Genomic DNA, 54819 nt, shown 5'->3' with positions numbered 1-54819 from the left:
CAAGAAACGTGGGTGTAGTCCCCAAGGGTTTGACGTGGCCGGATCGAAGCCGGGCGGGCTGACTTGCGCGTCCCATTCAGCCTTCTGCGCTTCGGTGGGCCAGCTATCGGCAAACACAGGGTTGGCCACAGTCGCCGAAAAGAGCGCTGTTGTCGTTTGAATGAAGTGTCGTCTTGTCAGCATTTCGTACCCTTTCGGTTCCCGCCGACGATTGATGGCAAGAACGGTATATGTTCTCCTTGAATAGATAGGACTTCTAGTGGCTGGAGGTTCAAGGGCAAATTTTCGTGAACGCATGCACGCGACCCTGGTAGCACATGCTTGCCTTGCGGGCGGGTTAACGGCCAACCAGGTCAGGTCCGAATTAGCGTGGTAAAGCGGGAGTCAGGGGGCGGAGTAGGACAGATTTGCCGAATTGGTCCCCCGGTGGATCGGTTTTGGTCGAAAGATACTATCCTGACACCCTGTCGATCTTCACCCGCCCGTGTCATTGGCCGAAACTTCGGCTTGGAACTCACGTTGTCGCTCAGGCCAGGTGCTCTTGATGTAGACGAGGATAGCCGCGATCTCTGCGTCTGTCAGATCCTCTCCGAAGGCCGGCATGTCGCTCTCGTATCCCGGCACGACGGCCCCGACCCCGCCTTTAGGGTCAGGACTTCGGTAACGGGGTCGTTCCAGTCAAGCGGTTTTGCGCATGCGGGATGCGCCGCCAAACTGCGGTTTTGTGTCTTGTACACTTGATCTGCCTACCTTCTCGACAGCCTTCGTCTGAGATCGACCCGGGTGCATGCTTCGGTCCGTGGTCAGCGCTGTGGCCGCCAACATGATGCTGGTTCAATGCAATTCCGATGTGCCCATCTCATTGGCGTGCTCGATACGATCGGCATCAGTCCTGAGCACGGCATCACCGGAACCGCGTCCCGTGGGGACCTCGAAGGCCCGCGATTAGGCGGGCAGCAGTCTGGAAACCGTATCTTCAGCCGGCATGAAGCACCGGAATGTCGAAGCGGAATTCGGTGTCATCCTTCCACATGCGGTGCAGGATCACGGCGATGCGCCGGGCCAGTGCAACCATCGCGCGCTTGGCACCACGTCGGCGCGCGATCTTCGCGGCCCATGTTCGCAGCCATGTCGCCCGCCCGCGATGCATCATCACGGTTGCCGCCTGGCACAGGGCACGGCGGAGGTTGACGTCACCTGCCTTGGTAATCCCGCCCGAGATGTCGCGCTCTCCCGACTGGTTTCGCGACGGCGTCAGGCCAACCCACGGCCCAACCTTCTTCGAGGAAGTGAACCGGGCGGGATCATCGACCGCAGATCGATAGGTCAAGGCCACGACAGCGCCGATCCCGGGCATCGACATCAACCGGCGGCAGACCGGATCTTCCTGCGCGAGTTGCCGGACACGGCGTTCAAGACCCGCCAATTCTCGCCGCAGCGCCGACCGCGCGCTGAGCATGGGTTCGGTTGCCGCTTCCAGCATCGGATTACCTGCTGCCAGTTCGCGGATACGCTGTTCGAACCGGCCACGTGAAATGGTGCCGACCTTGAGGCCGAAGTTCCGAAGTAGCCCCCGCAGTGACATCTCCAGTGTGATGAACCCTTGTTGCACAGCCTTACGGGCGCTGAGCACAGCGCGAACCTCCTGTGCAGACACCGATTTGCAGTGAACTGGCCGGAACCAGCCGAGGTGCAGCAGACGCGCGATACCTTCGGCATCACGCCGGTCCGTCTTGATCGGCATGGCCTTCAGGGCTCCTTTGACCTGCCGAGTTTCCATCAGCACGACAGGTTGTCCTGCCTCTGATAACCCGCGATGCAGCCACTGCGACAAGGGACCGGCCTCCAGCCCGACAGCTGCGATCGCGCCGTCCTGATCGTTGATCCAGCGCAACAGCGACTCCGGCTCGCTCGCCACCTGCGCCTCCTTCAAGATCTTCCCATGCTCGCTGATCACGCAGATCGCGGTCATCTCCAGTGACACATCCAGTCCGACAAACAGCTTCATCTCGCAGCCCTCCCAGTGGATCCGATACGGGAATGGCGCCAGCTTGCCCTCGATTCTGCAACGGTAACGGGCGGGTCGCGACGCAGGCCCCGTTACGGCATCTCATTCTCTCGTCATAGCCAGAACATGACGGTTGCGGCGAGGGCGACGGCGGAGAGGAAGACCTTCGGGCACCTGTCGTAGCGCGTGGCAACCCTGCGCCAGTCCTTCAGGCGGCCGAACATGATCTCGATCCTGTTGTGGCGTTTGTAGCGGCGCTTATCGTATTTGACAGGCTTGCCGCGCGACTTCCTGCCCGGGATGCAGGGCTTTATCCCCTTGTCTTTCAACGCATCTCTGAACCAGTCGGCATCATAGCCGCGGTCGGCGAGCAGCCATTCTGCAGATGGCAAGCTATCCAGCAGGGCCGCAGCACCCGTGTAGTCGCTGACCTGGCCTGCGGTCATGAAGAAGCGGATCGGACGTCCATCGGCATCGGTAACGGCGTGCAGTTTGGTGTTCATGCCGCCCTTGGTCCGGCCGATCAAACGACCCCTCTGATCGCTTGGCCCCCCTTTTTCGACCGCAGGCTGGTCGCCGTGCGGTGCGCCTTCAGATAGGTCGCGTCGATCATCACCGTCCTCGGAACGGCCGCCTCGGAGGCCAGCCCCTCCATCATCCGGGCAAAGACACCCTTGTCGCCCCATCGCTTCCAACGGTTGTAGAGGGTCTTGGGTGGACCATACTCCTTCGGTGCATCACACCACCGCAAGCCATTGCGATTGATGAAGATAATGCCGCTCAGCACTCGCCGGTCATCGACACGCGGCTTGCCATGGCTCTTGGGAAAGAATGGTTCCAGACGGGCCATCTGCGCATCCGTCAGCCAGAAAAGGTTGCTCATTGATCGGTCTCCTTGCGGAGGCTGAATCATGCCGAAAAAGGAAGATCAATGGGTCCTGACCCTAGTGATCTGAAAAAGCATGCGGTCTGAATGGTGCCAAGTGTGGCCTGAGTCATCATGCGGCGGGGCCGGCATTCTTCCTGTGTCAAGACGACGACGCCAATCGGGCTGACCCTCGAGGCTGGCACCATGGCAACTGGCGCAGTTGTCCGCATAAAGCTGTTGCCCTGCCATGACCTGGGATGCAAGCACGGGCTCTCCCAAAAACGTCAGTCCCTCGACACGCGGGTCAACCGGTTCCGATTGGGCCAGCACCACAACGCCGGTGGTCGCGAGCGCGGACACTAGGGCAGCGAGGTGCACTGACCGCCTGACCGTACACTTCGCCGATCGATCTTTCGGCCCCTTATTCATCGGCATAGATTGAGATTCCTTCCGGGCCAAAGGCGTAGGTCCTGAGCGTGCCTGACTTGACCGCAGCCATGCCCGGTGCGTTCGCGGGCATTCCCGGCAAGGTGATACCCGTTATCGCCGGACGGGTTTCCAGCAGCCGCTCGATGATGTCGACGGGGACGAGACCGCTGACATAGTAGCCGTCGATCTCGGCCAAGTGGCAGCCGATGCCCTGGGCGGGCACACCGACTTCGACCGAGCGTTTGTCGAAGTCGCGGTCATCCACACGCGTTACGGTAAAGCCGTGTTCTTCGAGATAATCCCCATAGGCATCACAGCAGCCGCAGCCCGGATCGCGCCAGATGGTGATCTGCCTTTCGCTGCCCGCCAGACCGGGCGCCACATCGCCTGTCGCTTGCGCCCAGGCCGATGTGGTCAGGCCCACCATTCCGACAATGCCGCTGCCAATCAGACCAAGCGCGTTTCTTCTCTGCATCATTTTCTCCATCATCGTTCTCCTGTTTCGATCCAGGTTGCGCCGCCGTCACGGCTGATTTTCAAGATGCCGCCCAACAGGGCAGCGATGTAGGTCTCGTCTCTTGGATGAACCGCAACAGCGGTCGCAGCTTTGCTCGCCCGCTTTTGCCAGATGACTCCGCCGTCCTGCGATGCCCAGAGGCCCGAACGCAGCGCGGCATACATCACTTCCGGCGCCGAGGGGGCACTGGCCAGCGACAGGATCGGTTCACCTCCTGGCAATGGCGCTTCGGACGGTGGGGCTTCACCCGCAACCAATGCGTCCATCGCATTGCCTGGCTGCACGTCCTGCCAGCGACAAAAGCAATCGGGCACCCGCGTTAGGCCAACCTCGGTGCCCGCATAGATCCAGATCCCGCCCATGCCGGTCTCAAGCTCGACCGAAGCCAGAGAAAGAAGTTCCCGCTCTGCGTCGTCGAGCCAGGGGCGGTCCATGGCGAGCGACCAGGTTGCACCGGCGTCTTCGCTCTTCCACAACCCGTCGCCGCGAAGCGAGGCATAGATCATGTCCGGGTTCCGCGAGGCGATAGCAAAGGCAGTGATTTCTCCGTCAGGCAGCCTAGCTTCAAAGATACGCCACGAAGCGCCCCCGTCTTCGGAAATGCTGACACCGCCCTCGGCCAACCCCGCAACCACACGGCCGGGCCGGTCGCGATGGGTCGCCAGCGACAGCACGTTCCCCAGTGTCTCTGCCGCGGTCCAAGTCTGGCCGGCATCGTCACTGACGAACAACCCTCGATCTGCCAGCAGGATGGTATCACCATCAAAGGCCAGAGCCGCTGGATCACCATCGACTGCAGCCTGCACAAGCCTTGGCAACACCGTGGCTAAGCCGCTACCGAGGACGGCAGCAAGAACCTTGCGCCGGTTTGGCCGACATCCAATCTCAATCGATTTCAATCTGCTTGCTCCTCTGCTCATGCGACGCGGATCACGCCCATCATCCCGGCCGCCTGGTGCTCGAGGATGTGGCAATGGAACATCCAGTCTCCGGGATTGTCGGCGACCAGGGCGATTTCCACTTGCTCGCGTGGCGCGATCAGCACGGTATCTTGCCATTCGCGGAAATCGGTCGGCACCCCATCGCGGCTGATGACGCGGAAGGAGTGGCCGTGCAGATGGATCGGATGGTCGAAGGCCGTGGCGTTCGTCATCTGGAGGACATGACTCGCGTCGCGCTCCAATGTCAGGAAAGGATCGAGCATGTGCCCTTCGGCCGCAACGCCATTGACGAACCACATGCCGCCGCCCACGACGCCACCCATCATTCCGCCCATCATACTGCCGGACTGGCTTAGGCCCATCTGGCGCTCGACCATTGCTCCCATCATACCCCCGGTGAACAAGATTTCGTGACGACGGGCCGCGTTCAGATCAGGTTCGGCAAGCGGATTGGCTGGAAGGGCAATTTCCCATTCCGGCGGCGCGGCACGCAAGGGCGCGTCGTCAAAGACGACATCCAGCAGGTTGAATTCATTATCGCGATAGGCGCGGTCGACGATTGGAAGCGTGGTTCCCGGGTCGGCAGGGCAATCGAGCATTATGTCGGCACGCATCGCCGGGCCCAGCTGTTTCGGCTTCATGGGGCGGTCGCCCAACTCTATAAACTGACCCCGTCTGTCCACGGGGTGTCACGTAGCCCTTAATTGAGCAATCATGTCAAGGAAGGATAGCCTTTCAGGTGGGTCTATTACACCAATGTCATAGCAAAAATCGACGCTGTTATTTCTCAACCGATCGATCGATGCCACCGGAAAACCCATTCGGGTAGCCGATCCCGTTCACGGTCCTCATGATTTTGACATGCGCACCGGTTATTCGTTGGAATACTGGCCCTTGTTGTATTGTGCGGTCAGATGACTGGCGAAGATCTTGTCAATATTCCTGCAGCTGGGGATCTAGTCCGTGATCAGCATCAGGCCCAGATCCATCGAGTTTTGCACAATAAGCTTAATTGTCACCCCTTCGCATCCGGTATCAGGACGCCCCTGACCTACCCCAAGCACCGCTTTTTAACTTTGCCGCAACCCGTGCAATAGTGCTCAGCGAACCTTTACTGCCATTTGTCTCTACTTGTGCAAAAACGCTCCTGGTGGTGCCCATTTGGTTGCTCACATGCGCCACAATCGATACCGCCCCTGCCCCGTCACCTCCCGGATCAGGCCTCGCGCTTGCGTCCAGGCGAGATTGCGTTGCACGGCGGCACGGCTAGCGTTGGTCAGGGCCTCGCCCATCGGGGCAGAGACAAGGGGCCATTCGGTAAGCACGGCGCGCAAGGCGCGCGTGGTCTTGCCCGAAAGTGGGGTCATTTCGCCTGCCTTGCTCGTCTTAGACACGCTTGAGGGTCCAAGCTGGATAAATCTGCTCGTTTCATCCAGCGCAGCACGACAGCTTCGCGACATCCTTGTCGAAAGTCTGCGCGGCGAGTTTCAGCCCCTCGACCGTTGTCAGATAGGGGAAGATCGTCTCGCCGAGTGCCTTCGTCGTCATACCGATCTTAAGCGCCATGACCAGCGTCTGCACGCTGTCTGCCCCCTCCGGCGCCATGATCACGCCGCCAAGCAGACGGTCTGTCGCCCGGTCCGCGACCAGCTTGATCAGCCCGCGCGTATCGCGCGCGGCAAGCGCGCGAGGCACGTTGTCGAGGGTCAGCACGCTGGTCTTGACGTCATGACCCGCCGCGCGCGCCTGCGCCTCAGTCAGCCCGACCCCGGCGACCTGCGGATCAGTGAACACCACCCAGGGCATCGCCGCATTGTCGTATTGTTCGGCCCCGCCCATGACGGCGTTGCGGGCGGCCAACTTGGCGCCATAGGCGGCCATATAAACGAATTGATCGCGGTCCGTGACGTCACCCGCGGCAAAGATCCCGGGCTTTGTGGTCTGCATGTCGTCGCCAACCCGGATCGCACCGCGTGCGTCGGTCTCGACGCCCATCTCCGCGAGGCCCAGCCCCTCGGTGTTGGCGGCGCGCCCCGTCGTCAGGACGAGGCGGTCGGCCGTCAGTTCGCGCTCCGCGCCATTCACCGTCACGGTCAGCACCGCACGGTCTCCGTCGCGCCGCGCGGCGTGATAGGTTGCGCCGTCAAGAACCGTGACACTCCCGGCGCGCAAGACCTCGGTGAGCGCTTGCGCCACCTCCGGCTCGGTGCGCGGCAACAGGCGCGAACGGCAGACGATGGTAACCCGCGTGCCCATCCGCGCCATCATCTGCGCCAGCTCCACGCCGATATAGCCGCCGCCGAGGAAGATCAGGCTTTCGGGCAACTGGTCCAGATCCAGCAGCGACGTGCTGTCGAGCGTTGGTACGTCCCGGACCCCAGGGATGTCGGGCCTGGCCGGTCGACCGCCGGTGGCGACGATCACCTTGGGAGCCGTGATCCTGCGCCCGCCGACCTCGACCCCGCCGGGGACGAGACGGCCTGGACCCTCGTCGAGATAGGTCACACCCTCGTAGCCCGGCAGCAGATCGGCGTACTTCTTCTGGCGCAGTGTAGCGACAAGATCGTCCTTGGCCGCAACCAGCGCCGACCAGTCGGCGACCTGCGCCTCTCCGCTGAGGCCCGGGAAACGATGCGCCGACTGCGCACTGTGCAGGGCTTCCGCAGCGCGGATCATCGTCTTGGAGGGCACGCAGCCCACGTTCACGCAGGTGCCGCCGATGGTCCCATGCCCGATCAGCGCGACGCGCTTGCCGCCCTCGGCGGCGGTGATCGCGGCGGAGAAGCCAGCCGATCCGGCGCCGATCACGGCGAGGTCGAAATCGCCCGTGGGCGCCTTGGTTTCGAATTTCATGAACTCATCCATTTTCTTGAGATGCCCTGCGCCGCTGCCGCCGCCAGACGGCATAGATGGTTAGGCCGATTAAAAACGCCAGCGCGGGCAGCAGCACATAGTCGAGCCAACCCAGCCAGGCCGACAGGCCCACGGCGCCGAGAAGAACGACCAGGATCGGCGTGAAGCAGCAGAGCGCTGCGATGACGGTGCCGACGACACCTGTTGCAATCAGCTTGCGGTCTGTCCGCTCGGTCATCCCGTCAACCCGAGACGCGCGCCGGGTAGCCTGCATTGGCCGACGCGGTGGCGATCGCCTCTGCGCTGGTCGCGGCGGTGTCGAAGACGACAGTAGCGGTGCGCGCCTCGAAGTCGATCTCGACCGCGTACACGCCTTCGACGCCCTCCATCGCGCGCTTCACGGTGACCGGACACAGCGCACAGGTCATATTGTCCACCGCGAAGGTGAGGGTCTGCTCGGCGGCGACGGTTTGCGCGACGGCAGGGATGGCCGTGATGGGTGCTGTGGCGGTCAGGCCGAACAGAACAAGGGCAAGGATCGTCTTCATGAGGGTGTCCTTTCGAGATCAGTAGAGAAGCGGAGCCCACCAGTCGATGGTGAGTGCAGCGAGGACGAGGATCAGGGAGGTCCAGAGAGCGGACTTGGTGATGCGCGCCGAGGATGGGCGCGCGCAGTAGGAACCGGGCTCGCAGACGGTCGGTTTGCGGAAATAGACCTGCCGGAATCCCGCCCCGATGAAGCCGAGCGAAATCACGGCGAAGATCGGCTTGAAGGGCTCCAGCGCCGTCAGGTTGCTGATCCAGGCCCCCGAGATACCGAGGGTCAGCAGCACCAATGGTCCGACACAGCAGGCCGAGGCGAGAAAGGCGCCCATCACCCCGCCCGCCGCAAGCCAGCCCTTTCGGGCGGGGCGATCCGCTGCTGAGGTGTCAGTTCTGTCGTCTGTCAGCGCCATGTCGCGCACCTTTCGTCTGTGGTTGACGATGGGTGTAGGGTCTGTAGTAGCTACAGGCTCAAGAGGAAAACCCCCATGATCGATCACGAAAGCGAGAGCAGCTTAACACGCGGCGACCTGGCCCGGGCGACCGGATGCAACATCGAGACGATCCGCTATTACGAGAAAACCGGCCTGCTGCCCGACCCGCCGCGCAGCGCCGCAGGCTACCGGATATATTCCGCCGCACACGCCACGCGCCTTCGCTTCATCCTGCGCGCCCGCGAGCTCGGGTTCTCGATGGAGGACATTCGCGGGCTGATGGGGCTCGACGATGGTGCCGCGCCGACCTGCGCCGAGGTCAAGGAGCGGACAAAACGTCACCTTGCGGACGTGCGGGCGAAGATCGCGGATCTCCGGCGGATCGAATCCGTCCTCGCTGCAACGGCATCCAGGTGTTCTGGCGCCGAAGTCCCCAACTGTCCGGTGCTCGACGCGATTTCTGGAAACTGAAAACTATGACACGAACTTCCCGAACTCTTGAAGCTCCCATGCATCGAACTGGAAGATTCAAGATCGTGCCGCTACCCATATCTTGAATCGCCCCTGGCCGGTCACCTCGCGGATCAGGCCTCGCGCTTCCATCCAGGCAATATTGCGTTGAACGGCGGCACGGCTAGCGTTGGTCAGGACCTCGCCCATCGGGGTAGAGACAAGGGGCCATTCGGTAAGCACAGCGCGCAAGGCGCGCGGGGTCTTGCCCGAAAGCGGTGTCATTTCGGCTTCCGCCCGCGCTGACCATGCTTCGACATCGTCTAGGTGCCGCATTGCTGTCAGACATGCCGTCTCCATCCCCTCAAGCCAACGCGCCAAACGATCAGCGGGTGGGCCGCCAGCGCGCAGCCCCCCTGCCCCACCCATGGCCAGAGGTGCAAAGACTGCTCCCTTGCCCTCGCTGGCCGCGATCCGCGCGGCCGTGACTGCCGCTTCCATTCGATCGCCCTGCTGCCCAAGGCCCGCAAGGCTCCAGAGGTGATAACCCGCGCAGGCACGGGTTATCGGGTGCAGCTCGGCGGCTTGCGCCATCAGGTTCAGCCAACCGCCCGCGCGATCCGCGAAAGGCTCGGCGTCATCGACCATGTTCTCGGGATCGCGACGATCGAGGAAGGCAGAAAGGTCCACCTCTGGGCCTGGTCCCCCTGTCAGACGACGTACCGCCCAACCGACACGCGCCAGTGCTGCGGGGTCCTCTTGAACGCCTGACAGGCGCATGGATATCCAAATAGCAATGCGATCCGGGCCAATGCGGTCACCCGCGAACCAGCTGAGGTCGGCAGCCTCGATCAGGGCAAGCCTGTGCCGCCATCCTTCCGGGCTGCGCTTCAGGCGGTCGTCCAGCGCGCCGACGCGACCGGCCACACGGGCAAGACGCGCGGCATGACCTGCCTCTGCTTTCCGCCAATCGTCGAGGACCTCGCCTTCACGCAGTTCGGCCCGTGGTCCTGGTGGCAAGTAATCCGGCTCCTCTTCCATCGGACCGGGCAGGAACCAAAGATCGTCTTCGGACGACTGTTCCACCTCCTCAGCGTCGAGGAAGAGAGCGTCCGATTCATCATGAAAGGCAGGCACTTGAGGCTTCATATGTGCAAAATACTGGAATTTTGCTTTTTACCCAAGGGTTTTGTCGGAATGCGCCCGCGCTCCTTATATTGCATGCGCGCGGCACGGTCTGCCAGAACTCTCTGATCGCGCTCAGCCTATGCAAACTAAGGGGTTTCTGATGAGCAGTGCCACAGAGCACGCTCTTGCATTCGTTTACAAACGGTCGTTTATTGGCGATATATTAAATTGCAAACGGCCCAGTTTCATGCCCCTGATTGGCTATGCGCGCGTCTCCACCGAGGATCAGACCCCCCTGCCCCAGTCTGAAGCACTGCAGTCTGCGGGATGCACCGAGATCTTTGAAGAGCACGCCTCGGGCGGCAATCGCGCGCGGCCCGTGCTTGCACGTGTGCTGGAGCGGATTGGCAAGGGCGACACGCTGGTCGTCGTGCGGATCGACCGGCTTGCGCGGTCTTTGTCGCACCTACTTGAGGTGATCGAAAAACTGGAGGGCAAGGGGGCGTTCTTCCGCTCGCTCCAGGACCCGATCGACACTGCCTCGCCCCAGGGCAAGTTCACGTTGCAGGTTCTGGGCGCTGCGGCTGAGTTCGAACGCGCTCTGATCCGCGAGCGTACCAAAGCCGGACTTGCCTCGGCACGCTCAAAGGGCCGCGTCGGCGGCAACCCAGGTCTTCGCGCCAAGGACCCTGAAGCGCTGCGCAAGGTGCGGCTGGCGCGACAGGACGGCTACATGGAGCGCTTGAACGAAACTGCGCAGGATTGGGTGCCCCATGTGCGCCGTTTGCGCCCCGATCTGGCTTGGGAAGACGTCCTGCGGATCATCAATGGCCCCCTGCCCCATGATCGGCGCTGGACGCAAAGCCGCTTGCTTCGCGCCGTGAAGGCATACGTGGCGGACGGATTCCTGCCTGCTGAAGTGCTTGGACGCGCTGGACGTCGCGAAACCGACGATCGCCTGCCTGCGATTGTCGCCGCAATCAAAGGTGCTGACCCCGAGATCACCTTGCAGGCAATCTGCGACCGACTGGAATCCATGCGTGAGCGCACCCCTCGCGGTCGCACCAGCTGGCAGCCTTCCTCAGTCAGAATGCTGCTGGAGCGTGCTGAAAAGCTGGGGCTCCTCTGAGGATCACACTTGTGTTGGCCTAACCGATTTCCACTAAATCTAGAAAGTGCTTGCACGAATCTGGTTGGTCGGGCAATAGTCTCGAAAAATAACGCGCGGTCACATAAAAAACGCGCCCACGGATCGGGGTAGACATGAGCGAAGTAGAGCAGGATCTAGACATCGCCATCGGGCACTACGCGGAACTTCTCGCGTCGAACCTGCATGCTCAGCGCGCCGCACACTTCCCTCCGGATGCAAAGAAGGTGATGCGCACTTTGACTAGCGGCGAAGCTGCTGAGCTCCTTGGCGTCGACCATACCTATCTTCGGAAGCTTCATCGAGAAGGAAAGATCGTTGACGTTGAGACGACGGCTGGAAGTCATCGTCGCTATACGCTCGACGATATCTGGGAAATCCGGCAGACGCTTGAAGGAAACGCAAAAAAGTCTGGAACTTACGTGCCTGGGCGTCGCGACGGTGACGAGCTTCAAGTCGTTTCAGTGGTGAACTTCAAGGGCGGGTCCGGCAAAACGACGACGTCTGCTCACCTCGCTCAACGCTTGGCGCTTAAGGGGTACAGGGTTCTTGCGATCGATCTCGACCCTCAAGCATCCCTTTCAGCTCTTCATGGAATCCAGCCGGAACTCGACCTTATGGAGGGCGGAACCCTCTATGATGCAGTTCGCTATGACGATCCGGTTCCGATCGGCGAAGTGATCCGCAAGACCTACATCCGCGGCCTTGATCTCATCCCGGGCAACCTTGAACTCATGGAGTTCGAGCACGAGACGCCTGCTGCTATCCAGCGAGGAGGAGCGAAGGCGTTCTTTGCGAGAGTTCATGATGCTCTCGATAGTGTTGAAGCAAACTACGACGTTGTTGTGATCGACTGCCCGCCGCAGCTTGGTTTCTTGACGATGTCAGCACTTTCCGCGTCCTCGGGTGTACTCGTGACGGTTCACCCGCAGATGCTTGACCTCATGTCGATGTCCCAATTCCTGCGAATGACTGCGGATCTCCTGGGAGTGATCAGGGATGCAGGCGCAAATCTGCGCTTCGATTGGCTGCGCTTTTTGCCAACGCGATACAAAGTCGGCGACGCGCCACAAACCGAAGTCATCGCTTTCATTCGCGGGCTGTTCGGGAGGTCGGTCCTGACCAATCACATGGTTGAATCGACCGCAATTTCTGATGCCGGCTTGACCAAGCAAACGCTCTACGAAGCTGACAAGAAGGACTTCACGCGTCAGACGTTTGATCGTGCGATCGAATCCATGAACGCAGTGAACGATGAGATCGCTGAAATCATCCAGAACACATGGGGGCGGAATGGCAAGAAAGCCTAAACTTGGCCTGCCGCTGCAGACCCTTCGCAACGCTCCTGACGCTCTTGAAGGACGCCGACTGCGTGGCGGTGTATTTGAGATCGATCCGGCGCAGATTGTTACCGAAGGACGGTTGGATGACAGGCTTCAGATTGAAGTTGAGGGCCTGAAGAACTCTATCTCCAAGAACGGTCAGCGTGTGCCTGTCTTGGTCCGCCCACTGGAAGGCGATCGCTACAACCTGATCTATGGCCGCAGGCGCCTAGAAGCATGTCGCGAACTCGGTATCAAAGTTCGAGCCATCGTCACGGAAGTTGAGGGTGATCAAGCGCTTCGAGATCAGCTTCTCGAGAACCAAGAGCGTCGTGATCTGAGCTTTATTGAACGCGCGCTTGTTGCAACGGCGCTTCTGGACGGTGACCATTTGGAAGGGGCTGAGCGCACCAATCGAGGTGTCGCCGAAGTCCTTAACCTCCACGAAGCTGGGGTTTCACAACTCTTGAGTGTCGTTCGGACAGTCGGCGAGGAACTCATCCAGGCAATTGGTGCAGCTCCTGGGATTGGTCGCCCAAGATGGGAAGAACTCAAAAAGGCCTTGGGTGCCTACGACGGTGATCGAGACCAACTGCAAGCCGCAGCTCATACAGCTAAGTCCGAAAGTTCCGGCTCGGTCGATGAGGTTTCTGATCGTGCGTTTCTCGCAGTTCTGGAAGCTGCGAAGAGCGCGGAGAGGAAAGCAAGTCCGTCTCGCAAGGGCGCGCCTGCTTTGGCGATCCCCGGTGTCGGAGCTGCGACAGTCAGGACCGGTCGCCAAGGCAAGCAGCTAAAACTCGATCTGACTACGGATGAACCTGAATTTGTCAGCTGGTTGGAGGGCAATGCCTCAAAGCTGATTACCGAGCTTCATGAGCGCTGGAAGCGTTCAGAAGACTGAGGAAGAGCAACCAACAAGAAGGAGGCACGATACAGGCAAAAAAGAAAAAGGCCCCGAGAAGCTAGCTTCACGAGACCTTTGTAAGGTTTCGCACCGGGATCAGCCCGCTACAAAATCTCAGTTTTCGCACTTCTGAATGTAGCGTTCTGGCCCCTACCCCGCAAGCGCAAAGCGATTCGCGGGCCGCAGAAATTTTGCCTTCGTGAATGTTTTCATGGAGTACACACCGATTTCGCCGTTTATGCGGCCGATCTCGCACGCCCATCTGCGCGTGATCGAGCGCCCCGAGGCATCTGTTCCGGGCAGACCCGTCAACAAGTGGGAACTCCTGCGCGAGCTCTCCAAGGCGCAAGCGGCCTTTGGCGTGTCAGAACGTGATTTGACTGTTTTGCAGGGGCTCCTCAGCTTCTTTCCAGACGATGCACTTGGCGGGAACGCCGAGATGGTAGTCTTCCCCTCGAACAAGGCGATCTGTGAGCGCCTGAATGGTATGCCCTGCTCCACGATGCGTCGTCACCTCGCGCGTCTTGTCGATGCTGGTTTGCTCCAGCGGCGTGATAGCCCCAATGGAAAGCGCTACGTCCGCAAGCACGGCGAAGAGCGCGTCGCCTTTGGCTTCGATCTTTCCCCGCTCTACTGCCAGTCCGAGGAGATAGCACGGGCCGCAGAGGCCGTACGTGAGGCTGAGGAGCGCGTCAGGCGTCTGAGAGAGGTTGTAAGCCTCATGCGGCGTGATCTCGCGGCTCTCGCGGAGTTCGGAGGCGAGATGCAGCCAGGCCTCGGCATCTGGGACCAGCTTCGTGACAAGGCTATCCTCACAGCGCGCGCGCTTCGCCGCAAGCTTTCAATTGAGGACCTCGTGGCCTATCGAGCCGATCTTGAAGCTCTCCTCGACCAGGCACGCAACATCATTGATGGCTCTGAAACAGAAGGAATGAACACCAATGATGCCCGATCTGAGCGCCACCATCAGAGTTCAAATATAGAATCTATAGATCTTGAACCTGCTTTAGAAAAAAGCGGGGCGGCGGCCGGCGTGCCAGATGTGGACAGGGATGAGCCCGTGGCTGACGTCGATGAACAGGACACAAGACACCTGCCAAAGATCCCGCTGCACCTGGTGATCGCGGCATGTCCCTCGCTCAATACCTTCTACCAAGGCGAAATCCGACATTGGCATCAGCTTTTTGACGCGGCATGCCATGTGCGGCCAGCTATGGGGATCAGTGCGTCTGCATGGGAAGAAGCTCAGCGGTTCATGGGTCCGGAGCAAGCGTCGATCGTCGTTGCTGCCATGCTGGAACGCTTTGAGGACATCAGATCGCCTGGTGGATACTTGCGAGCTCTAACTGCCAAAGCTGCGGCCGGTGAGTTTTCCTGTGGGCCGATGGTCATGGCATTGATTGGGCGACGATCTGCAGCTTAACAGCTGTTAAGGTTGAGAGACTGCGTACTGTTCCGCGACATCGGAACTGACGACTTAACAGCTGTTAAGGTCCTGTCTCGGGAGCGTCAGAATAAGAGAGGGAAAGGTTTGTTGGTTTGAGGGGTGACGGGAAGTGAGATCGGGAGAGTGGCTTCCGGCGCCCGTCGTGGAGAAGATCTGATGGCGAAATCTGCCCAGAAAGTCACCCTGTCCCCGTCCCGGGACATTCCCTTCGACAAGCTCGTGCTGAGCCAGTCCAACGTCCGGCGCATCAAGGCTGGCATTTCGGTCGAGGAACTGGCCGAAGACATCGCCCGCCGCGGGTTGCTGCAGAGCCTGAGCGTTCGGCCCGTTCTGGCGGATGACGGGTCCGAGACCGGTAAGTTCGAAATCCCCGCTGGCGGTCGGCGCTTCCAAGCCCTTTCACTACTAGTGAAGCAGAAACGCTTGGCCAAGACGACGCCCATTCCCTGCATCGTGCGGGATGCCACTTCCGCGATCCTCGCCGAAGACGACTCGCTCGCTGAGAACATGCAGCGCGCAGCCCTGCATCCGCTCGACCAGTTCCGCGCCTTCGTGGCGCTTCGGGAGAAGGGTCAAGGCGATGAAGAGATCGCAGCCGCCTTCTTCGTCACGCCGCAGGTGGTGAAACAGCGCCTGAAACTCGCCGCCGTGGCCCCTGCCCTGCTCGAACTTTATGCCGAGGATGAAATGACGCTGGAGCAGCTGATGGCCTTCACCGTCAATCCGGATCACGAGCGTCAGGTTCAGGTCTGGGAGGCGATCCGGTCGTCGTGGAACAAGGAACCCTATCAGATCCGGCGGATGCTGACGGAAACCTCGGTGCGCGCCTCTGACCGTCGTGCCGTCTTTGTCGGCATCGAGGCGTACGAGATGGCTGGCGGCACCATGTTGCACGACCTTTTCCAGGGTGACGACGGCGGTTGGCTGGAAGACCCTGCCTTGCTTGATCGCCTGGTCAGCGAGAAGCTTCAGGCTGAAGCCGAAGCCATCGCGCCCGAGGGCTGGAAATGGATCGAGGTCTCGCTCGACCTGCCCTATGGCTACAGCCACGGTTTGCGGCGACTGAGCGGAGATCCAGCGCCGATGACGGATGACGAAGGCGCGGCCCATGCCAAGCTGCTTGCCGAGTACCGGGCGCTCGAGGAGGAATACGAGGGCCAGGATGAATTCCCCGAAGAGATCGACGCGCGCCTTGGCGCGTTGGAAGTCGCGATGGAGAAGCTCGAGGCCCGGCCGCTGATCTTCGACGATGTGGAGATCGCACGGGCAGGGGCTTTCGTGACGCTTGACCGCTTTGGCGAGCTTGCCGTCTATCGGGGCTTTGTGCGGCCCGAGGATGAGCCACGGGAAGACGCCGATGTCCACAGCGGTGAACCGGCAGCAGACGGGCAGGGCACTGAGCTTTCGGCTGCGAGCAGCGCGGATGGTGTCGGCCATGGCACGGTGATCACCTCTGCCGGTCAGGCGCTTGCCGCCAACGTGCCCGACGACGAGGACGATGGTGCGTTGAAGCCCTTGCCTGAGCGGCTGGTCATGGAGTTGACGGCGCACCGGACATTGGCACTGCGCGAAGCGGTCGGGCGCTCCCCTGACGTCGCGTTGACGCTGCTGCTCCTGAAGCTCGTCAATGACACATTCCGGACGTCCAGTTCGGCCGGCAGCTGCCTCGATGCCTCGGTGCGTCACGTCTACATGTCCGCGCAGGCGAGCGATCTGAAGGAAAGCGTCGTAGCCAAGCTGGTGGACGACCGACACGCGGAGTGGGAGGCCGACTTGCCGCTCGGCAACGATGCCGCGCTCTGGGACTACCTGACCTCCCTTGATCAGCCGAGCCGGCTGTCCCTACTCGCGCATTGCCTCAGCTTCGGTATCAACGCGCTCCATGAGAAGGTGAATCCTTATGGTGCCGGTATCTCCGCCAGCGGTTTGACCAAGCGGATGACCCAGTCCGACTTGGTCGCACAGGCGGTCGAACTCGACATGGTCGAGGCGGGTTGGGAGCCGACGGCCGACACTTACCTGAACCGCGTGCCCAAGGCACGGATCCTCGAGGCCGTGCTCGAGGCGAAAGGGGAGGGGACGGCGCAACTCCTCGATCACCTGAAGAAGGGCGAGATGGCGACCGAAGCCGAGCGTCTGCTGAAAGGCAGCGGTTGGTTGCCGGAGGTTCTTCGCCGTCACGACCTGGCAGCACTCGACGACGCGGAAGGGCAGGGGGCGTCTGAACCCGTTTCCGACGCCGACCAGAGCGAGGATGTCGACCTTCCTGCCTTCCTCACCGCTGACCTGCCGGGTGATGATGCATCGATGATGGCTGCGGAGTGATCCGCGCCATCCGAGGGCGGGTTTCCCCGCCCGCAATCACATAAAAGTCAACAATATCAACGAGATGAATGCAAAATGACGCATTCAGGATGAGGAATCATGTCTGCAACCACCATTCTCGACACCGCGCCCCTGGGCGCGCTCATTCGCTACACCGACAACAGTCCGAAACCGCCTGCGCGGTTTACGAAGAAGCTTGCGGCCTGGGAACGCTCGAACGGCGTCGGTCGGCTTGTGAAGAAGGAGCCGCCGCGACCCTATCGGACCTGGACGGCGCCGGCGTCGTTCACGCTGCACGAGGGGAACTTCTCCTCGGACGGGGTCATTCTCGTCACCATCATGCGAACGCATTCGGCTGACAGTGTGTTGACCTTCGAGGTGGCAGAAGAGCCGAAGCCTGGGCAGGTGCGCGTCCTTCTGGATTTTGGCGGCTGCACTGAGCTGTTGCATCTGGCCGAGTCCGTCACGGCTGCCGAACTCTGGATCGCCAGGGAAAGCTATCGCAATGCGCGGCTGGAGATCGTCGGCGAAGAAGACGCTGGCAGGGCAGGGGGCGCGGAGCTTGCCGCCTGAGCCCATTACGAGCCCAAGGGGCCTGCCCAAGCGCTGGCCTCTCACCCATCACGTCCCTCTCCCGCGAGATCGCGGGGCACCATAGGATCCAATCCAACACGGAAGGAGGTCTTCCACGATAAGCCTGCCCGGGAGGCTGGCAGCGAAAGCATCAGCGGGACACCCGGCTCCAATCAGCGGTCGCACCATCCCCCGCTCGCCATTCCCTTCCTTGCCCCGAATCCCGTCTTCGAGATCAACCCGCGAGGGGTCGGACTACGGGCGAGCCCGTGCCGCCGGGTGGATTCGGCCCCGTTTCACTTTTTCGGGCCGAACGCACCCGGTGATGTCAGCCAGTCTTCGGGCCTGCGGGGTCCTGTCGCGCGGGGGATGGTCCTCCGCCTCCAAGACAGGAGCCAAACATATGTCCCGCAAAGACGCACACGCCTTCGCCGCCTCCCTCGCCGCCACGCTCATGGTCTCGATCGTCGTCTTCCAGGCCGGTGATGGAACCTATGGCGCCGTCCCCGCCGACGAAATCGACGGAGACGAGGTCGTGATCGTCTCGGAATACGACCCGTTCGGGTGAAGCTTCGGCCTCACTTCCCGAGGGCCCAGGCGTGGCACAGGTGTGCACCTGGGCCTAGTAATGCCCCCGTGACCGGGGATAGTCAGTCGGCTAACAATCGCTTCCGACAGTCTGCTTCTACCATGTTCGGGAAGCCTTTTCGTCGACCATCCCTATATGCTGGAAACAGCGGTCACCCTCATGGTGAGCGCTGGTTACATGACGTTCATCAGCGCGGGGTCCATTCCGAACAGGCTGCTGGCGCTGTGCGCTGCCTTTCCGAGCGTGACGCTGCATAGCACGGTAACCGACGCGCCAGGCCAGGCCCTGATGATCTTGATCCCAAGGCTGCATTTGACCCTTTGGGAACCAAAGTGGATGTCGCTGTCACTCGCTGTCGTCTATCGGCAACCTGAGCGATACTTGAAAACCTGTGGTCCGGCCCGGCCGCGGCGATTGAAGGACAAGGCGGCTGCTGATCCGCTCTGCGATTGCGGCGACGATGGCAAGACCCAGGCCGCTGCCGTCGGAGGTGGCAGAGGCCCGCTCGAAACGCGCTGTCAGCCGGTCGAGTGTTTCGCCTGGCACGACAGGGCCGTCATTTGCCACGGTGAACTGGCCAGATGCGGTCAGCGTGACGTCGACCGGGGTAGTCTGTCCCCCATGACGAAGAGCGTTTTCCACGAGGTTCCGGCACAGAATGGCGAAGGCGTCGGGATCAAGATCTGACATGACAGCCATGTCGGGAAGATTTAGCCTGATACGATCTGGCGTGCCCGTGCGGCCAATATCGTCCACCACAATTCTCGCAACGCCCCTCAGATCCGAGCTTTTGTCCATCCTCAATCGCCCGCCTTCTGCCCGCGCGAGTTGCATCATGCGTTCTGTGCGTCGCGTCAGCCTTTTCAGCGTCTCCTCGATGTCGGTCGCACGTTGTGCAGCCGCTCGGTCCTTGGTTTCCGACCTGAGCCTCTGCGCCTGCGCGATCGCTCCCGCGAGTGGTGTGCGCAACTCGTGAGCGGCGTTCGCGGCGAAGCTTCGCTCGGCCTCGAACGCCTCACGTAATCTGGCCAGCAGGCTGTTCAGCGTATCAGCCAACGGGCCGATTTCAGTTGGAAGCCCCTCGTGAGGAACCTGCGAAAGGTCGCGAGCGCCACGTGCTTCCAGCCGCGCGCGGAACCGGCGCAGAGGATCAAGGCTGAAGCGAACTGCCAGGATGATCGCGATCAAGGCCACTGGAAGCACGATCAGCAAGGGCAGGCCGAGACCCATCTGGATTTCGCGAGCCACCGACATGCGGTGGGCCAGCGGCTCGGCCACTGTGATGCGGATCGTGTCCTGAAGCGCCGCGTCGCTGTAGAGACGGTGCGTCGCGGTCTGGCGAAACCCGGGCCCGTCATAGGAGGGGAACACGGTGGGGTCCGCCGCATGCGATTGCAGCAGGATGCGGCCTTCGGCATCGCGCACGAGATAGGTGAAGAACTCGTCGTGCGCACGGATCGGGGCGAGCCGCTGGGTCACACCCTGATCTTCCCGCCCGACGATGTCGGTTACTGCCAGCGGCAGGATCCGCTCCGTTGTCTCACGGAGCGCGCTGTCGAAGACCTCGTCCATTTCGGCCCGGACGATCACGGCCGTCACCGTCGCAGCCAGCAGCCACAGCACCGTCAGCACCAGCCCCACGGATAGGCCGAGCCGCGCCTGAAGGCTTGCGGGCCACCTCATGGCCTGCCCAGGCGGTAGCCCATGCCGCGCTCGGTTTCGATGATTGCGCTCCCCAGTTTCTTCCGCAGGCGGCTGACATGGACCTCGATGGTGTTGCTCTCGACCTCGGCGTCGAAGGCGTAGAGCTTCTCCTCCAACTGCGCCTTGGACAGGAGCTGCCCGGGACGCGCGAGGAACGCTTCGAAGAGCGCCCATTCCCGCGCTGTCAGCGGCACATGACTGCCATCCCGATGGACGCTGCGCGCGGCAAGGTCGATGTCGAGCGGTCCGTGGGTCAGGATCGGGTTGGGGTTGCCGCTGTAGCGCCGCGCGACCGATCCGATCCGCGCCGACAGTTCCGACAGGTCGAAAGGCTTCACAAGATAGTCGTCAGCGCCTGCATGAAGCCCGTCGATCCGATCGGACACCTGGTCGAGTGCGGTAAGAATGATGACCGGAGTCACGTCGCCCCGCGTGCGCAAGCCCTTGAGAAACCCTATACCGCGCCCGTCCGGCAGCATCAGGTCGAGCAGGATCAAGTCGTAGGACGTAGCAGCCATGGCATCGCGCGCCGCATCCAACCGCGTAACCCAATCCACTGACTGGCCATCGGCTGCGATCTGGTCGCGGACGGCAGCGCCGAGAGTCGTGTCATCTTCGATCAGCAATATGCGCATGGTCGTACCCGTCCTTGTCTGATGTCCCTCCATGATCCGTCTGGCTGACACGAAGCTGAAGCCTGTGGGTCGCGCCCGTTCAGGCTGTTGTCAGCTTCGCAGCGCATGAAGTGCATCAAGAGGCGAGCCACTAGGAGTGTGCCCCATGAAGAAGACATTGACAATTATCGGCTTTCTCGCGGTCTTCCCGGCCGGCGCGGCGCTGGCTGACGACGACTGCTTCGTCCCGATGGCTGATTGGCAGCCGCGCGATGCGGTTGCCCGTCTTGCCGAGGAAAATGGCTGGGCGGTTCGCCGCATCAAGATCGACGATGGCTGCTACGAAATTGACGGCCGGGATGCCCAGGGGCGGGCGATCGAGGTGACGGTCCACCCGGCCACGCTGGAAGTAATCGAGTTCGAGTTTGAGGACGACGATGATGATCGTCGCGACCGCCATCACGAGAGACACGACGATGACTGATACGGCGCATCGTGATGGTAATGTCTCCGCGCCGGGCCTTCCCCCACTCCCTCGGCTTTCCCTCAACTCTACTCTGGCTCTGACGGGCCCGGTGCTGGTGGCGCTGCCATGCCTGCTGGCGGCTCTGCTCGGGTTGAACACCTATGCGCCTTATGGTGCGGACGCAGCATTTGGTATTGCCGTCGGGGCCGCGGCGGTTGTCGCGATGGCGCAGACATTGATCCTCGCCGCACGGCCCCCACTGGTGGAACCATTGTTCGGCGGTCTCGATCGCATGTACCGGGTGCACAAATGGCTCGGCATTTCCGCAATGGTCCTCATGATCCTGCACCAACAGATAGAGCCGGATTTCGAGCGTTTGGTGCGTGAAACCTCCCTAGGGGAACTGGGTGAAGAGGCAGGCGAACTCGCCTTCAACGCGCTTCTCGCCCTGGTTGCTGTCAGCTGGTTCCGGAGATTGCCCTTCATCGGGCTCGAGATTCCCTATCAGCTCTGGCGGTTTAGCCATCGTTTCATGGGAGCTCTTTTTGCTATCGTGGTGTTTCACCAGTTTTTTGTCGATGTGCCTGCTGGGGTGGACCCGACATTCATGTTGGTGCTGAATGCTTTCGGAATCGCCGGAGTTGTCGCCTGGATCTTCACCGAGTTGCTCGCTCCGCATCTACGGCGTAGAGACTTCACTGTCAGCCAGATCAGCCAGACCGGTGACACGACCACCTTGATGCTCACTCCCAAAGGCCGTGCCATGCGGTGGCGGCCCGGGCAATTCGCTTTCGTTCGAGCGCCGGAAGCTGGACTGTCCGAGCCGCACCCTTTCACGATCGCCAGTGCCCCGCGCCCTGATGGCTCCCTGACGTTTTCCATCCGGGCTCTGGGTGGGTGGACACGGAGCCTTCCGGCGACGTTGCGGACCGGAACGCGCGTGCAGGTCGAAGGCCCCTATGGGCGGTTCGATTTTCGCAAGGGCGGTGCGCGCCAGATCTGGCTGGCCGGCGGTATAGGTATCACGCCGTTCCTCGCCTGGGCGGAAAGCCTGACGGAGGCGGAAAGGCGCGACATTCACCTCGTCCACTGTGTTCGAACGCAAGACGAGGCGATCGGGTTGGAGACGCTGCGCGCTGCGGCCGCCCGCAATCCGAGTTTCAGTTTCGAGGTGGTCGTCACGGCGCGCGATGGCAGGCTCACGGCCGAGCGCCTGATCGGCGCGGTCCCTTTCGCGATCCGGCAAGCCGATTTGTGGTTCTGCGGCCCAACCGGTCTGAAGGACGGGATTCTCAAGGGCTTGAAAGCACAAGGCCAAACGCCTCGCCGTGTCCGCTTCGAGCAGTTCGAATTCGCCTGAACGCGGGGCAGGGCGCATAGCCATGCCAGCCCTGTAGCCTGCGCTCGCATCTTTTTGGCCCCGCCATCATCGGCGGGGCCATTTTTTTCCTGACGGCAAGCTGAAGGAGGAATCGCTGGGGCGTCAGGAAGCCCTCAGGTCGACGCGCCAGATTTGTCTCATCAGACGAAAGGAGACCTTGCCATGAAAAAGACCCTGACCCTTCTCGCAGCGACAACGGCGCTGACCGCCGCCATCGGCGTTCCTGCCTGGAGCGCGATGCAGGCCCCGGCCGACAGCATGCTTCGGCCCGTGGCCGCGCTCTTTGACGACGCCTCACAAGACATGCCTCTCATTCTCGCAAGCGACGATGACGACCGCTGGCGGGACGGTTCGCGTCGCGGACACGACAATGACGATGATGATGATGACTGTGACGACGATGATGACGACGACGATTGTCGGGGCGGCGCCCGCAATCCCGCGCCCGCTGGAACGGTCGCTCCTCCTCAGAACGGCCTCTTCGGAAATGGCACCCCTCCGCAGGTTCAGGTGAACTGAACAGCTCCGAAGCACCCTGAACAAGGATCATTCCCATGAAATCACTTCTCGCAACGCTCGCGCTTACCACGGCGCTGACGGTTCCCGGCCTCGCCATGGCGCGGCCGGTGACGCTGACCACCACCCTCAACAATTATGGCGGTGACGGAGCCTATCTTGCACTTTACGTCACCGACGCCTCGGGCGCCTATGTTGGCAGTCTCTGGATGGCTGGTGGCAAGTCCAAATACTACGAGCATCTGAGCGACTGGTACCGTGCCACGGGCGGCGATACTGCGCAGGTCAACGGCATTACCGGGGCCAGCGTCGGCGCGGGCCGCAGTCTTGAGATCACGCTTGATCTGGCTGATGCGCTGTTCGATGCGGGCTACACGCTCCACATCGACGCGGCCGTCGAGGACATGCGCGACAGTCCGAACGAGGTGGCGGTGCCGCTCACGACCGACGGCGCGGGCACGCCGGTGCGCGGGCGCCGGTACGTCGCCAGCTTCGCCTACGACATGTGAGGATCGGGGCCATGATCCGTGCACTCCATCGCTGGCCGGGTCTTCTGGCCCTCGCGCTCGTCACGATTCTCGCGCTGAGTGGCGCGGCACTGTCGGTCTTCCCTGCGGCCGAACGGCTTGCCGCCCTGCAGCCGGAGACCGGGCTCACGGTCGCCGCCCTCGCGGACCGCATTCGGGCGGTCCATCCGGGCGTGGAGCAGATCCGCCGGTCGCCCTCGGGCCGGATCACTGCCTACTGGTTCGATCAGGGCGCGCCGGGGGCCGCCGTGATCGACCCGGCGACGGGTGAGGGCGTGGCCTCGGCCGACCCGAACCAGGCCGAACGCTGGCTCACCAACCTGCACCGCTCGCTGTTCCTCGGGGACGGCGGCCGCATCGCCATGGCCGCAGGGGCGGCCGCGATGCTGATCCTCTCGCTCTCCGGCGCGGCGCTGGTCGCGCGGCGGGCGGGAGGCTGGCGACACTGGTTCGCGCGCTTGCGCGGACCGCTTGCCGGGCGGCTGCACGTCGAGATCGCCCGGATCGCCGTCGTCGGCTTCGTTCTGTCTTCCACGACCGCCCTCTGGATGACGGCGTCGACCTTCGATCTCCTGCCGGATGGCGGCGCCATCCCGGCCATGCCGACCGAGGTCAGTGGAGCGACGGGGTTTGCGCTGGACCGGATGGCCACGCTGCAGCAGACGCCCGTCGCCGAGTTGCGCGAACTGAGCTTTCCCTATCCCGGCGACGCTACGGACGTCTTCACGCTGAAGACCGACCGTGGGACCGGGTATCTCGATCAGGGCACCGGGGCGCTGCTGGCCTGGACTGACCTGACCGGGTGGGAACGCGTTTCGGAAACCATCTACATGCTGCACACCGGACAGGGCGCGGCGACGCTTGGCCTCGTTTTGGGCCTGATGGCGCTCGGCGTCCCGGCCATGGGCGTGACTGGCGTTGTCGTCTGGCTCGCGGGACGGAGGGGGCGGCCGCGCATCCGAGGCAATCAGCCCGCGGGACGTGCCGAGACGATCCTGCTCGTCGGCAGCGAGGGCGGCAGCACCTGGGGATTTGCGGCCACGCTCCACACCGCACTGACGCAAGCCGGGCAGAAGGTACACACAACACCGATGTCGGCCTTCGCGCCAGAACGCTACGCTATGGCCCAGCGGATCATCCTGCTCGCCGCAACCTATGGCGACGGCGCGGCGCCCGCCTCGGCGAAGGGCTTTCTCGACCGGCTGAACGCGTGCGACCGGGCGGCGGACATCCCTCTTGCGGTGCTCGGCTTCGGCGATAGAAGCTTTCCGGCCTATTGCGCCTACGCGGAGTCCGTCGCAACTGCGGCAGAGGCGAAGGGCTGGCCCGAACTGCTGGCTTTCGACACAATCGACCGCCAGTCGCCGCAGGATTTCGCCCGCTGGGGCCAGTCGCTCGGTGACGCGCTCGGCATTGCGCTCAACCTGACGCACCAGCCGGTCCTGCCGAAGACGACCACGCTGACCCTCGTCTCGCGCCGCGACTACGGCGCCGAGGTGCAGGCCCCGACCGCCATCCTCCGCTTCGCGTTTCCCCGCGTCTCGCTCGGGCAACGGCTGCTCGGGGGCGGGTTCGCACGGTTCCAGGCGGGTGACCTGATCGGCATTCTGCCCGAAGGCGGGACCGTCCCGCGGCTCTATTCGCTCGCCTCTGGGCGCCGCGACGGTTTCATCGAGATCGTGGTCAAGAAGCATCCCGGCGGGCTCTGCTCGGGTCAGCTCACAGCGCTGGAACCTGGCGATACGGTGAGCGCCTTCCTGCGCCCCAACCCCGGCTTCCGTACGGGCCGAAGCCGGGCGCCTCTGATCCTGATCGGCGCGGGGACCGGCATCGGGCCGCTAGCGGGCTTTGTGCGCGGCAATACGCGCCGCAGGCCGATCCACCTGTTCTTCGGCATGCGCCATCCCGACAGCGATTTCTTCTACGGCGAGGAGTTCCCCGGATGGCAGGACGAAGGGCGTGTAAGCCGGCTGGTCACGGCCGTCTCGCGCGGGGCGCGTCCCCATTACGTCCAGGACGCGCTGCGCAGCGAGGCCACTCAGGTCGCGGAGCTCATCCGCAATGGGGCGCGCGTGATGGTCTGCGGCGGACGAGACATGGCCGCCGGCGTGGCCGAGGCGCTGGCCGAGATCCTCGCGCCGGCCGGGCTGACACCAGCAGTCCTGAAGGCGGAGGGGCGGTATGTCGAAGATGTCTACTGAGCGGGCGCGCATCGCGCTGAACGGGCCGACGATGGGCACGAGGTGGTCGGCGCTGTTATTCGCGGACCCCGGTTTCGACCCGGGGCCGGTCCGCTCGGCATTGCAGGCGGCCGTGGATGAGGTGGACGGACAGATGTCGACCTGGAAGCCGGACAGCGACCTTATGCGGCTCAACGCGGCACCGATCGGTGAATGGATCGCTGTTCCTGCACGATTGCTCGAGGTGCTACGCCTCGGCCTGGAAATTGGCCGCGCCTCTGGCGGAGCCTTCGACATCGGCATGGGCGACGCGGTGATGGCCTGGGGCTTCGGACCGGAGGCCGCCGCGCCGGATGGCATCCGCACCGCGATGGCCGCCTCGCGCCGCCCGGCGCATGACGTGCTCGAGATCAACGGCGAACACGTGCGCAAGGCCGCACCCATCGCGCTGGACCTGAATGGCATCGCCAAGGGCTACGGCGTGGATCGACTGGCCGAAATCCTCCGCAATCAAGGCATATCCGACGGACTCGTCGGGATCGATGGCGAGATGCGTGCAATGGGCCTCAGGCCGGACGGTGAAGCCTGGACCATCGCGGTCGAGGCGCCGGACGCCGAGCGCCGGACGCCGCATTCGATCCTCGCGCTTCAGGATGCCGCCGTCGCGACCTCGGGCGACTACCGTCACTGGGTCGAGGTGCAGGGGCGCCGCCTGTCGCACACGATGGACCCGAGGCGGGGAGCGCCGCTGATCGCGTCGCCGGCCTCCATCACGGTCGTGGCCCGCAGCTGTGCAGAGGCAGATGCCTGGGCGACGGCCCTCATGGTGCTTGGGCCGGTCAAAGGCGCGACGCTCGCAAAACAAAGCGGCCTCGACGCCCTGTTCCTCTTGCGCGATGATGTTGTCAACGTAAGGGGCGTGGGAGTCGGACGACTATTTTCCGAAGAGCCAGCGGCAATCGCCTCAGCCGAGGGGAGATGAGCCGCATGGAAACGACACGGACCGACCGCTTCAAGACCGCTATCCTGCTCATTGCCGCGACCGGCCTGATTGCGGGACTTGCCTTCTACTTTTCCGGCGAACCCGACGTCGCGAACGCGGTCTGGATCGCGGGCGTCGTTCCCGCGCTCGCCGCGCTCGTGGTCGAGATTCTGCGCAGCCTGCGTTCCGGCGAAGTGGGCCTCGATATTGTCGCCGCGCTCTCCATGTCGGCGGCGCTCGTCTTCGGCGAGACCCTCGCCGCGGCGGTGGTCGCCGTAATGTATTCCGGCGGCACCTTCCTCGAAGCCTTCGCGGAAGGGCGTGCCCGCCGTGAAATGCACGACCTGCTGTCCCGTGTGCCCCGGACCGCGACAAGACACCGGAATGGCGGGCTGGAGGAAGTGCCGCTGAACGAAATTGCGCCCGGCGACCGCCTTCTGATCCGGCAGGGCGACGTGGTGCCGGTGGATGGCTCCGTGAGCTCAGAGACGGCCTTCGTCGATACCTCGGCGCTGACGGGGGAATCCCTGCCCGTCCGGCTCCGTTACGGCGCCGAGGCCATGAGCGGATCGACCAACGCGGGCGAAGCCTTCGACCTGATCGCAACTCACGAGGCCAAGGACAGCACCTATGCCGGGATCGTCCGGCTGGTGGAAGAGGCGCAGGCCTCCAAGGCGCCCATGTCGCGACTGGCCGACCGTTGGTCGCTGGGGTTTCTGGCCGTCACGGTCAGCATCGCCTTCGCGGCATGGTGGTTCACCGGCGATCCGATCCGGGCCGTCGCCGTGCTTGTCGTCGCAACGCCATGTCCCCTGATCCTGGCCGTGCCGGTCGCGCTGGTCGCAGGCCTGTCGCGCGCGGCGCATTTCGGGGTGCTGATCAAGGGAGCGGGGCCGCTCGAGACGATGGCGCGCATCCGCACGCTGATCCTCGACAAGACCGGCACGCTGACGGACGGACGGCCGCAGATCGTTGCAATCGACAGCCACGACGGCATGGCAGAGGAGGACATACTGCGCTTGGCTGCCGCGCTCGACCAAGCGTCCAAGCACCCCGTGGCTCAGGCCATCGTCGCCGCCGCAAAGGAGCGGGGCTTCTCTCTACCCGTTCCGTCAGACGTGGCGGAGATTCCGGGCGAAGGCGTCGTCGGCTATGTCGAAGGCCGGAAGATCATCGTCGGCGGGGATGCCTTCGTCGCATCCCGCGTCGGACGGCGGCCCGGCGATCATTCCGCCATCGCCGCTGGTTCGGTCCTCGTTGCTGTCGCGGTCGACGGGCACATGGTAGGGCATCTCGTCATGTCCGATCCCCTGCGCGACGGCGCGGGCCAGATGCTGGACGGGCTGCGGCGCGAGGGGATCGCGCGTATCCTGCTCGCGACCGGAGACCGCGCTGACGTGGCCGAGCGTGTCACCGAAGGGCTTGGGCTCGACGGTCTGCGGGCCGGGCTGACACCGGACCAGAAAGTGTTGCTCGTTCTCACCGAGCGCAAGAACGGCCCGGTGATGATGGTGGGCGACGGGGTCAACGACGCGCCCGCGCTCGCAGCGGCAGACGTGGGCGTCGCCATGGGCGCACGGGGCGCGGCGGCCTCGGCGGAGGCGGCGGATGTCGTGCTGCTTGTCGACCGTATCGACCGCCTCGGGCCAGGGATCGAGATCGCGCGCGGCGCGCGCCGCATCGCTGTCGAAAGCGTTGTCGCCGGGATCGGCCTTTCGGTCATGGGCATGATCGCGGCGGCTTTCGGCTATCTCACTCCGGTGCAGGGGGCGCTCCTGCAGGAGGTCATCGACGTTGCAGTGATCCTGAACGCCCTCCGCGCGCTGCGCATCGCGCCCCATGAACCCACTATTCCGAAACCAAAGGCTGTCTCCTCCGGGCAGGATGACATCGCGCAAGGAGCCACGCCATGAGCCGCCTCTCGCATTCCGAAATCCACATGGTGCATCGCATCGGCTGGCTGCGGGCCGCCGTTCTCGGCGCGAACGACGGGCTGGTGTCGACGGCAAGCCTCGTGGTCGGCGTCGCCGCAGCAGGATCGGGAAAGCCGGAGGTCCTTATAGCGGGGCTGGCTGGCCTCGTGGCCGGCGCGATGTCCATGGCGGCAGGCGAGTACGTCTCAGTCAGTTCTCAGACTGACGCGGAAAACGCTGACCTTGCGCGCGAGACCCGCGAACTGGCGGAAACACCCGAGGCCGAACTCGAAGAACTTACCCAAATCTATGTCGAGCGAGGGCTGGACCGAGACCTTGCCGAAAAGGTGGCCGTGCAACTGACCGAACGTGACGCGCTCGGATCGCATGCCCGCGACGAGCTTGGCATCTCCGAGACCGTGACAGCCCGCCCGATCCAGGCCGCCTTGGTGTCGGCGCTGACCTTCGCCGTGGGTGCGGTGCTGCCCTTGATCGTCGTACTGGTCGTCCCGGATGCACGGATCGTTTTCTTGGTCGCCGTGTCGACGATCCTCGGCCTCGCGGTTCTTGGTGGATTAGGCGCTTCTGCTGGCGGTGCTGGTGTTATTCGAGGTGCTGCAAGGGTCACGCTCTGGGGTGCACTCGCCATGGCGGCGACCGCTGGAGTCGGTGCGCTGTTCGGGGTCGCCGTAGGCTAGGGAGTAGCCGAGGTCTCGGGCGGAAGCTTCCACGTTGGCGCGGGCTTCCACCTTGTGCCGATCTTCGAATGTGGCAATCGCTTTGGCGACGTCATTCTGCATTTTCTTCAGCTCGCTGAGCGACAGTACGTCGAGATCGAAAGCAGCCGTTGGTGCGGTCCGTGTCCTGAATATTCCGGTATCGATAGCCCGTCGCGGCAAGGCCCTGCATTCCGCAGCACGGAAGGGCAGGGGGGCGAGAGCCGGTGATAGCCACTTGGGCCGCTAGCGGCGTGCTGGGCTTGGGGTAAAGCAGTCCCAATGGGCAAGGGGACATGGTCTGGCATGGGCTCCCCGTATCTCTCTGTCTCCTGGGCCATCCCTTCGACTGACAATCCCCTAATCCCGTTCGATCTCCTGCGCGCAACCCCGCGTCAGTCCGGGCCGTGTTGGCCGCCTTTGGCGTCCTGCCCGCTCCACCCCGGTCCTCTGGGGGTGTCCGGTGTCCATGCTGTCCACCGTGCACGCGTCACCCGACGGGCTTTTTCAGGGTCTTGTCGAAGGGACGGTCCCGAAGACAGGAAAAACAGGAGCTTATCATGCAGAACATCGTCATCCTCGCCGGCAACATCGGTCAGACCCCCGAAGTCCGCACCACCCAGAGCGGCACCAAGATCACCAACTTCAGCCTCGCCACCTCGCGTCCCCGCCTCTCGGAAGGCCGTGTGATGCGCGACGAGAACGGCTACCGGGTCATGGACACCGAATGGCACCGCATCACCTGCTTCAACGGTCTCGGCAAGACGGTCGCCGAGCATTGCGAAAAGGGGATGAAGGTCCTCGTCCACGGCCGCATCCACTACACCAAGTGGATCGACAGCCTGGGGAACGACCGCTACGGCTGCGAGATCATCGCCGAGAAGGTCGACTTCCTGAGCCGTCCGAAGTCGGCCGAGAACGAAAACCCCGAGTTGGTCGACCGCGACGATGAGATCCCGTTCTGAGGAGCGGGGTCACCCCCTCGGGCCCGGCGGGTTAAACCGCCGGGCTAAAGTCTTTTCGGGCCACTGGAAAAGGCACCCACGCTTGCCTTCCGGTGCTGAGCGCCTTGAATGCGCCTAATTGTTCAACATGCGCACGAGCTAGATTTCGTCTTTGGTTATGGTCGCGCCGTGACTGAGATACGTGTCGAGCATCAACCGCGTATAATCGGCCGTGCTCTGGGTCACGGTGCCCAAACCGGGCCATGCGAACAACGGATCCGACCAAGTAACTTCCAACTCAATCTCGATCCCAAGCAGTGCGGCCACTTCGATCGCAGCGGTCGGCTCCTTGTCCTCGGGCCAGTAGTGATCCTCGAAGGAAACAACCACGTCGAGATCGTCATCAACCCAGATTTCGGCCAGACTCGCTCCCATGCGCTCGCTTGCATTGGTCGCATCCTCGAAAAGGGCAGCCCGGATCAAATGGGTCACCTGGTCACTGTCGAGGTCAAGCCTTGGCCGCGGATCTATAATTGACACGATGGGTTCAATCTCTTGCCTTTCGGCGCGGGATTGGACTGGCACTGGTTTTTCATCGGTCGGTTCCAGCCAGAAGGCTTCTGGAAATATGTTGATTGGTGATGCGCCGCAGCTGGGGCAGTGCCATTGGTTTCCAGCGATCTGTGGGCCGGTGATCTCTGAGTTGCAGTGAAGGCAGTACCAGAGGTTCGATTCCTCCATCTCCAAGAACGGGTGCCGCACATTTCCTTCCGCATCCGGCTTTGTGGCGCGCCGTGGCCAATCGGCAAATCGCCGCGCCTTGACGCTCTGCATCAATTCCCTCGCAATCCCGATGGCTTCTTCACGTAGCACGCGATCGTTCATCGGGCTGGTCTGGGCATGCTTGATGTCGATCTCGACACGAGGGGCAGCCGAAGGGTTTTCTGGCAGCACTATGCGCCAGCTGTCACCTTCCATACGAACGTCGCCAAGCATCGTGCTCAACTCGTATGGATGCCCTCGTACTTCGCCTCGAGTGATGGCGTCGAGCCCCCCGAAGATATGGTCAAAGGTCGTACCCTCGTAGGACGTGATCCGTTGCACGAAGGCCTTTATCGCGGCGACTTGTGCTTCGGATGGGGCCCACTCTCCTTTTGCGCTGACCGTCAATGCGTTCCAATGAGGAAAGCCCAATCGAGCAGCAACAAAGTCGAGCGCCACGTGCTGCGGCTGCCCCGTCGCTCTAGCGTATCGCTTTGCCAGAAGTTTCAATGTCTTAAGTTGATCGTTCTCTGTCATGATCCATGTCCAAGCTGGATCTGACTAGGTGCCCGCTGCTAATCAGACCCGCCGATGGCATGAGGTCTGCTGTTCGAAATCAAGATCGCTGCAAAGCTTCGCGTGGCGGGCACACCGGCCTGCGAGAAAGGCCATGTTTAAACTCTGCCATTTTTGAACGCAGGTCAACACCAGCGAGTTGCGGGCGTGCGGCGCCTCCGACTTAGCGCCGTTTGCCCGAGAGAGTTTGAGGTTGGCCGGTTTTCCGGTGACGGGTTGAGGGCTGGGAGAGTGGCTCCCGGCGCCTGTCACGGAGGAATACCGATGGGTGTTGTGGAAGTTCTGGATCCGGTCGCACCGGCGCGGGCTGGTGGCTGGAAGGTGGACGCGAGCCGGGGTGAGCGGAACGGGCGGGTGTCGTCCGAATGGTTCAACCGGCCCGATGATGAGAGGTATCTGTCGCTCGATGATCTCTGGGCCAGTGTGAAAGGCCGCTCCGAGCGCAGCCGCAGCCGGGTGGTCCAGACGGCCGACATCCGGGTCGAGGCCGCGCGCGACAACCCCGAGCGATTGCACCTGATGCTGCCGAAAGCGCATGAACCGGTCGCGCCGACGCACTGGGCCTTTGGCCAGCTTGCCAGCATCGTCGGCGCTCCGGCGTCTTACCTGCGGCAGCTGCCCGCGCCGCTGGCCGGGATCAACCTGCAACACGGCCTGACCAACCACCGCGCCGAGCAGGTGAAGACCTTCGAGACCGAGGATGGCCGCACGGAGTTGCGGGCAGTGACCGGTCCGGACTATGGCCGCATCCACGATTTCGAGCTGGTCGAAGCGGTGCAGCGCATCGCGGGCAATGGCACGGGCGATACGCGCTGGAAGGTGCCGGGTGTGCTGGACTGGTCGACCGGGGTCTACAATCCCGATGTCGAGATCAGCCGTGACACGACCACGCTCTATGCCTCGGACCGCGACGTCTTCCTGTTCCTGGTCGACGATCGCAACCCGATCGAGGCGGGCAAGTTGGCGGACGGCTCTCCCGATCTCTATTTCCGGGGCTTCTATTGCTGGAATTCCGAGGTGGGCGCGAAGACCCTCGGCATGGCGAGCTTCTACCTGCGGGCGGTGTGCCAGAACCGCAACCTCTGGGGTGTCGAGGATTTCCAGGAGATCAAGATCCGTCACTCGAAATACGCCGCTTCGCGCTTCGCACATAAGGCCGCGCCCGCGTTGACGCGGTTTGCCAATTCCTCGCCGCAGGGGTTCGTGAACGGGATCAAGGCGGCGCGGCAGCAGATCGTGGCGCGCAGCGATGAGGACCGTGCGGATTTCCTGCGTAAGCGCGGTTTCTCGAAAGCCGAATCCGGCAAGATCATCGAGAAGGTGCTGATGGAGGAAGGCCGCCCGCCCGAGAGCATCTTCGATTTCGTGCAGGGCATCACGCGGCTCGCCCGCGACAAGACTCAGCAGGATGCCCGCCTTGATATGGAAGGGCGCGCCAAGAAGCTCCTCGACCGGGTCGGCTGACGCGAAGCCCGGCACAGCGACCGCCTGCATCCGCGGCGGTCGCGTTTTCCTCTTCCACATGCACGCCACTGGCCCCGCCCCGAGAGGGCAAGGGGCTTCGGCCTGCGCATTTCAGCGAGACCCCCATGACCCCCCAGGAAGAAACTGTCATCCTCGAGGCCCGCGACATCCTCGGCCGCTATCTCAGCCGAAACCCCGTCATCGACAGCTGGCAGGCGCTTCTTGACTATTGCGCGCTTACGGTGCGCGGGCCGATCGAGCGGTTCCACGTGCTCTATCTCGACCGCAAGAACCGCATCATCGCCGATGAGCTCTTGTCGATCGGCACGGTCGACCATGTCCCGGTCTATCCACGCGAGGTGATCAAACGGGCTCTGATGCTGAACGCCAGCGCCCTGATCCTGATCCACAACCACCCGTCGGGAGATCCAACGCCGTCGGAGGCCGATCTCAGCATGACCGGGGAGATCCAGAATGGGTGTAAGTTTTTCGGCCTGACGCTGCATGACCACATCATCGTCGGCGCCGGGACGGAACTGAGCCTGCGGGCCCTGGGCAAGCTGTGACGCGCCTTGCGAGCCTGCCGCCGTCACCCTTCCGAGGAAGAGGGCGGGGGTTTGGTCTTTGACGGTTTGAAGCGGGGAGAGAGGCTCTCCGCACCGTCGGAGATATGCCCATGTTCGACCTTCCTCTCCAAACTCAGCCGGAAACGCAGAAGACAGGTTTGCCGCCGAGCCTCCTGACCGTTTTTGCAGATCAAGACTTACCGTTCGCACTCACGACGGCTTGCCATGCGCCCGCAGCTCTCATGTCCGGGCAGGCACACCCCAAGGTACTGGAGCGGTTTGCCACGCTGGCCGAGGCCATGCAGGGGGCAATCATTCACGCCGAAGATATCACACCTGAAGACGCTCCGCGCATCCTGGCAATCCTCGATCGGGAGGGCCGTCTCGTTCTGGCCGGAGCTACCTGTGATGGCGGGGTCGCATGGTGCCACCCGGTCTCGGATGCCGCCGAAGCCCGCGCCGTCGTGTCCGAGGCCAGCCAGACCCGCGCGCAGGCCATGCGGGCGGCCGAGTGGCATGAACATGGCCTCGCGCGAAGGCTGCGGCACCACGCCGACGTTCTCGATTCCCGTCTTGTCGATCCGCTCTGGCGTGTCTTCGCGTCTCGCGCCCTGCAGATCGCGGCGTGACGCCCGAGAGTCAGAGAAGGGCAGGGGAGGATGTGAGCCTACGAGGACGAGAGAGAGCCTCGGGGTTCAGATCCTTTCCCTCATTTCGGAGTTTCCAATGTCCAATATCGAACCCACCCTGGCCGCGCCGATGGCGCCGTCCAGGATTGATTTCGCCGCCGTGCTGGCTCGGCAGTCCGAGCGTGACGCGCGGATCGCAGCTTTGCGTCCGGCCAACAAGGAGCGCCTCTTCGATGGCCTGACTGCCGCGGGCATCACCCATGTGACCGTGACCTTCGATGGGGCCGGGGACAGCGGCCAGATCGAAAGCATCGGCGCGTGGTCCGGGGAGACCGCCGTCGATTTCCCCGCGACCGAGATCGACTACGCCGCGCTGACCTCGGACGACCCCGAGGTCGAGATGCGGCAGCTCTCGCTCGAAGATGTCGTCGAGCAACTGGCCTACGACTTCCTCTCCGACACCCATGGTGGCTGGGAGAACAACGACGGTGCCTGGGGCGAGTTCTGCTTCGACGCGGCCGCCCGCTGCATCCACCTTGAGTTCAACGAGCGCTTCACCTCGTCTGAACTCTACACACACGATTTCTGAGGGGGCGGCGATGGCACATCCCTATCACCACGCCCTGTCCTCGGTGAAAAAATGGGGCGGCACGGTCGACGATTTCATGGCGGTGCATGCCTGGTTCGACCAGAGCAAGGAGATTACTGCGGACTTCCGGCACCGGGCTTTACGCCACCATGCCGAGGGCATCTTCATGGCCGAGACGATTTTCGGGCAGACCCTCACGCTCTCGACCGGGCGCATCATCCCGACCCGCTGGGTCGGGGAACAGCATGTGAAGGAAGACCTCGGCTTCATCCCGAGCTTCGCCGACTGGGTAAAGGCGATCCGGCCCGAACCCTGGATGGGCCGGGCCGAACGGATCGAGGCACAAGTCGATCCGCATCTCGCCTCGCCCGTGGTCGAGGTTACCTGACATGACCGACCCAGCCTATCAGCGCCTCGGGCTGCCAGCGACCGCTTCGTCCTTTGCCGTCCTGCGCGCGGCGGCCCGGGCGCTGCACCCCGACACACGCGCTGTTTGCGGCCTCCGGACCGCGCGCAAGCGTTTCTACCGGCAAATGCTCTGCGCGCATGCCGCACGAAAGGCGGCAGACGACACGTCGATCGGCTGATCGCTCCCGGCCGACCCTTCATCCCGATTCAGTACCCGGCCTCTTGGCCGGGTCTTCCCCATTAAGGAGGTTCCCATGGCAGATTACTTCACCCATTTCTCGTGCCTGCTCGACGTCGGCAGCCCCGACAAGGCTGCCCGTGCACTCGCGCTGTTCCAGGAACTGCGCGCTGCGGATCAGGACGCCGACGACCCGGATGTCGCGGGCTTCGATCTCATGCGCCAGGACGCGCCCGAGGGCAGCAGCCTCTGGATCCATGATGACGGGAACGGCGATGTCGAAGCCGTCATCCGCTTCGTCCTGCGTCTTGCTGAAGAGCTCGACCTCACCGGCCCTTGGGGGTTCCAGTATTCTCTGACCTGCTCTCGGCCACGACTCGACGCCTTTGGTGGCGGCGCGCATGTCATCGATCTCGGTGCGCGCAAATCCATCGGCTGGTCCAGCACGCAAGAATGGCTGGCCGCCGCATTGAACGGGGAGGACATCGATGCCTGAGGTGATCTGCACCACCGTCTACCAGTTCCCCGAACTCTCGGATGCCGCCAAGGAGAAGGCCCGCAACTGGTATCGCGACCTTGGACCCCACGACGACTGGTGGGATGCGGTCTATGAGGATTTCGAGCGGGTCTGCGAAATCCTCGGCATCTGCCTGAAGACCACCGCCGTCCGCCTGATGGGTGGCGGGGCGCGGGCCAAGCCTTGCATCTGGTTTTCCGGTTTCTGGAGCCAGGGCGACGGCGCCTGCTTCGAGGGCTACTGGTCCCACGCCAAGGGCGCGGCCACGCGCATCCGGGACTACGCCCCGACCGACGCGACGCTGCATGGCATCGCCGACCGTCTGCAGGCCATCCAGCGGCGAAACTTCTACCAACTCGCCGCCGAGGCCAGCCACCGTGGCCGCTACTACCATGAATACACCATGTCGATCGACGTCACGCGGGACAGCCCGAGGTGGCAGCCGCCGACCGAGGACGCCGAGGAGCTCGTGACCGAGGCGCTGCGCGATCTGGCCCGCTGGCTCTACCGCCAGCTTGAAGCCGAATACGACCACCTTACCTCGGACGAGGCCATCGAGGAGGGGATCATCGTCAACGAGTATACGTTCACGGAAGGAGGGCGGCGGTTCGGGTAACAGTGATCAACGCGCAAGGTTCATTTGATCTTTACAGTAAGTCCATATGGACTATATTGAAGCCAATGGAGGACGCCATGTACGTTGCAGAGAAAATCCGGGAACCCGCACAGATCAACGCCGTCGCGTTGAAAGCTTATGCACGCGTGGCCGATGCTTGGGGTCTCAGTCTCAAGGAAGCGGCTGGCCTTGCCGACATGTCAGAGAGCACGTGGAAGCGCGCCAAGAAGCCGGATTTCGCTGGGGAGCTCACCAAGGACCAACTGCTGCGGCTCAGCGCTGTAATTGGCATCTTCAAGTCGCTTGAACTCTACTTTTCGGAGCCTCTGGCAAAAAGCTGGTTCACCCGACCGAACAAGGGGCCGCTCTTTGGTGGAAGCCGACCAGTCGACACCGCCATCGACGGGGGTTTGCCGCAGATCCTCGCGGTTCGGACCTATCTTGATGCGTTGCGTGGTGGGGCATGAAGCAGACCGAGATTTCCGATCGCGGTCTCGTTCGTCTCCTGCCCGCCACCTACCACAAGCCACCATCGCTGCGCGGTCTCGTCGATACCGATGACGAGATGGAGATCTTGGCAGAGATCGAGGGCCTGACCAGTGGACGTCTACAGGCCGAACGCGGGCGCAACCCGCATCTGGACCCGCGCGAACTCGCTTGGCAACGCCGCAGCCGCGATCTGCGCATCTATGGGGACAGTCACGTCAACGCAGCCTTCACTTACACCCGCGCCGGCGGAAACCGCTTCAACGCCGAGGAGCGCGGCGCTTGGTACTGCGCATGGGATGTGATGGTTTCTGTCAGCGAAGTGGCCTGGCACCGCACACGCGAACTCGGCTTTACCGGCAGCTTCCACGACAGCGCCCGCTATGTGGAATTGCTGGCCGACTTCATCGGCGTCTTCAACGACATGACCGATGAGGCAGGTCATCCGGCGCTGCATCCGGATCCGGCTGTCGGGTATCCCGAGGGCCAAAGCCTGGCACAGCATCTGCGTCGGGGCGGATCCAAGGGCCTGATTTACCCTTCGGTCCGGGCTCCTGCACCGGGCGGGAATTGCCTGGTCTGCTTCGAGCCCCACGCAATTCAGAACGTTCGTCCGGGCGCGTCTTGGGATCTTGTTTGGGATGGGACACCGCACTACTCGATTGCGGCTGTCAGCTAATCCGCAAAACCGTAATTGCCCCGGAGGCCTATAAGGATGGCAACGCCTGATATTGAAAGCCCTGACCGCACCGATCTCAAGCAGATCGACCATGCGCACTTCTTTGAAGCGATGGACTCGCCGCCTTTGCCGACCGAAGCACTGCGCTCTGCCTTTCGTCGGGCGAAAACGCGGTCATTTCAGCGAAACACAGGGCTTGGAAGCGCCGACTGAGTTCACCCGTCTTCGGCGCCTCCCATCGACGCGATGAGGACGGCCAACGCAAAGCGCCCCTCACGACGGTGATGGCCGTGGCTCAACCCAGGAGCTTCAACAAGGCGTCGCGCTGCGCTGCGTGCTTTTCGGGGTTGTCGCGCTTCAGTTTGTTCAGGTTGAGAAGTTTCCACTTCACGGCCGGTAGGTCAGCGGCCTGCGAACGGTCGATCGCCGCGAAGTCAGGCTCGCCGTCCTGAAGCGTCAGGAGGAACTGCCTCGCCTTGTCATCGAGCCTCGATTGCAGATCGGCGACCAACTTGAGGCGCGTCGCCAAAAGCGTAGCGAGCGGGACGGGTGTTCTGGTCATGCCTTCGAATTCCCGCGCGTAGGGTTGCTCGAGATCGATCAGGTTCGGATCGAGAAGCTCATGCGCCGGTCGTGGCGAACTGGCGACATAGATCAGGAAGGTGTGGAAGAGGTCCTGCGTCAGTCCCTCGTTTTCGTAAAGGAGCGTGACGTCGTAGAGATCCCGGGGATGCTGCCTGTCCAGGGCGGCGTGCAGCTTGCCAGCGAACAGATCCTCGAACGAGACGATCTGCATTTCGGCATAGCCATAGGCATCCTCCACGGCGGCAGATACGGTCCGGACTTCCGGGTCGTGGACTACGCCCCGGGTCACGCGCGAGGTTTCGATCTTGATCTCGGCATTCCCGAGGCGCGCCAGGAGCCGGGTGGCTCCGCCGCCGCCCCCTTGGATGCGCTGAGTTTTTGCCCCGCGGATACCGGTCTCGATGGAAGCCGCGATGCGATCCATCGCGGCGTTGATCTCGTCCAGGCTCTCGGCGCGTTCCTTGATTGGCAGGTAGGTCAGGTCGATGTCGACCGACAGCCGAGGCAGGTCGCGGTAGAAGAGGTTGATGGCCGTCCCGCCCTTGAGCGCGAAGACGCTTTCGCCCGCGACATTGGGCAGGACGCGCACCAGGAGCGCAACCTGGGCTTCATAGGTCTCACGCGCCATTTTCGGCCTCCGGTTTCACGAATTCTTCTGGCACCATGATCCGATAGCGCGGGTGGATCTTGCCGCCCTGGATCAAGGCTCGGTCGCCGCTTCCGAGGTCGAATGCCTGCGGGTCGATCCGTTTGCGCCAGGGATGATCGTGGCGGTCCGCGAAGACGAAGAACAGGCGCTTGACCTTGATTTTCTGGCACGCTTGCAGGAGGTCGGAAATCAGCCTTGGGCGCAGGGTTGTCAGGCTCTCGAAGACCATGTCGAGCGTGTGGAAACTCTCATGGTGGGGCAACTCGTCCATGGCTTCCAGGATTGCGCGCTCCGGCGTCGACATCGTCAGACCCCAGTCCCATGGCAGGCCAGAATTCTTGCCCTCGATCACGCCCAGCTTCGGATCGGTGAACAAGGAACGGGGGCGGATACTGAAAGGGGCATCCGTCGGCAGTTTGATCAGCCAGTTCGGGACCTTGTCCCCATAGACCCAGACTGGAGCGCTTTCCCCCAGGCGGAGGTAATGGGCATGTCCTTGTTCACCGAGTGCCGTTGTGCTCCCGACATGCAGATCATGACCCATGATATGTTGCATCGAAAGGATGCAGGTCTTCCAGTCGATGCTGTTGGACGCCTGCATATTCGGGACTGGTCGGCGGAAGACACCGCGTGCGATGCGCTCCAGCCAGCCGCGTTTCACATAGTCACGGAAGCTCTCATAGGCGATGCCCTGCGAGACGAGCCATGCCGCGTCGACCAGATACCCGGCGGGTACGGCATCGAGCACTTTCTTCAGATTCTGTGACCTTGCGGTGTCCATGATACCTAAAGTGATAGATTTTCAAAGAGACATCTACAGTTTTCTTTGATGAAAATGCTTTTCCTGCGTTATGGACGCTCCTATCTCACCATTTCCAAAGAACTTAGGGACTAGCCCCAAGGGGAGGGAGATCTGAAGACGCTGGGTTGAGAGACGGCTACGACTTGCGGTGGTTACCGAAGGTCGCAGCGGTGCACCTCCCGGCGTGCCGCCGGAACCAGACCTTGGTCCTTCGGACAGGAGCTTGACCGAGGCTGATGTCCCGAAGGTCCAGTCTGCCAACCTACAGCTTGGCAGCTGCGCTCGGTTTGCCAAACCGCGGTATGGCAGAATCTCCGGCAGGTCGGAGCCAGCCGGTGCCGTTCTCACCTGTTCCCGTCGATCCACTTCGACATGAGCCCCCTGTCGCGAAAGCATTCGTCCGGAACGGCGCGCCTTTTGATCCGGGCGAGTTTCTCAGCGAAGGCCACCTGCTTGGACGTGGGCAGCCGGTCCATGTCCGATACCGGTTTCAGCTGGGCCTGAGCCTCGATCCAGGCGCTCAAAGATCGCCGGTCTTGCTGAACCTCCCAGGGCAGGAGCGTCCGGTTGCGCAGGGCGAGCGACCGCGCATAGGCAATCTGCTTGGGCGTTGCGGGCAGGGCGTGCTTGGTGCTTTCCATGGTGGAACCCCCTTTCTGACTTGGCTCTGAGCATAGAACATAACAAGAACAAAATCAAGCCAAGCGTCGGGAACACCTTGGTGCGAAAGGGAGAGAGGGGCCGGGAAAGATCAGGTCCGAGGCTGCCCGAGAGAGGGTGTCCGGGCCTGATCCTGTCCTTCATTCCGGAGTTTCCCGATGACCCACCTTGCCCCCGTTGCGCAGGCGTCCTTGCCTGCGCCCATTGTCCCGTTGGCAGCAAATCCCGCCCCTGCGATCGTTGCTGTTGCCGAAGCGCTGCAGCCCGATCTGGCGCAAGGGCTTCAGATCGACGCGCTGCGCCTGCGCCGCGAGATGGAACATGCCTTTGGCGGTTCCGATGCGACCGGTGCTTGGGACTGGAAGCTCGCCTATGAGGCCGGCGAGGTGGCGCTGGTTCTGTTCTTGCGGAAATTCGGCCGCGCCCTTCTCGCCCGGGCGGGCTCGCCTGCGGCGCTCTTGCCGATCCTCGCCAAGGTGGCAGGCCTCTTGCCCACGCACACCCGGCGGTCGGAAGAGATGGAGCGCTTTCAGCAATTCTCGACGCCGCTGCCCATGGGGCTCGCGGCTGTGGCGGCAGCACAGATCACGGCCCGTGATCTTGTCCTAGAGCCGTCTGCCGGGACCGGGCTTCTGGCGATCCTCGCCGAGATCGCCGGCGGCACTCTGGCTCTGAACGAGTTGGCGGACACTCGCGCCGATCTTCTGCGCCTGCTGTTCCCGGCCCGACCGGTCAACCGGTTCGATGCCGCGCAGATCGATGATCATCTCGACGCCTGCTCAAGCCCGAGCGTCATCCTGATGAACCCGCCCTTCTCGGCCCAAGCCAATGTCGATGGTCGGTCGACCGAGGCAACGGCCCGGCATCTGCGTTCGGCCCTTGCCCGGCTGGCCCCCGGCGGGCGGCTCGTCGCCATCACAGGGGCCAGTTTCGCGCCGGATGCGCCGGCCTGGGCCAAGACATTCGGCCGTCTGACCGAGACGGCCCATCTCGTCTTCACCGGCGCGGTATCGGGCGCGGCTTTCGCCAAGCATGGCACGAGCTTCGAGACGCGGATTTCTGTCTTCGATAAATGCCGCGGCGGCGAGCCGGGCGGCACCACCGCAGACCTGCGCCAGCAGATGTCCACTGACGCCGCACATCTGATGTCCCGGATCACCGCCGAGGTCCCGCCGCGTGTCGAGCTGGATCAGGCCGCAAATGCGGGTCTGGGCCACTCTTCCCTCTTCCCAGGAAATCATGCCCTCACCGCACGCAAAACCACCAGCCGATCGCGCGCGACCTCTGCCGCTCAACCGGCGAAACCAGACACACCGATCGAGGCCGAGGACCTAAACTACGCACTCCGCGACGCCGCCGAGGACGAAGACGCCGCACGGCTGTCCGATGCGATCTACGAGACCTTCCGTCTGCAGGCTATCGACATCCCAGACGCCGCATCGCACCCGACCAAGCTTGTGCAATCGGCGGCCATGGCCTCTGTCGCACCGCCGAAACCCACGTACCGCCCCAAGCTGCCCCCGGCCGTCCTGCGCGACGGCCTGCTGTCCGACGCGCAGCTCGAGACCGTCATCTACGCGGGCGAGGCGCATGGCGCGCATCTCACTGGGTCTTGGACCGTCGATGAGACCGGAGACGTGGTCTCGGCCGCGCCCGACGAGGCCGCTGACGCCGTCCGCTTCCGCCGCGGCTTCTTCCTCGGCGATGGCACCGGGGCGGGAAAGGGCCGTCAGTCGGCCGGGATTCTGCTCGACAACTGGGCCCGAGGAAGACGCAAGGCGCTCTGGATCTCGAAGAGCGACAAGCTTCTGGAGGATGCGCAGCGCGACTGGTCGGCGCTTGGCCAGGAGCGGCTTCTGGTGACGCCGCTGTCGCGTTTCGCACAAGGGCGCGACATCCCTCTGACCGAGGGCATTCTCTTCACCACCTATGCGACGCTGCGCTCGGAAGAACGGGGGGCCAAGAAATCCCGCGTTGAACAGATCGTCGACTGGCTCGGGACGGATTTTGACGGGGTGATCATCTTCGACGAAAGCCATGCCATGGCCAATGCCGCCGGGGGCAAAGGCGAGCGGGGCGATACCATGGCATCGCAGCAGGGCAGGGCGGGTCTGCGCCTGCAGCACAAACTTCCGAATGCCCGCGTGGTCTATGTCTCGGCCACGGGCGCGACGACGGTCCACAACCTTGCCTATGCTCAGCGTCTCGGGCTCTGGGGCGGGGAGGATTTCCCCTTTCAGACCCGGTCGGAATTCGTGGAAGCCATTGAGGCTGGCGGGGTCGCGGCGATGGAGGTTCTGGCCCGCGACCTCCGGGCGCTCGGCCTCTACACAGCGCGGTCGCTTTCCTATGACGGTGTCGAATACGAGATGCTGGAACATGCTCTTAGCTCCGAGCAGCGCGGCATTTACGATGCCTATGCCGGGGCCTTCGCCATCATCCACAACAACCTGACCGCGGCGTTGGAAGCGGCGAACATCACGGGCGACAGCGGCACGCTCAACCGGCAGGCCAAGTCTGCCGCGCGGTCAGCCTTCGAGTCCGCCAAGCAGCGATTCTTCGGCCATTTGCTCACCTCGATGAAGACCCCCACGCTGATCGCATCTATCGATGCCGATCTGGCTGCGGGTCATGCGGCGGTCATCCAGATCGTCTCGACGGGCGAGGCACTGATGGAACGCCGCCTGACGGAAATCCCAACCGAAGAATGGAACGATATCCGCTGTGACATCACGCCCAGGGAATACGTCCTGGATTACCTCGCCCATTCCTTCCCGGTGCAGCTCTACGAGCCTTTCACCGACAGCGAAGGTAATCTTTCGTCGCGCCCCGTCACGCGCGACGGCCAACCGGTCGAATGCCGCGAAGCCGTCCGCCATCGTGACGCGCTTATAGAAAAGCTGGCTTCGCTGCCGCCGGTCCCTGGTGCGCTCGATCAGATCGTCCAGCGCTTCGGCACGGATCTCGTGGCCGAAGTCACGGGCCGCTCGCGGCGCATCGTGCGCAAGGGCGAAGGGCATTCGGCACGGCTCGTGGTGGAGAACCGGGCTGGAGCCGCGAACCTCTCGGAGACCCAAGCCTTCATGGATGACGAAAAGCGTATCCTGATCTTCTCGGACGCCGGCGGCACCGGGCGCAGCTATCACGCCGATCTTGGGGCGAAGAACCAGCGCTTGCGGGTCCACTACCTCCTGGAGCCCGGCTGGAAAGCAGACGCGGCGATTCAAGGTTTGGGCCGCACCAACCGCACCAATCAGGCGCAACCGCCGCTCTTCCGACCGGTGGCCACCGATGTGAAGGCGGAGAAGCGGTTTCTGTCGACCATTGCGCGCCGCCTCGACACGCTTGGCGCGATCACGCGTGGCCAGCGCCAGACCGGAGGTCAGGGGCTGTTCCGGCCTGAGGACAACCTCGAGTCGCCTTACGCCCGCGATGCGCTGCGCCAGCTTTACCGCCGCATCTATCGCGGTGATGTGGCGGGCTGCTCGCTCGGGGCTTTCGAGGATGCGACCGGGCTCAGCCTGACGGATGACAACGGCCTCAAAGACGATCTGCCGCCGATCACGACCTTCCTCAATCGCCTGCTCGCACTGACGATCGACATGCAGGCCGTGCTGTTCTCGGGTTTCGAGGAATTGCTCGATCAGCGCATCGAAGGTGCCATCGCTGCCGGGGTCTATGACCTCGGGCTCGAGACGCTGTGCGCCGAGAGCTTCCGCGTCACGGATGCGCGGGTGATCTACACCCATCCCGGCTCCGGCGCGGAAACCCAGCTCCTGACCATCGCGGAAAAGCGGCGCAACACGCCGACCGCGCTCGTGGATGCGCTGGACTTGCTCGACGACCCGAAGGCGCGGCTGCTGGTCAACAGCCGCTCGGGCCGCGCCGCGGTGCAGGTGCCTGCCACCAGCCTGATGCTGGATGATGGCACCATCGAGCCACGCCTCAGGCTGATCCGCCCGCTTGATGCCAGCACGGTCCCGGCCAAGGTCATGGAGGACACCCACTGGCTCGAGGCCGACCGCGCAGCCTTCTCCGCCGCCTGGACTGCGGAACTGGTCGAGGTGCCGGAGTTCTCGGAAACCACGCTGCACATCGTGGCTGGCCTCCTGTTGCCGATCTGGAAGCAGCTCCCCCAGGATGAAACCCGCGTCTACCGCCTTCAGACCGATGACGGGCAGCGCATCATCGGCCGCCGCGTCTCGCCTGCCTGGGTCGCGACCACGCTTGCCGCCGATGCGCCCAAGCTCTCGGCCGCGCAGGTCCATGCCCTCGTTCTGGAGGGCAAGACCGTGGTGTGCCTGTCCGAAGGGATGGAATTGCACTGCTCGCGCGTCATGGGCGCGAACCGGATCGAACTCTCGGGCTTTTCGGAGGCCGCCAAGGATCGGCTCAAGGCCGATGGCTTCTTCTCGGAGATCATCAGCTGGAAGCTTCGGCTGTTTTGCCCGACCGACGCCGATGGCGTCGCGATACTGGATCGTCTGCTTGCACGTTGTCCTGTCGCAAGGCTACATGATCGCGGAGGTTGTTGACCCATGTATTCCGAGACCGAAGACCTCGTGCGCGATCTGGCTGAAAATGCCGAAGGCGTCTGTCGTGCCTACCTTCCCGCCGGACGGCGGGAAGGATCCTACTGGATCGTCGGCGATCTGCAGAACAACCCCGGCCGGTCGCTCTTCGTGCGGTTGACGGGCCCTGCGTCGGGACCAGGGGCAGCGGGCAAGTTTACGGATGGGGCCACAGGCGAGCATGGCGATCTCTTGGACATCATCCGCGCCCGGATGGGGATCACGCGCTTCCCCGACCTTCTCGCCGAGGCCCGAGCGCATCTTGGCCGTCCGCAGCCGGTCGTCCCGGATAGGCAAGAGCCGAGGAAGGCCAAGGCGCTCGGTGGCACTCCTGCGGCGGCGGCGCGTTTGTTCGCTGCCTCGAACCCGATCACAGGCACGCTTGCTGAGACCTACCTCCGTTCCCGAGGCATCACCCAATTCGGGGCGAACGGCGCCTTACGCTTCCACCCGAAGTGCTGGCATCGGGAAGAGGGGCAGACCCGGAACATCCCCAGACCGGCGATGATCGCGGCGGTTACCGATGGGGCAGGGGCCGTTCAGGGCGTGCATCGCACCTGGTTGGCCGCTGACGGGCAGGGGAAGGCGGCAGTGAAGCCAGAGCGTCGGGCTATGGGTCACCTCCTCGGCAATGCTGTCAGGCTGACCCCGCAGGATGACATCCTCGTCATCGGCGAAGGCATCGAGACCATGCTGTCCCTGTCCGAGGCAATCCCAGGTCTGCCCGTCTGGGCGGCGCTCTCGTCGGGACACCTCGGGGCGGTTCTGCTGCCGGAGGGGCTCCAGCGCCTCTACATCGCCATCGATCGCGATCCGGCCGGGCATCGCGCGGCAGAGAAGTTGAGCGCCAGAGCCTCCGAGGTCGGGGTGCACGTGCGCGTGCTGGAGCCGCGGCTCGGGGATTTCAACGATGATCTTCGGGCAAACGGCAAGGACGCGCTGCGCCAGCATCTGGCGGGTCAGATCGGGCCAGAGGATCGGCATCGCCTGCCCAGCTGAGCTGCATCGCGCAGGGGGGGCTGGGAGTACGGGGAAGGGGGCTGCATCCCAGTCGTGGCTTTGGATCGTCGTCCTCACCCCATCCCGGGCCTTCCGCATCCACCCGTCACCCGAGCGGCCTTCAAGAGATGGGCAGGCCGTCAAAGCAGTTGCCCCTGCAAGGTCGGAAGGGAAGCTATTTCCGCCGGCGGCAAAGCCGCCTTTGCATCGCGAGACAAATAGCTTCCCTGCCGACCTCCTCCACGTTGTTCCGGCCCCGGTGAAGCCGGGGTGAAGGGGCAACCGCCCCGACGGCTCGGGTCTGCCCATGAAGGCCGCGCGGGATGACGCGCGGACGAGACAGGCCCGGAGGCAAGAAACCGATGACGATCCACACCCACGACGACGCGTATGAACCCGCCCATAGCGCATCCCAGACCGCCCATGCGCTCGACGAGCTCCAGCTCTACGGCTATCGCCCCTTTGACGGGCCCGATCCGCGCCCGATGCCCGATGGGCAGCGCCTCGCCGTCGCCGTCGCCGACATCTTCGACGCCCTCGTCGCGACCCTGGAAGACACCCGTATGGAACCCGACCTCGAAGAGGTGCTCTGGGGCCAGGTCAACCTCTTCCACCGCGCCACGGCCCGGATCGAGCGGACGCTCGATGAGAACGAGCAGGCGCAGCGCCGCCTCCAGCGCGAGCAGGACGGCTCCGAAGTGAAGTCCGTCGAACTCGAGCGCCTGACGGCCGAAGGCCTGACTCTCGTTGAACGGCGCAACTGCATGGACATGATGCGCGATCACGCCGCCACCGAGTTCGTCCATCACACGGGATCGACCTGGCGCCCCCGCACCGGATCAATCGTGAACCGCCAGCACATGACCGCCGCTCTGATCGACAGCCGCGATTTCCTGGCCGCCAAGCGCCGCGCCGAGACCGAAGTGATGCTGCCCGCTGGTCCCAAGGTCGCCCTCACCGGCGGGACCGATTTCAACGATCACCGCCTGATCTGGGGCAAGCTCGACCAGGTCCGGACCAAGTATCCCGACATGGTCCTCCTGCACGGTGGCAGCCCCAAAGGCGCAGAGCTCATCGCCGCCAAATGGGCCGAGGCTCGCAGCGTGACGCAGGTGGCCTTCAAGCCCGACTGGACCAAGCACGCCAAGGCAGCGCCCTTCAAGCGCAACGACGCGATGCTGGATGTGCTCCCGGTCGGGGTCCTCGTCTTCCCCGGAACCGGTATCCAGGAAAACCTCGCCGACAAGGCCAAGAAGCTCGGCATCCCGGTCATGAAGTTCGAGAAGGGGGCGTGAGCCCTCTCTTTCTTTTCGGGACAGAACAATGTGGAAACGTCGAAGAGCGCTTGATATTGTGGTCTGGAGAGAGGCGCCAACAACATGTTCGACACGTCGCAGCAAATGGAAGTGTTCCCGACAACGGTCGATCTCAAGCGGATCGACCCGTCTCTCAACATGCGGCGCTTCTATCGAATGAGCGTTCAGCCGGACCTGTTTGGCGGCGCATGCCTTGTGCGGGAATGGGGCCGTATCGGGCTTCGAGGGCAGATGCTAATCGAACAGCATGATGACGAGGGCAGGGCGGTCAACGCTCTGATGAAGCTGTCGGCGACGAAGAAGCGGCGGGGCTACAAATTATTGGGCGAAATTTGAAGAAGCGGCCCGATGCAGCCACTGACTTTGAACTCAAACGCTGCACGGTCATTTCCCAAGAGATGTATTGCTTTGAAGCGATACGCGAAAGGCTGTGAACGTGAAGCGCAAGCCGACCAAGCACGTGATCTAGAGCAGGAGCGGCAGGTGTACGAACGCATGCTTGGGAGACAGTCTGAGGCATCTCGTCAATACAGCGTGGGTAAATTTAAGTCAGCTTGAGCACTTGCTGGGTGAAGAAGCTATTGAAGTTGTGAATTTTTATCGCGCCATCATGTATTCGCTCTTCAGGACCAGCAAGGTCATGACCTCGTCGTCACCCACACGGAACGACTGCTCAGCAAGCTCATACCGATCGGCGCCCTCTGTATCGAACCAGGTGTCCGCGTCCATAAGAGACAGCGAGATGTCGTCCCGGGCTCCCTTGTGCAGGATATCGTGAGCGTTGCTCTGCGGGTCAAGTGTTCGACGCAGGAACCATCGCTCCCCGACGCTCTTCGATCTCTTGAACCAGTTGAGGCCGCCGCGGCTGTAAGAGGCCAGGAGGCTCGGCTCGAAATCCAGATCCACCAAGCGATACGCCATGGCCGTCTTGCTGACAGAAAAGGCGTCCGAAAGAAGACGGACGGTGCGCATATCGAATTTCTTGAAGTCATTCAGAGCGCTCTTGAGCATGAACTCCGGCATCAACAGCTCTGAGGCGAACCGGTTGGCGCCCTTCTCTCGGGACATTCCTCGTTCCCGCCCCTTGCTACCCCCGATATCCTCTTTTGCACAAAACAGATGTTCTCCCCTGTGCCATTCCCAGTGCCCCAGTTCGTGTGCGAGGGAGAACCTCTGGCGCCGTAGATTTCCATGCGCGTCATTCACGGCGATTATCGCGCGGCCGACGTCAGCTCGACCATGGATGCAAGCCTCACATCCGTCCATTTCCCGGTAGTCAACCTTGGCACCTTGAAGCCAGGCAATGGCTTCAAGGTTGATGTCTTCCGGTCGCTTCAGGCGCAAAGCCTGGAGGATCTCCTCAGCACGACGCGGAGAATGAGTCATTCTTCATCGCCGTTTTTGTCAGGCCAAGCGTCATCGTCGAACAGGTCTTCCAAGTCCTTCTCGATCCCTTTTCTGTCTCTCTCCGACAGCTTCTTTCCATGACGAGCGGCCACCGTATCGGGCATGAAGTTGCCAGGCCTGTTCGCAGGCCTGCGTTGAGCCATGGAGACGACATTTTGGTCGCGCGTTGCACGATCTTGCTCAGCTGCGGCCTTGGCTTCCTTCATTGCCATTTCGGCGACCTCGTCTTTCGCGGTCTCCAGCCAAGCTCTCATGCGATCACCGAAAGCAGCAATGTCCTCCCCGGCCTCTTCAGCCTCTTTTCGAATATCCTCGTCTGAAGCGTTCGTGATAGCTTCGTCGATTTCCTCCGCCAGGCGATCTTGAAAGGTTTTCTTATCCTTCGCCATTGAGCATCTCTTTCATTTCCGGGTGTGCGTTGCGTGTCCTTTTGACCCGCTGCACCACCGTGTTGTATTCCCTTTCATTCCAGTCGAGGCCCGTCATGATCTCGGACTTCGATTGCCCTTCCTCCAGAGCCAGGAGGTATAGCTGTGAATCGTCATCACCCTCGAAGAGCGCCATGAAGCGGGCCATAAATTCTTTCTCGAAGAGCTGCCCTTCTTGGTTGCACGACGAGGCAATGTCCTTCGCGGCCTCCATGTCTTTGTCGGCGTTCTTGCGAAACCCGATCTTAGGCCGCTCCGATGCAATGCTCCGCATCACGCCGGAGAGAAAGTCCATAAGTGCAACACCTTTGGGCCATTGGCGTGTCCCGGTGATCTCACTTTTCATCACCCTCATGACGGCCTCTTGAAGGACCTCCTCCTCGTCGCCGACTCGGTTGTTCCGAATGCACCAGTTACGCGCCTTCTGAAGGAGCTTTCTGAGTGCGACATCATCGCGGAAGAGAAGGTCCAGTTCGTCAGTGAATTCCTTGAGGGTATTGAACTCTTGGGGTGTGTCTTTCGCCATGCCAATCGCCATCTTCGCTGCTCTTAATATACATATGCGCACGCAGCGACCTATCGCAGTCAAGAAAATTCAAAAAAATATTAAGGCTACGAACGCGAACACTCTTGTGCCGCGCATACACCATTGATGGCGCCTGCTGCGGGCGTCGAGCAGACAAGAAAAGGATTTGCTGCCATGACTACCGAACAGATGGAAATCGAAGATCTCCAGGCCGCCCTGAAGGCCGGCCGCAAGCCCCGCGACCACGGACCCTACAAGGTCAAAGTCGGCGACCACGACCTGAAGTTCACCGACGCCGTCATCGACGATCCGACGCCCACCGGCCGCCAGATCATCGAGGGGGCCGACTTCCGTAAGGCCGAGGAACACCTCGTGTTCCAGGTGCTGCGCAACGGTGAACTTGAAGAACTGCGCCTCGAGGAAACCACGGATCTGCGCCCTGGCCAGGTCGAGCGCTTCCTGGTCTTCCCGAGCGCGGAATCCTTCCGCTTCGACATCGATGGCAAACGCCTCGAGTGGGGCCACAAGGTCATCAGCGGGCGCGTGCTCAAGAAGCTGGCCGGGGTCGATCCCGCGAAGTTCGCCGTCTGGCAGGTGATCCCCGGCAAGGATGACATCCTGGTCGGCGACACCGATCTGATCTGCCTCGCGGATGCTGGCCTGGAGCACTTCTTCACCGGCGTGCCCCAGACCACGGAAGGGGGTGCGGCATGAGCCTCCTCCCCCGTCAGGATCGCCTCTACCTCGAGGGTCGCGGCATCACCGTTCGCGAGGTCATCGAAGGCGGAAAGAAGGGCGTGATCCTCACCGGGATCACGCTGCCGGAAGGCAAGTATCAGGTCGCCCAGGTGGATATCCTGATCCTGCTGCCGCCCTCGTATCCCGAGGTCGCCCCCGACATGTTCTACGCCGTGCCGCATCTGAAGCTCCTTGCCGGCCAGCGTGAGCCCCGCTGCACGCAGGCACGCCAGGCCTTTGATGGCCAGAACTGGCAGCGCTGGTCTCGCCATAACAACCAGTGGCGTCCCGGCACCGACGGCATCTGGACCATGCTGAAGCGGGTCGAAGAGGCCCTGGAGGTGGCGGCATGAAGCGCAGCGACATCACCCTCCACGCCCGTCACCGCGACAAGCTGCAGGCGCTGCTCGCGCACCCCCGTGGGCACGAGGGCGCCGCCTACATGCTGCTCGGCAAAAGCGAGATCGCGCAGGACCCCTGGGACCTCGAGCCGCGGACCCGTTACACCTCCTACGAGGTCATCGCGATCCCGCAGGAGGACCGCGTCGATGCCAGCGACAAGCACGTCACCTGGAATACCAACTCCTTCGCCCAGCTCTGTCGCCGGGCCAAGGAGGAAGGCCTGGTGCCGGCGATCGTTCATAGTCACCCGGGAGGCTTCGACGGTTTCTCGGACCAGGACGATCGCAACGAGCGCGACCTCTTCACCATGGCTCGGAACCGTAACGGCGAGGGGACACGCTTGGTGAGCGTCGTGCAAGTCGGTGACGGCCTCTACCGGGCACGGGTCTGGGAAGACGACATGGCACCCTTGCCCTGTCACCGCGTGACCGTCATCGGCATTCGGCTCGAGATCCAGTCGACCGACGTGCCGACCCCGTCGGAAGCCTTGGCCCGGCAGGCACTGGCCTTCGGGCCGGAGGTCAACGGACTCCTCAAACAGCTCTCCGTTGCCGTGGTCGGCTGCGGCGGCACCGGCAGCCCGGTGGTCCATCTCCTCGCTCGCCTCGGCGTGGGGCGCATCTTGGTCATCGACGATGACGTGGTCGAGCATTCCAACCTGAACCGCCTGTATGGCGCGACCCGAAAGGATGCCGAAAACGCGGTGCCCAAGGTCGACGTCATGGCGCGCGAGGTGACGATGATGGGCCTCGACGTCGAGATCCGGTCGATGAACGGCTGGGTGGATGCGCCGCATATCCGTGACGCGCTGAAATCCTGCGACGTCATCTTCGGATGCACGGACGATCACGCCGGGCGCCTCTACCTGAACCGCGTGGCGCACTTCTACCTGATCCCGGTCATCGATGTCGGGCTGGTCCTCATGCCCCGTGACGATGGTGAGCCCGGCCTCCTCGAGATGGCCGCGCGGGTCAGCGTGCTGTTTCCCACGTCGGCGTGCCACGGCTGCCGCGGCACAGTCGATCGCGTCAGGGCTCGCGAGGAGGACCTCCAGCGATCGGACCCCGCCGAATATGAACGGCAGAAGACCGAAGCCTACGTCCGCGGCGGAGGTAATCCCGCGCCGGCCGTCGTGACCTTCACCTCCGAGGCCGCCACCATGGCAGTGAACGAACTTCTTGCCGGTCTCGTCGACTTCCGCGGCGGCGGTGGATGGACATGGCAACGCTATCGCAAGCTCGACAAGGGTTTAGAGCGTTCGCAGGCGGCGCAGCCCCGGTCCGACTGCCCGGTCTGCGGCAGCGAGGAATACTGGGGTCTCGGCGACATCGATCCGTTCCTGGATCGCATCGGGTGAGCGGGATGATGATCGACATTCTGCGGAAGAGCCTCGAGCTCTTCCGCCTCATTCCACGAAGTGATCTGCTTGCCAGGGTAACACCCACACACCCGACGCCGGATCAGATCGTGCCGGGGGAGATGACCATCGTGCGCGATGGCGTCGACAAATGGGCCTGCTTCCACTGCCCTGGTGGGTGCGGCGAGACCATCAAACTGTCCCTCAGCAAGAACCGGAGGCCCAGGTGGACGGCCATGTCAGACTGGCTGAGGCGCCCGACCATCTCGCCGTCGGTCCGCCAGACGAACGAATGCCGGTGTCACTTCTGGATCCGGCAGGGGCGGATTGACTGGTGCAAGGACAGCGGCCCCGGGGCGGGATAACAGTCGAGCGTTCGGGTTGCGTTCGGGGCCCCCCCAGAGCCGGCGTGCCATGCTATTCCTGTCAGCAACATGGAGTGATCTGATGGAAACGATGGAACGAGACGCCGAGTATATCGCCAACCAGTGCAAGTATATCCGCAAGATGTTCTCTCTAACCCAGGAGAACCTTGCGGACACCTCCGGGTTGACGGTCCGCACGATCCAGAAGGTGGAAAGCGGACGGCACGTGCCCGAGGTGCAGACCTTGCGAAGCCTCGCGCGCGGCCTCGGGTTCGACATCAAGGTCTTCTCCAAGCCCACCCCCGAGGAGGAGAAGCGCCAGCAGGAAGAAATGGAGCGCGCGCTGAAAAAGACGGTGCTTGTGCCCACGTCCCCCATCAGGAAGCCCAACGACTTCTATTCCCGTAACCGCGAATGGCACGGGCTCCTGATCAACGCCGGCGCGGTGGAGGCCGGCAATGCCCTCGAACTGACTGCCGCGATTTCGGACTGGATGACCGATCTGGACGGGATCTGGGATATGAGCAGCGCCGGCCAGCGGCTTGAGTATTCGGCCGCGATCTCTGCGCTGTGTCTCGAGTTGGAGGGCCTCGGATATCTCATGCACTTCGGTCACTTCCGACAGCAGCACATGCACGACAAGGGGATGATCCTGGATATCGGGATGATCACCTTTCTTCCGAAGGCCGGCCACGACGGCGTCCGCTACGGCATCGTCACCCTGGAAGACCCGTGGGAGGTTCCAGAACAGGATCGCCCCAAGCTGTGATTTGTTCTCGACGGGCCTCTCTGTCTGGTCATGACCATCATCTGCACGTCTGTCGCAGGCCTGGCCATATCGGCCGGGCCTCTACTTTTCAGAGCTGACCGTCATGAGACGACAGGCGAGCTCACGGTCGCCCCATCGGGCCGCGAAGGCCTCGCTTGTCGAGAACCAGCCGCCATCGTCGCCCTGGCCGTGGTTGGCCCCCATACAGGAACACTGGCACTCATGGCCGATGGCGTTCATGCAGGCCGGAGCGCAGATCTCCTGCTCCCGGTAGGGTTGGATGACATAGATCAGGCCCCAGCGGCGAAGACAGCGGTTCACGAGGTCATTGAACCATGCCTTGGGACTCTCCCAGCATCCCAGTGCCGAGTTCCAGCTTGGCCGGATACGCCGGCCATTCCTGAGCCAGGCATAGTTGTCGTCCGCATAAGGAAGGCGGACCCTGACCCGTTCGCCCTTGCCGTCACGGCGAAGCGCGACAGGGATTGTCTTCTGGTTCCATGCCGCCTTCAGGCGGCCTTCGTCCTGTATCGTCATGCTCGTTGCAGCTCAAACAGGCTGAATCCGGGGAAGCATTCTCAATAAAGCGCTACTTGGAGCTATTTTACCGCGCTGGTTTTTTCAGATTCTTAGCTAGCCCGATTCAAATATCAATAGGGCAAAAAAATTACATAAAACGAATTATCGGATTTTTTATAAATTGTTGTTTTCATGCAATTTTTATTCACTCCAGTCGAGTTTCAACCAGTATCGCGTGTGCCTCCGCTCGCCGGTTCGAGCGAGCACGCCCTTCTCGACCAGATCCTGCAGATCGCGGGTCGCGGTCGCGCGTGAGGTTCCGGTGATCTTGAGGTAGTTGTCGGCGCTGAGGCCGCCTTTGAAACCGCCAGGGCCTTCCCGCAACATTCGAGCGATGGCCTTGGCCTGGCGTTCGTTCAAGTGGTCTCTGTGACGATCGTAGAAGTGTGCCTTGCTGATGAAGAAGCCGACGCGGTCGAGTGTTGCCTGTTGGGCTTTCAAGACAACTTCCGCGAACCAGACGAGCCAATCGGTCACATCGAGCGTTTTTTGATGCTGCTCGAGCTGGTCGTAGTATGCCTTGCGCTGCTTCTCGATGGTGAAGGCGAGCGAGATGAGGGTCGGCTGGCCAATATTCTGCGCCAGCGACTTTTCAGCGAGGGCGCGACCCAAGCGTCCGTTGCCGTCTTCGAATGGGTGGATGCTCTCGAAATAGAGGTGGCTTAGCCCTGCGCGCGTCAGCGCTGGAAGCGGCTCTGCTCCCCCCGGCCCGGTCTTGTTGTACCAATCCGCGTATCGCTCCATCTCAGGCATGACCCGCTCCGAGGGCGGCGCT

At 62.8% G+C, this 54819-nt stretch carries 59 protein-coding genes and 3 pseudogenes (1 of these 62 only partly in view); 37 read left to right on the top strand and 25 right to left on the bottom strand.

Going from position 1 to position 54819, the window contains the following annotated elements; translation table 11 throughout:
* From G0A00_RS19085 to G0A00_RS19030, 13 genes and pseudogenes are all read right to left on the bottom strand, one after another.
* A protein-coding gene (locus tag G0A00_RS19085; RefSeq protein WP_009503854.1) for a L,D-transpeptidase crosses the window boundary here: on the bottom strand, positions 1-183 show its start. It extends 480 nt beyond the left edge of the window; the window shows 183 of its 663 coding nt (coding positions 1-183); it begins with the start codon at positions 181-183; its stop codon lies off the left edge, out of view.
* 291 nt (positions 184-474) lie between these two features.
* A pseudogene (locus tag G0A00_RS26580) lies at positions 475-630 on the bottom strand (cytochrome c); the annotation flags it as partial.
* Between the two features lie 346 nt (positions 631-976).
* A complete protein-coding gene (locus G0A00_RS19080; RefSeq protein ID WP_043775737.1) occupies positions 977-2008 on the bottom strand; it encodes an IS110 family transposase in 1032 nt (343 codons plus the stop codon).
* Between the two features lie 113 nt (positions 2009-2121).
* A protein-coding gene (locus G0A00_RS19075; RefSeq protein ID WP_235953177.1) for an IS5 family transposase occupies positions 2122-2891 on the bottom strand; the annotation gives its coding sequence in 2 pieces (ribosomal slippage) (positions 2122-2555 and positions 2555-2891; 771 coding nt in all).
* Between the two features lie 60 nt (positions 2892-2951).
* Positions 2952-3305: pseudogene (locus tag G0A00_RS19070) on the bottom strand (c-type cytochrome); the annotation flags it as partial.
* Positions 3298-3792, bottom strand: a complete 495-nt coding sequence (locus tag G0A00_RS19065; RefSeq protein WP_043772565.1) for a DUF411 domain-containing protein — start codon at positions 3790-3792, stop codon at positions 3298-3300. The pseudogene G0A00_RS19070 and the gene G0A00_RS19065, both read right to left, overlap by 8 nt.
* Positions 3792-4721, bottom strand: coding sequence for an exo-alpha-sialidase (locus tag G0A00_RS19060; RefSeq protein WP_235953175.1), 930 nt, complete (start codon positions 4719-4721; stop codon positions 3792-3794). Before G0A00_RS19060 ends, G0A00_RS19065 begins: the two co-directional genes overlap by 1 nt.
* A gap of 17 nt (positions 4722-4738) precedes the next feature.
* A complete protein-coding gene (locus G0A00_RS19055; RefSeq protein WP_235953173.1) occupies positions 4739-5404 on the bottom strand; it encodes a multicopper oxidase domain-containing protein in 666 nt (221 codons plus the stop codon).
* A 528-nt stretch (positions 5405-5932) separates the two neighbouring features.
* Positions 5933-6133: pseudogene (locus G0A00_RS26575) on the bottom strand (hypothetical protein); the annotation flags it as partial.
* A 58-nt stretch (positions 6134-6191) separates the two neighbouring features.
* Complete coding sequence (merA, locus tag G0A00_RS19045; protein ID WP_043772569.1) at positions 6192-7616, bottom strand: mercury(II) reductase; 1425 nt, start codon at positions 7614-7616, stop codon at positions 6192-6194.
* A gap of 4 nt (positions 7617-7620) precedes the next feature.
* On the bottom strand, positions 7621-7854 hold the full coding sequence (gene merF, locus G0A00_RS19040) for a mercury resistance system transport protein MerF (protein ID WP_082033411.1): 234 nt from the start codon (positions 7852-7854) through the stop codon (positions 7621-7623).
* A gap of 4 nt (positions 7855-7858) precedes the next feature.
* Positions 7859-8164, bottom strand: coding sequence for a heavy-metal-associated domain-containing protein (locus G0A00_RS19035; RefSeq protein WP_164183359.1), 306 nt, complete (start codon positions 8162-8164; stop codon positions 7859-7861).
* 18 nt (positions 8165-8182) lie between these two features.
* Positions 8183-8572 (bottom strand): mercuric transporter MerT family protein, encoded by a 390-nt coding sequence (locus G0A00_RS19030; RefSeq protein WP_043772411.1) that lies wholly within the window; start codon positions 8570-8572, stop codon positions 8183-8185.
* A gap of 75 nt (positions 8573-8647) precedes the next feature.
* Here G0A00_RS19030 and G0A00_RS19025 point away from each other — a divergent pair, with 75 nt between their 5' ends.
* Positions 8648-9064 carry a helix-turn-helix domain-containing protein gene (locus G0A00_RS19025; RefSeq protein ID WP_043772414.1) on the top strand — a complete coding sequence of 139 codons (417 nt, stop codon included), beginning with the start codon at positions 8648-8650 and terminating at the stop codon, positions 9062-9064.
* A gap of 57 nt (positions 9065-9121) precedes the next feature.
* Here G0A00_RS19025 and G0A00_RS19020 read toward each other — a convergent pair whose 3' ends face one another.
* Positions 9122-10192, bottom strand: a complete 1071-nt coding sequence (locus G0A00_RS19020) for a hypothetical protein (RefSeq protein ID WP_043872360.1) — start codon at positions 10190-10192, stop codon at positions 9122-9124.
* 226 nt (positions 10193-10418) lie between these two features.
* Between G0A00_RS19020 and G0A00_RS19015 the strand changes: the two genes are divergently transcribed.
* The 7 genes from G0A00_RS19015 to G0A00_RS26410 all read left to right on the top strand — a co-directional run bounded on the left by G0A00_RS19015 (position 10419) and on the right by G0A00_RS26410 (position 18457).
* Complete coding sequence (locus G0A00_RS19015; protein ID WP_038147529.1) at positions 10419-11300, top strand: recombinase family protein; 882 nt, start codon at positions 10419-10421, stop codon at positions 11298-11300.
* 134 nt (positions 11301-11434) lie between these two features.
* Complete coding sequence (gene repA / locus G0A00_RS19010; RefSeq protein WP_038147418.1) at positions 11435-12628, top strand: plasmid partitioning protein RepA; 1194 nt, start codon at positions 11435-11437, stop codon at positions 12626-12628.
* Positions 12612-13541 carry a plasmid partitioning protein RepB gene (gene repB, locus G0A00_RS19005; protein ID WP_078542900.1) on the top strand — a complete coding sequence of 310 codons (930 nt, stop codon included), beginning with the start codon at positions 12612-12614 and terminating at the stop codon, positions 13539-13541. The genes repA and repB overlap by 17 nt, the downstream gene beginning before the upstream one ends.
* Positions 13542-13755: 214 nt before the next feature.
* A complete protein-coding gene (gene repC, locus G0A00_RS19000) occupies positions 13756-14967 on the top strand; it encodes a plasmid replication protein RepC (protein ID WP_038147420.1) in 1212 nt (403 codons plus the stop codon).
* 180 nt (positions 14968-15147) lie between these two features.
* On the top strand, positions 15148-17316 hold the full coding sequence (locus G0A00_RS18995) for a ParB/RepB/Spo0J family partition protein (protein ID WP_164183357.1): 2169 nt from the start codon (positions 15148-15150) through the stop codon (positions 17314-17316).
* Between the two features lie 99 nt (positions 17317-17415).
* A complete protein-coding gene (locus tag G0A00_RS18990) occupies positions 17416-17889 on the top strand; it encodes a hypothetical protein (protein WP_164183356.1) in 474 nt (157 codons plus the stop codon).
* A gap of 403 nt (positions 17890-18292) precedes the next feature.
* On the top strand, positions 18293-18457 hold the full coding sequence (locus tag G0A00_RS26410) for a hypothetical protein (protein WP_009574204.1): 165 nt from the start codon (positions 18293-18295) through the stop codon (positions 18455-18457).
* A 366-nt stretch (positions 18458-18823) separates the two neighbouring features.
* On the opposite strand, the gene G0A00_RS18985 is transcribed toward G0A00_RS26410, so the two are convergent.
* The gene (locus tag G0A00_RS18985) at positions 18824-20161 is read right to left on the bottom strand and encodes an ATP-binding protein (protein WP_164183355.1); all 1338 of its coding nucleotides are present in this window, start codon (positions 20159-20161) and stop codon (positions 18824-18826) included.
* Positions 20158-20817, bottom strand: a complete 660-nt coding sequence (locus G0A00_RS18980; RefSeq protein ID WP_164183354.1) for a response regulator transcription factor — start codon at positions 20815-20817, stop codon at positions 20158-20160. The genes G0A00_RS18985 and G0A00_RS18980 overlap by 4 nt, the downstream gene beginning before the upstream one ends.
* A 145-nt stretch (positions 20818-20962) precedes the next feature.
* Between G0A00_RS18980 and G0A00_RS18975 the strand changes: the two genes are divergently transcribed.
* From G0A00_RS18975 to G0A00_RS18935, 9 genes are all read left to right on the top strand, one after another.
* Positions 20963-21280 carry a PepSY domain-containing protein gene (locus G0A00_RS18975; RefSeq protein ID WP_164183353.1) on the top strand — a complete coding sequence of 106 codons (318 nt, stop codon included), beginning with the start codon at positions 20963-20965 and terminating at the stop codon, positions 21278-21280.
* The gene (locus tag G0A00_RS18970; protein ID WP_235953171.1) at positions 21234-22622 is read left to right on the top strand and encodes a ferric reductase-like transmembrane domain-containing protein; all 1389 of its coding nucleotides are present in this window, start codon (positions 21234-21236) and stop codon (positions 22620-22622) included. The genes G0A00_RS18975 and G0A00_RS18970 overlap by 47 nt, the downstream gene beginning before the upstream one ends.
* A gap of 183 nt (positions 22623-22805) precedes the next feature.
* Complete coding sequence (locus G0A00_RS18965; protein WP_164183351.1) at positions 22806-23162, top strand: hypothetical protein; 357 nt, start codon at positions 22806-22808, stop codon at positions 23160-23162.
* A 35-nt stretch (positions 23163-23197) separates the two neighbouring features.
* Complete coding sequence (locus G0A00_RS18960) at positions 23198-23668, top strand: DUF2271 domain-containing protein (protein ID WP_164183350.1); 471 nt, start codon at positions 23198-23200, stop codon at positions 23666-23668.
* 11 nt (positions 23669-23679) lie between these two features.
* Positions 23680-25887 (top strand): PepSY domain-containing protein, encoded by a 2208-nt coding sequence (locus G0A00_RS18955; RefSeq protein ID WP_164183349.1) that lies wholly within the window; start codon positions 23680-23682, stop codon positions 25885-25887.
* Complete coding sequence (locus G0A00_RS18950; protein WP_007803253.1) at positions 25868-26848, top strand: FAD:protein FMN transferase; 981 nt, start codon at positions 25868-25870, stop codon at positions 26846-26848. Before G0A00_RS18955 ends, G0A00_RS18950 begins: the two co-directional genes overlap by 20 nt.
* Before the next feature lie 5 nt (positions 26849-26853).
* Positions 26854-28761 (top strand): heavy metal translocating P-type ATPase, encoded by a 1908-nt coding sequence (locus G0A00_RS18945; RefSeq protein ID WP_164183347.1) that lies wholly within the window; start codon positions 26854-26856, stop codon positions 28759-28761.
* Entirely contained in the window at positions 28758-29459 is a 702-nt protein-coding gene (locus G0A00_RS18940) for a VIT family protein (protein WP_038070015.1), read from the top strand. Before G0A00_RS18945 ends, G0A00_RS18940 begins: the two co-directional genes overlap by 4 nt.
* A 578-nt stretch (positions 29460-30037) precedes the next feature.
* Positions 30038-30442: a single-stranded DNA-binding protein gene (locus G0A00_RS18935; protein WP_089849802.1), complete on the top strand. Its 405-nt coding sequence runs from the start codon at positions 30038-30040 to the stop codon at positions 30440-30442.
* A gap of 138 nt (positions 30443-30580) precedes the next feature.
* Here the strand turns inward: G0A00_RS18935 and G0A00_RS18930 are convergent, their stop codons facing one another.
* Positions 30581-31720 carry a hypothetical protein gene (locus tag G0A00_RS18930; protein ID WP_235953169.1) on the bottom strand — a complete coding sequence of 380 codons (1140 nt, stop codon included), beginning with the start codon at positions 31718-31720 and terminating at the stop codon, positions 30581-30583.
* Between the two features lie 303 nt (positions 31721-32023).
* On the opposite strand from G0A00_RS18930, the gene G0A00_RS18925 reads away from it, so the two are divergent.
* The 11 genes from G0A00_RS18925 (at position 32024) to G0A00_RS18875 (ending at position 38104) form a co-directional block, all read left to right on the top strand.
* Entirely contained in the window at positions 32024-33223 is a 1200-nt protein-coding gene (locus G0A00_RS18925; protein WP_038070026.1) for a hypothetical protein, read from the top strand.
* A 125-nt stretch (positions 33224-33348) separates the two neighbouring features.
* On the top strand, positions 33349-33789 hold the full coding sequence (locus G0A00_RS18920) for a RadC family protein (RefSeq protein ID WP_038070029.1): 441 nt from the start codon (positions 33349-33351) through the stop codon (positions 33787-33789).
* A 110-nt stretch (positions 33790-33899) separates the two neighbouring features.
* The gene (locus tag G0A00_RS18915; RefSeq protein WP_038070031.1) at positions 33900-34418 is read left to right on the top strand and encodes a hypothetical protein; all 519 of its coding nucleotides are present in this window, start codon (positions 33900-33902) and stop codon (positions 34416-34418) included.
* 97 nt (positions 34419-34515) lie between these two features.
* Positions 34516-35007, top strand: coding sequence for a DUF6878 family protein (locus G0A00_RS18910; RefSeq protein WP_038070033.1), 492 nt, complete (start codon positions 34516-34518; stop codon positions 35005-35007).
* Positions 35008-35017: 10 nt separating this feature from the next.
* Positions 35018-35395 carry a hypothetical protein gene (locus G0A00_RS18905; protein WP_038070035.1) on the top strand — a complete coding sequence of 126 codons (378 nt, stop codon included), beginning with the start codon at positions 35018-35020 and terminating at the stop codon, positions 35393-35395.
* A 1-nt stretch (position 35396) separates the two neighbouring features.
* Complete coding sequence (locus G0A00_RS18900; RefSeq protein ID WP_038070038.1) at positions 35397-35594, top strand: hypothetical protein; 198 nt, start codon at positions 35397-35399, stop codon at positions 35592-35594.
* Between the two features lie 75 nt (positions 35595-35669).
* Positions 35670-36089, top strand: coding sequence for a hypothetical protein (locus tag G0A00_RS18895; RefSeq protein WP_074855011.1), 420 nt, complete (start codon positions 35670-35672; stop codon positions 36087-36089).
* Positions 36082-36726 carry a hypothetical protein gene (locus tag G0A00_RS18890; protein WP_043872315.1) on the top strand — a complete coding sequence of 215 codons (645 nt, stop codon included), beginning with the start codon at positions 36082-36084 and terminating at the stop codon, positions 36724-36726. Before G0A00_RS18895 ends, G0A00_RS18890 begins: the two co-directional genes overlap by 8 nt.
* A 65-nt stretch (positions 36727-36791) precedes the next feature.
* On the top strand, positions 36792-37193 hold the full coding sequence (locus G0A00_RS18885) for an MbcA/ParS/Xre antitoxin family protein (RefSeq protein WP_028095451.1): 402 nt from the start codon (positions 36792-36794) through the stop codon (positions 37191-37193).
* The gene (locus G0A00_RS18880) at positions 37190-37891 is read left to right on the top strand and encodes an RES family NAD+ phosphorylase (protein WP_078542905.1); all 702 of its coding nucleotides are present in this window, start codon (positions 37190-37192) and stop codon (positions 37889-37891) included. The genes G0A00_RS18885 and G0A00_RS18880 overlap by 4 nt, the downstream gene beginning before the upstream one ends.
* Before the next feature lie 36 nt (positions 37892-37927).
* A complete protein-coding gene (locus tag G0A00_RS18875; protein ID WP_018065915.1) occupies positions 37928-38104 on the top strand; it encodes a DUF1778 domain-containing protein in 177 nt (58 codons plus the stop codon).
* A gap of 82 nt (positions 38105-38186) precedes the next feature.
* Here the strand turns inward: G0A00_RS18875 and G0A00_RS18870 are convergent, their stop codons facing one another.
* From G0A00_RS18870 to G0A00_RS18860, 3 genes are all read right to left on the bottom strand, one after another.
* The gene (locus G0A00_RS18870; protein WP_164183345.1) at positions 38187-39104 is read right to left on the bottom strand and encodes a nucleotidyl transferase AbiEii/AbiGii toxin family protein; all 918 of its coding nucleotides are present in this window, start codon (positions 39102-39104) and stop codon (positions 38187-38189) included.
* Entirely contained in the window at positions 39094-39906 is an 813-nt protein-coding gene (locus G0A00_RS18865) for a type IV toxin-antitoxin system AbiEi family antitoxin domain-containing protein (RefSeq protein ID WP_038070221.1), read from the bottom strand. The genes G0A00_RS18870 and G0A00_RS18865 overlap by 11 nt, the downstream gene beginning before the upstream one ends.
* A 365-nt stretch (positions 39907-40271) precedes the next feature.
* Entirely contained in the window at positions 40272-40568 is a 297-nt protein-coding gene (locus G0A00_RS18860; RefSeq protein ID WP_038070220.1) for a hypothetical protein, read from the bottom strand.
* A gap of 177 nt (positions 40569-40745) precedes the next feature.
* Between G0A00_RS18860 and G0A00_RS18855 the strand changes: the two genes are divergently transcribed.
* From G0A00_RS18855 to G0A00_RS18840, 4 genes are all read left to right on the top strand, one after another.
* Entirely contained in the window at positions 40746-45122 is a 4377-nt protein-coding gene (locus G0A00_RS18855; protein ID WP_164183343.1) for a strawberry notch family protein, read from the top strand.
* Between the two features lie 3 nt (positions 45123-45125).
* Positions 45126-46157: a toprim domain-containing protein gene (locus G0A00_RS18850; RefSeq protein WP_074646426.1), complete on the top strand. Its 1032-nt coding sequence runs from the start codon at positions 45126-45128 to the stop codon at positions 46155-46157.
* A 362-nt stretch (positions 46158-46519) separates the two neighbouring features.
* Complete coding sequence (locus G0A00_RS18845; protein WP_009574188.1) at positions 46520-47452, top strand: DUF2493 domain-containing protein; 933 nt, start codon at positions 46520-46522, stop codon at positions 47450-47452.
* An 84-nt stretch (positions 47453-47536) separates the two neighbouring features.
* Positions 47537-47809 (top strand): WGR domain-containing protein, encoded by a 273-nt coding sequence (locus tag G0A00_RS18840; RefSeq protein WP_074646427.1) that lies wholly within the window; start codon positions 47537-47539, stop codon positions 47807-47809.
* Positions 47810-48070: 261 nt separating this feature from the next.
* Here G0A00_RS18840 and G0A00_RS18835 read toward each other — a convergent pair whose 3' ends face one another.
* Genes G0A00_RS18835 through G0A00_RS18825 form a run of 3 tightly spaced genes read right to left on the bottom strand, consistent with a single transcriptional unit; the run spans position 48071 to position 49846 of the window.
* Positions 48071-48859 (bottom strand): ImmA/IrrE family metallo-endopeptidase, encoded by a 789-nt coding sequence (locus G0A00_RS18835; protein WP_009574185.1) that lies wholly within the window; start codon positions 48857-48859, stop codon positions 48071-48073.
* Positions 48856-49269, bottom strand: a complete 414-nt coding sequence (locus tag G0A00_RS18830; protein WP_074646428.1) for a hypothetical protein — start codon at positions 49267-49269, stop codon at positions 48856-48858. The genes G0A00_RS18835 and G0A00_RS18830 overlap by 4 nt, the downstream gene beginning before the upstream one ends.
* Positions 49256-49846 (bottom strand): hypothetical protein, encoded by a 591-nt coding sequence (locus G0A00_RS18825; protein ID WP_009574182.1) that lies wholly within the window; start codon positions 49844-49846, stop codon positions 49256-49258. The genes G0A00_RS18830 and G0A00_RS18825 overlap by 14 nt, the downstream gene beginning before the upstream one ends.
* A 162-nt stretch (positions 49847-50008) precedes the next feature.
* On the opposite strand from G0A00_RS18825, the gene G0A00_RS18820 reads away from it, so the two are divergent.
* The 5 genes from G0A00_RS18820 to G0A00_RS18800 all read left to right on the top strand — a co-directional run bounded on the left by G0A00_RS18820 (position 50009) and on the right by G0A00_RS18800 (position 53465).
* On the top strand, positions 50009-50548 hold the full coding sequence (locus G0A00_RS18820; RefSeq protein ID WP_051130673.1) for a multiubiquitin domain-containing protein: 540 nt from the start codon (positions 50009-50011) through the stop codon (positions 50546-50548).
* Positions 50545-50925, top strand: a complete 381-nt coding sequence (locus G0A00_RS18815) for an E2/UBC family protein (protein WP_040403102.1) — start codon at positions 50545-50547, stop codon at positions 50923-50925. The genes G0A00_RS18820 and G0A00_RS18815 overlap by 4 nt, the downstream gene beginning before the upstream one ends.
* Positions 50922-52331 carry a ThiF family adenylyltransferase gene (locus tag G0A00_RS18810; protein ID WP_009574181.1) on the top strand — a complete coding sequence of 470 codons (1410 nt, stop codon included), beginning with the start codon at positions 50922-50924 and terminating at the stop codon, positions 52329-52331. The genes G0A00_RS18815 and G0A00_RS18810 overlap by 4 nt, the downstream gene beginning before the upstream one ends.
* A gap of 5 nt (positions 52332-52336) precedes the next feature.
* On the top strand, positions 52337-52696 hold the full coding sequence (locus G0A00_RS18805; protein ID WP_226946310.1) for a DUF6527 family protein: 360 nt from the start codon (positions 52337-52339) through the stop codon (positions 52694-52696).
* A gap of 82 nt (positions 52697-52778) precedes the next feature.
* Entirely contained in the window at positions 52779-53465 is a 687-nt protein-coding gene (locus tag G0A00_RS18800; protein WP_040403100.1) for a helix-turn-helix domain-containing protein, read from the top strand.
* Between the two features lie 81 nt (positions 53466-53546).
* On the opposite strand, the gene G0A00_RS18795 is transcribed toward G0A00_RS18800, so the two are convergent.
* Together G0A00_RS18795 and G0A00_RS18790 are read right to left on the bottom strand one after the other, a co-directional pair.
* A complete protein-coding gene (locus tag G0A00_RS18795) occupies positions 53547-54002 on the bottom strand; it encodes a hypothetical protein (RefSeq protein ID WP_009574178.1) in 456 nt (151 codons plus the stop codon).
* 183 nt (positions 54003-54185) lie between these two features.
* The coding region (locus G0A00_RS18790) for a Fic family protein (RefSeq protein WP_164183341.1) at positions 54186-54819 on the bottom strand (634 nt) is incomplete at its 5' end.

The organism is Salipiger sp. PrR002 (assembly GCF_010500775.1).
Lineage (GTDB): Bacteria > Pseudomonadota > Alphaproteobacteria > Rhodobacterales > Rhodobacteraceae > Salipiger.
This window is presented reverse-complemented; position numbering and strand designations above follow the sequence as displayed.

Excerpts from the sequence above, each read along its gene's own strand:
- G0A00_RS19080 (WP_043775737.1), bottom strand. The coding sequence starts at position 2,008 with ATGAAGCTGTTTGTCGGACTGGATGTGTCACTGGAGATGACCGCGATC.
- G0A00_RS19065 (WP_043772565.1), bottom strand. The coding sequence starts at position 3,792 with ATGGAGAAAATGATGCAGAGAAGAAACGCGCTTGGTCTGATTGGCAGC.
- G0A00_RS19055 (WP_235953173.1), bottom strand. The coding sequence starts at position 5,404 with ATGAAGCCGAAACAGCTGGGCCCGGCGATGCGTGCCGACATAATGCTC.
- merA (WP_043772569.1), bottom strand. The coding sequence starts at position 7,616 with ATGAAATTCGAAACCAAGGCGCCCACGGGCGATTTCGACCTCGCCGTG.
- merF (WP_082033411.1), bottom strand. The coding sequence starts at position 7,854 with ATGACCGAGCGGACAGACCGCAAGCTGATTGCAACAGGTGTCGTCGGC.
- G0A00_RS19035 (WP_164183359.1), bottom strand. The coding sequence starts at position 8,164 with ATGAAGACGATCCTTGCCCTTGTTCTGTTCGGCCTGACCGCCACAGCA.
- G0A00_RS19030 (WP_043772411.1), bottom strand. The coding sequence starts at position 8,572 with ATGGCGCTGACAGACGACAGAACTGACACCTCAGCAGCGGATCGCCCC.
- G0A00_RS19025 (WP_043772414.1), top strand. The coding sequence starts at position 8,648 with ATGATCGATCACGAAAGCGAGAGCAGCTTAACACGCGGCGACCTGGCC.
- G0A00_RS19020 (WP_043872360.1), bottom strand. The coding sequence starts at position 10,192 with ATGAAGCCTCAAGTGCCTGCCTTTCATGATGAATCGGACGCTCTCTTC.
- G0A00_RS19015 (WP_038147529.1), top strand. The coding sequence starts at position 10,419 with ATGCCCCTGATTGGCTATGCGCGCGTCTCCACCGAGGATCAGACCCCC.
- repA (WP_038147418.1), top strand. The coding sequence starts at position 11,435 with ATGAGCGAAGTAGAGCAGGATCTAGACATCGCCATCGGGCACTACGCG.
- repB (WP_078542900.1), top strand. The coding sequence starts at position 12,612 with ATGGCAAGAAAGCCTAAACTTGGCCTGCCGCTGCAGACCCTTCGCAAC.
- repC (WP_038147420.1), top strand. The coding sequence starts at position 13,756 with ATGGAGTACACACCGATTTCGCCGTTTATGCGGCCGATCTCGCACGCC.
- G0A00_RS18995 (WP_164183357.1), top strand. The coding sequence starts at position 15,148 with ATGGCGAAATCTGCCCAGAAAGTCACCCTGTCCCCGTCCCGGGACATT.
- G0A00_RS18990 (WP_164183356.1), top strand. The coding sequence starts at position 17,416 with ATGTCTGCAACCACCATTCTCGACACCGCGCCCCTGGGCGCGCTCATT.
- G0A00_RS26410 (WP_009574204.1), top strand. The coding sequence starts at position 18,293 with ATGTCCCGCAAAGACGCACACGCCTTCGCCGCCTCCCTCGCCGCCACG.
- G0A00_RS18985 (WP_164183355.1), bottom strand. The coding sequence starts at position 20,161 with ATGAGGTGGCCCGCAAGCCTTCAGGCGCGGCTCGGCCTATCCGTGGGG.
- G0A00_RS18980 (WP_164183354.1), bottom strand. The coding sequence starts at position 20,817 with ATGCGCATATTGCTGATCGAAGATGACACGACTCTCGGCGCTGCCGTC.
- G0A00_RS18975 (WP_164183353.1), top strand. The coding sequence starts at position 20,963 with ATGAAGAAGACATTGACAATTATCGGCTTTCTCGCGGTCTTCCCGGCC.
- G0A00_RS18970 (WP_235953171.1), top strand. The coding sequence starts at position 21,234 with ATGATGATCGTCGCGACCGCCATCACGAGAGACACGACGATGACTGAT.
- G0A00_RS18965 (WP_164183351.1), top strand. The coding sequence starts at position 22,806 with ATGAAAAAGACCCTGACCCTTCTCGCAGCGACAACGGCGCTGACCGCC.
- G0A00_RS18960 (WP_164183350.1), top strand. The coding sequence starts at position 23,198 with ATGAAATCACTTCTCGCAACGCTCGCGCTTACCACGGCGCTGACGGTT.
- G0A00_RS18955 (WP_164183349.1), top strand. The coding sequence starts at position 23,680 with ATGATCCGTGCACTCCATCGCTGGCCGGGTCTTCTGGCCCTCGCGCTC.
- G0A00_RS18950 (WP_007803253.1), top strand. The coding sequence starts at position 25,868 with ATGTCGAAGATGTCTACTGAGCGGGCGCGCATCGCGCTGAACGGGCCG.
- G0A00_RS18945 (WP_164183347.1), top strand. The coding sequence starts at position 26,854 with ATGGAAACGACACGGACCGACCGCTTCAAGACCGCTATCCTGCTCATT.
- G0A00_RS18940 (WP_038070015.1), top strand. The coding sequence starts at position 28,758 with ATGAGCCGCCTCTCGCATTCCGAAATCCACATGGTGCATCGCATCGGC.
- G0A00_RS18935 (WP_089849802.1), top strand. The coding sequence starts at position 30,038 with ATGCAGAACATCGTCATCCTCGCCGGCAACATCGGTCAGACCCCCGAA.
- G0A00_RS18930 (WP_235953169.1), bottom strand. The coding sequence starts at position 31,720 with ATGACAGAGAACGATCAACTTAAGACATTGAAACTTCTGGCAAAGCGA.
- G0A00_RS18925 (WP_038070026.1), top strand. The coding sequence starts at position 32,024 with ATGGGTGTTGTGGAAGTTCTGGATCCGGTCGCACCGGCGCGGGCTGGT.
- G0A00_RS18920 (WP_038070029.1), top strand. The coding sequence starts at position 33,349 with ATGACCCCCCAGGAAGAAACTGTCATCCTCGAGGCCCGCGACATCCTC.
- G0A00_RS18915 (WP_038070031.1), top strand. The coding sequence starts at position 33,900 with ATGTTCGACCTTCCTCTCCAAACTCAGCCGGAAACGCAGAAGACAGGT.
- G0A00_RS18910 (WP_038070033.1), top strand. The coding sequence starts at position 34,516 with ATGTCCAATATCGAACCCACCCTGGCCGCGCCGATGGCGCCGTCCAGG.
- G0A00_RS18905 (WP_038070035.1), top strand. The coding sequence starts at position 35,018 with ATGGCACATCCCTATCACCACGCCCTGTCCTCGGTGAAAAAATGGGGC.
- G0A00_RS18900 (WP_038070038.1), top strand. The coding sequence starts at position 35,397 with ATGACCGACCCAGCCTATCAGCGCCTCGGGCTGCCAGCGACCGCTTCG.
- G0A00_RS18895 (WP_074855011.1), top strand. The coding sequence starts at position 35,670 with ATGGCAGATTACTTCACCCATTTCTCGTGCCTGCTCGACGTCGGCAGC.
- G0A00_RS18890 (WP_043872315.1), top strand. The coding sequence starts at position 36,082 with ATGCCTGAGGTGATCTGCACCACCGTCTACCAGTTCCCCGAACTCTCG.
- G0A00_RS18885 (WP_028095451.1), top strand. The coding sequence starts at position 36,792 with ATGGAGGACGCCATGTACGTTGCAGAGAAAATCCGGGAACCCGCACAG.
- G0A00_RS18880 (WP_078542905.1), top strand. The coding sequence starts at position 37,190 with ATGAAGCAGACCGAGATTTCCGATCGCGGTCTCGTTCGTCTCCTGCCC.
- G0A00_RS18875 (WP_018065915.1), top strand. The coding sequence starts at position 37,928 with ATGGCAACGCCTGATATTGAAAGCCCTGACCGCACCGATCTCAAGCAG.
- G0A00_RS18870 (WP_164183345.1), bottom strand. The coding sequence starts at position 39,104 with ATGGCGCGTGAGACCTATGAAGCCCAGGTTGCGCTCCTGGTGCGCGTC.
- G0A00_RS18865 (WP_038070221.1), bottom strand. The coding sequence starts at position 39,906 with ATGGACACCGCAAGGTCACAGAATCTGAAGAAAGTGCTCGATGCCGTA.
- G0A00_RS18860 (WP_038070220.1), bottom strand. The coding sequence starts at position 40,568 with ATGGAAAGCACCAAGCACGCCCTGCCCGCAACGCCCAAGCAGATTGCC.
- G0A00_RS18855 (WP_164183343.1), top strand. The coding sequence starts at position 40,746 with ATGACCCACCTTGCCCCCGTTGCGCAGGCGTCCTTGCCTGCGCCCATT.
- G0A00_RS18850 (WP_074646426.1), top strand. The coding sequence starts at position 45,126 with ATGTATTCCGAGACCGAAGACCTCGTGCGCGATCTGGCTGAAAATGCC.
- G0A00_RS18845 (WP_009574188.1), top strand. The coding sequence starts at position 46,520 with ATGACGATCCACACCCACGACGACGCGTATGAACCCGCCCATAGCGCA.
- G0A00_RS18840 (WP_074646427.1), top strand. The coding sequence starts at position 47,537 with ATGTTCGACACGTCGCAGCAAATGGAAGTGTTCCCGACAACGGTCGAT.
- G0A00_RS18835 (WP_009574185.1), bottom strand. The coding sequence starts at position 48,859 with ATGACTCATTCTCCGCGTCGTGCTGAGGAGATCCTCCAGGCTTTGCGC.
- G0A00_RS18830 (WP_074646428.1), bottom strand. The coding sequence starts at position 49,269 with ATGGCGAAGGATAAGAAAACCTTTCAAGATCGCCTGGCGGAGGAAATC.
- G0A00_RS18825 (WP_009574182.1), bottom strand. The coding sequence starts at position 49,846 with ATGGCGATTGGCATGGCGAAAGACACACCCCAAGAGTTCAATACCCTC.
- G0A00_RS18820 (WP_051130673.1), top strand. The coding sequence starts at position 50,009 with ATGACTACCGAACAGATGGAAATCGAAGATCTCCAGGCCGCCCTGAAG.
- G0A00_RS18815 (WP_040403102.1), top strand. The coding sequence starts at position 50,545 with ATGAGCCTCCTCCCCCGTCAGGATCGCCTCTACCTCGAGGGTCGCGGC.
- G0A00_RS18810 (WP_009574181.1), top strand. The coding sequence starts at position 50,922 with ATGAAGCGCAGCGACATCACCCTCCACGCCCGTCACCGCGACAAGCTG.
- G0A00_RS18805 (WP_226946310.1), top strand. The coding sequence starts at position 52,337 with ATGATGATCGACATTCTGCGGAAGAGCCTCGAGCTCTTCCGCCTCATT.
- G0A00_RS18800 (WP_040403100.1), top strand. The coding sequence starts at position 52,779 with ATGGAAACGATGGAACGAGACGCCGAGTATATCGCCAACCAGTGCAAG.
- G0A00_RS18795 (WP_009574178.1), bottom strand. The coding sequence starts at position 54,002 with ATGACGATACAGGACGAAGGCCGCCTGAAGGCGGCATGGAACCAGAAG.